At 68.8% G+C, this 57399-nt stretch carries 51 protein-coding genes and 1 pseudogene (1 of these 52 only partly in view); 18 read left to right on the top strand and 34 right to left on the bottom strand.

Features of this window, described 5'->3' with window-relative positions; translation table 11 throughout:
- Positions 1-862 carry the 5' portion of a 30S ribosomal protein S2 gene (gene rpsB, locus GXY35_09195; GenBank protein NLW94753.1) on the bottom strand. The gene continues 68 nt to the left of window position 1, outside the view, so only the first 862 of its 930 coding nucleotides appear in the window; the start codon lies at positions 860-862; its stop codon lies off the left edge, out of view.
- Positions 863-1214: 352 nt separating this feature from the next.
- On the opposite strand from rpsB, the pseudogene GXY35_09190 reads away from it, so the two are divergent.
- A pseudogene (locus tag GXY35_09190) lies at positions 1215-2004 on the top strand (glycosyltransferase family 2 protein).
- Positions 2005-2047: 43 nt separating this feature from the next.
- Here the strand turns inward: GXY35_09190 and GXY35_09185 are convergent.
- On the bottom strand, positions 2048-2188 hold the full coding sequence (locus GXY35_09185) for a hypothetical protein (protein NLW94752.1): 141 nt from the start codon (positions 2186-2188) through the stop codon (positions 2048-2050).
- A gap of 259 nt (positions 2189-2447) precedes the next feature.
- Here GXY35_09185 and GXY35_09180 point away from each other — a divergent pair, with 259 nt between their 5' ends.
- A complete protein-coding gene (locus GXY35_09180; protein ID NLW94751.1) occupies positions 2448-3947 on the top strand; it encodes a hypothetical protein in 1500 nt (499 codons plus the stop codon).
- An 834-nt stretch (positions 3948-4781) separates the two neighbouring features.
- Positions 4782-7712, top strand: a complete 2931-nt coding sequence (locus tag GXY35_09175) for a sulfatase-like hydrolase/transferase (protein ID NLW94750.1) — start codon at positions 4782-4784, stop codon at positions 7710-7712.
- On the opposite strand, the gene GXY35_09170 is transcribed toward GXY35_09175, so the two are convergent.
- From GXY35_09170 to GXY35_09060, 23 genes are all read right to left on the bottom strand, one after another.
- A complete protein-coding gene (locus GXY35_09170; GenBank protein NLW94749.1) occupies positions 7634-8128 on the bottom strand; it encodes a hypothetical protein in 495 nt (164 codons plus the stop codon). The two genes, GXY35_09175 and GXY35_09170, sit on opposite strands and share 79 nt — an antisense overlap.
- Positions 8129-8326: 198 nt before the next feature.
- Positions 8327-12400 (bottom strand): glycosyltransferase, encoded by a 4074-nt coding sequence (locus GXY35_09165; protein NLW94748.1) that lies wholly within the window; start codon positions 12398-12400, stop codon positions 8327-8329.
- 62 nt (positions 12401-12462) lie between these two features.
- Positions 12463-13569 (bottom strand): glycosyltransferase, encoded by a 1107-nt coding sequence (locus GXY35_09160; protein NLW94747.1) that lies wholly within the window; start codon positions 13567-13569, stop codon positions 12463-12465.
- A gap of 22 nt (positions 13570-13591) precedes the next feature.
- On the bottom strand, positions 13592-14971 hold the full coding sequence (locus GXY35_09155) for a glycosyltransferase (GenBank protein ID NLW94746.1): 1380 nt from the start codon (positions 14969-14971) through the stop codon (positions 13592-13594).
- The gene (locus tag GXY35_09150) at positions 14968-16308 is read right to left on the bottom strand and encodes a hypothetical protein (GenBank protein NLW94745.1); all 1341 of its coding nucleotides are present in this window, start codon (positions 16306-16308) and stop codon (positions 14968-14970) included. Before GXY35_09150 ends, GXY35_09155 begins: the two co-directional genes overlap by 4 nt.
- A 7-nt stretch (positions 16309-16315) precedes the next feature.
- Entirely contained in the window at positions 16316-17380 is a 1065-nt protein-coding gene (gene pseI, locus GXY35_09145; protein NLW94744.1) for a pseudaminic acid synthase, read from the bottom strand.
- Positions 17377-17943: a GNAT family N-acetyltransferase gene (locus tag GXY35_09140; GenBank protein ID NLW94743.1), complete on the bottom strand. Its 567-nt coding sequence runs from the start codon at positions 17941-17943 to the stop codon at positions 17377-17379. Before GXY35_09140 ends, pseI begins: the two co-directional genes overlap by 4 nt.
- On the bottom strand, positions 17933-18973 hold the full coding sequence (pseG, locus tag GXY35_09135) for a UDP-2,4-diacetamido-2,4,6-trideoxy-beta-L-altropyranose hydrolase (GenBank protein NLW94742.1): 1041 nt from the start codon (positions 18971-18973) through the stop codon (positions 17933-17935). The genes GXY35_09140 and pseG overlap by 11 nt, the downstream gene beginning before the upstream one ends.
- A gap of 4 nt (positions 18974-18977) precedes the next feature.
- Positions 18978-19409, bottom strand: coding sequence for a hypothetical protein (locus tag GXY35_09130; protein NLW94741.1), 432 nt, complete (start codon positions 19407-19409; stop codon positions 18978-18980).
- A 56-nt stretch (positions 19410-19465) separates the two neighbouring features.
- Positions 19466-20224 carry an NTP transferase domain-containing protein gene (locus tag GXY35_09125; protein ID NLW94740.1) on the bottom strand — a complete coding sequence of 253 codons (759 nt, stop codon included), beginning with the start codon at positions 20222-20224 and terminating at the stop codon, positions 19466-19468.
- Positions 20225-20272: 48 nt separating this feature from the next.
- On the bottom strand, positions 20273-20914 hold the full coding sequence (locus GXY35_09120) for a class I SAM-dependent methyltransferase (GenBank protein NLW94739.1): 642 nt from the start codon (positions 20912-20914) through the stop codon (positions 20273-20275).
- Positions 20886-22964 carry a hypothetical protein gene (locus tag GXY35_09115; protein ID NLW94738.1) on the bottom strand — a complete coding sequence of 693 codons (2079 nt, stop codon included), beginning with the start codon at positions 22962-22964 and terminating at the stop codon, positions 20886-20888. The genes GXY35_09120 and GXY35_09115 overlap by 29 nt, the downstream gene beginning before the upstream one ends.
- Positions 22965-22978: 14 nt before the next feature.
- Positions 22979-24148, bottom strand: coding sequence for a UDP-4-amino-4,6-dideoxy-N-acetyl-beta-L-altrosamine transaminase (gene pseC, locus GXY35_09110; protein ID NLW94737.1), 1170 nt, complete (start codon positions 24146-24148; stop codon positions 22979-22981).
- Complete coding sequence (gene pseB, locus GXY35_09105; GenBank protein NLW94736.1) at positions 24145-25128, bottom strand: UDP-N-acetylglucosamine 4,6-dehydratase (inverting); 984 nt, start codon at positions 25126-25128, stop codon at positions 24145-24147. The genes pseC and pseB overlap by 4 nt, the downstream gene beginning before the upstream one ends.
- A gap of 33 nt (positions 25129-25161) precedes the next feature.
- The gene (locus tag GXY35_09100) at positions 25162-26415 is read right to left on the bottom strand and encodes a glycosyltransferase family 4 protein (GenBank protein NLW94735.1); all 1254 of its coding nucleotides are present in this window, start codon (positions 26413-26415) and stop codon (positions 25162-25164) included.
- Positions 26412-27146, bottom strand: a complete 735-nt coding sequence (locus GXY35_09095) for a glycosyltransferase family 2 protein (protein NLW94734.1) — start codon at positions 27144-27146, stop codon at positions 26412-26414. Before GXY35_09095 ends, GXY35_09100 begins: the two co-directional genes overlap by 4 nt.
- A complete protein-coding gene (locus GXY35_09090; GenBank protein NLW94733.1) occupies positions 27143-28429 on the bottom strand; it encodes an NAD(P)-binding protein in 1287 nt (428 codons plus the stop codon). The genes GXY35_09095 and GXY35_09090 overlap by 4 nt, the downstream gene beginning before the upstream one ends.
- Positions 28426-29070, bottom strand: coding sequence for an SIS domain-containing protein (locus GXY35_09085; GenBank protein NLW94732.1), 645 nt, complete (start codon positions 29068-29070; stop codon positions 28426-28428). The genes GXY35_09090 and GXY35_09085 overlap by 4 nt, the downstream gene beginning before the upstream one ends.
- Before the next feature lie 3 nt (positions 29071-29073).
- A complete protein-coding gene (locus GXY35_09080) occupies positions 29074-30057 on the bottom strand; it encodes a GHMP kinase (GenBank protein NLW94731.1) in 984 nt (327 codons plus the stop codon).
- Entirely contained in the window at positions 30054-30752 is a 699-nt protein-coding gene (locus tag GXY35_09075; protein NLW94730.1) for an NTP transferase domain-containing protein, read from the bottom strand. Before GXY35_09075 ends, GXY35_09080 begins: the two co-directional genes overlap by 4 nt.
- 60 nt (positions 30753-30812) lie before the next feature.
- Complete coding sequence (locus tag GXY35_09070; protein NLW94729.1) at positions 30813-31772, bottom strand: NAD-dependent epimerase/dehydratase family protein; 960 nt, start codon at positions 31770-31772, stop codon at positions 30813-30815.
- An 82-nt stretch (positions 31773-31854) separates the two neighbouring features.
- On the bottom strand, positions 31855-33099 hold the full coding sequence (locus GXY35_09065; protein NLW94728.1) for an ABC transporter ATP-binding protein: 1245 nt from the start codon (positions 33097-33099) through the stop codon (positions 31855-31857).
- Positions 33100-33105: 6 nt separating this feature from the next.
- Positions 33106-33903, bottom strand: a complete 798-nt coding sequence (locus tag GXY35_09060; GenBank protein ID NLW94727.1) for an ABC transporter permease — start codon at positions 33901-33903, stop codon at positions 33106-33108.
- 212 nt (positions 33904-34115) lie between these two features.
- On the opposite strand from GXY35_09060, the gene GXY35_09055 reads away from it, so the two are divergent.
- On the top strand, positions 34116-34631 hold the full coding sequence (locus GXY35_09055) for a hypothetical protein (GenBank protein NLW94726.1): 516 nt from the start codon (positions 34116-34118) through the stop codon (positions 34629-34631).
- On the opposite strand, the gene GXY35_09050 is transcribed toward GXY35_09055, so the two are convergent.
- From GXY35_09050 to GXY35_09040, 3 genes are read right to left on the bottom strand one after another with little or no spacing between them, the layout of a single operon-like run.
- Entirely contained in the window at positions 34595-35743 is a 1149-nt protein-coding gene (locus tag GXY35_09050) for a glycosyltransferase family 4 protein (protein ID NLW94725.1), read from the bottom strand. The two genes, GXY35_09055 and GXY35_09050, sit on opposite strands and share 37 nt — an antisense overlap.
- 38 nt (positions 35744-35781) lie before the next feature.
- Positions 35782-37566 carry a hypothetical protein gene (locus GXY35_09045; GenBank protein ID NLW94724.1) on the bottom strand — a complete coding sequence of 595 codons (1785 nt, stop codon included), beginning with the start codon at positions 37564-37566 and terminating at the stop codon, positions 35782-35784.
- Between the two features lie 28 nt (positions 37567-37594).
- Positions 37595-38554, bottom strand: a complete 960-nt coding sequence (locus GXY35_09040) for a glycosyltransferase family 2 protein (GenBank protein ID NLW94723.1) — start codon at positions 38552-38554, stop codon at positions 37595-37597.
- Between the two features lie 159 nt (positions 38555-38713).
- On the opposite strand from GXY35_09040, the gene GXY35_09035 reads away from it, so the two are divergent.
- From GXY35_09035 to smpB, 7 genes are all read left to right on the top strand, one after another.
- Positions 38714-39280: a pyruvate synthase gene (locus GXY35_09035; protein ID NLW94722.1), complete on the top strand. Its 567-nt coding sequence runs from the start codon at positions 38714-38716 to the stop codon at positions 39278-39280.
- Positions 39273-39608, top strand: a complete 336-nt coding sequence (locus tag GXY35_09030) for a 4Fe-4S binding protein (protein NLW94721.1) — start codon at positions 39273-39275, stop codon at positions 39606-39608. Before GXY35_09035 ends, GXY35_09030 begins: the two co-directional genes overlap by 8 nt.
- A 5-nt stretch (positions 39609-39613) precedes the next feature.
- Positions 39614-40765, top strand: a complete 1152-nt coding sequence (porA, locus tag GXY35_09025) for a pyruvate ferredoxin oxidoreductase (GenBank protein NLW94720.1) — start codon at positions 39614-39616, stop codon at positions 40763-40765.
- A 32-nt stretch (positions 40766-40797) separates the two neighbouring features.
- The gene (locus GXY35_09020) at positions 40798-41730 is read left to right on the top strand and encodes a pyruvate ferredoxin oxidoreductase (protein NLW94719.1); all 933 of its coding nucleotides are present in this window, start codon (positions 40798-40800) and stop codon (positions 41728-41730) included.
- Positions 41731-41738: 8 nt separating this feature from the next.
- Complete coding sequence (locus GXY35_09015; protein ID NLW94718.1) at positions 41739-42005, top strand: hypothetical protein; 267 nt, start codon at positions 41739-41741, stop codon at positions 42003-42005.
- A gap of 209 nt (positions 42006-42214) precedes the next feature.
- The gene (locus GXY35_09010; GenBank protein NLW94717.1) at positions 42215-42997 is read left to right on the top strand and encodes a PEGA domain-containing protein; all 783 of its coding nucleotides are present in this window, start codon (positions 42215-42217) and stop codon (positions 42995-42997) included.
- 342 nt (positions 42998-43339) lie between these two features.
- Complete coding sequence (gene smpB / locus GXY35_09005; GenBank protein ID NLW94716.1) at positions 43340-43804, top strand: SsrA-binding protein SmpB; 465 nt, start codon at positions 43340-43342, stop codon at positions 43802-43804.
- Between the two features lie 5 nt (positions 43805-43809).
- On the opposite strand, the gene GXY35_09000 is transcribed toward smpB, so the two are convergent.
- Together GXY35_09000 and GXY35_08995 are read right to left on the bottom strand one after the other, a co-directional pair.
- Positions 43810-44184 carry a hypothetical protein gene (locus GXY35_09000; protein NLW94715.1) on the bottom strand — a complete coding sequence of 125 codons (375 nt, stop codon included), beginning with the start codon at positions 44182-44184 and terminating at the stop codon, positions 43810-43812.
- Between the two features lie 140 nt (positions 44185-44324).
- Positions 44325-45494, bottom strand: a complete 1170-nt coding sequence (locus GXY35_08995; protein ID NLW94714.1) for a class I SAM-dependent rRNA methyltransferase — start codon at positions 45492-45494, stop codon at positions 44325-44327.
- A gap of 508 nt (positions 45495-46002) precedes the next feature.
- Here GXY35_08995 and GXY35_08990 point away from each other — a divergent pair.
- Both GXY35_08990 and greA read left to right on the top strand, forming a co-directional pair.
- A complete protein-coding gene (locus GXY35_08990) occupies positions 46003-46446 on the top strand; it encodes an Hsp20/alpha crystallin family protein (GenBank protein ID NLW94713.1) in 444 nt (147 codons plus the stop codon).
- Positions 46447-46640: 194 nt separating this feature from the next.
- A complete protein-coding gene (gene greA, locus GXY35_08985) occupies positions 46641-47102 on the top strand; it encodes a transcription elongation factor GreA (protein NLW94712.1) in 462 nt (153 codons plus the stop codon).
- A gap of 17 nt (positions 47103-47119) precedes the next feature.
- Here the strand turns inward: greA and corA are convergent, their stop codons facing one another.
- Both corA and rlmN read right to left on the bottom strand, forming a co-directional pair.
- Positions 47120-48097, bottom strand: a complete 978-nt coding sequence (gene corA, locus GXY35_08980) for a magnesium/cobalt transporter CorA (protein ID NLW94711.1) — start codon at positions 48095-48097, stop codon at positions 47120-47122.
- 53 nt (positions 48098-48150) lie between these two features.
- Positions 48151-49260, bottom strand: coding sequence for a 23S rRNA (adenine(2503)-C(2))-methyltransferase RlmN (gene rlmN / locus GXY35_08975; GenBank protein NLW94710.1), 1110 nt, complete (start codon positions 49258-49260; stop codon positions 48151-48153).
- A gap of 191 nt (positions 49261-49451) precedes the next feature.
- On the opposite strand from rlmN, the gene GXY35_08970 reads away from it, so the two are divergent.
- From GXY35_08970 to GXY35_08955, 4 genes are all read left to right on the top strand, one after another.
- Complete coding sequence (locus GXY35_08970; protein ID NLW94709.1) at positions 49452-50738, top strand: tetratricopeptide repeat protein; 1287 nt, start codon at positions 49452-49454, stop codon at positions 50736-50738.
- 10 nt (positions 50739-50748) lie between these two features.
- A complete protein-coding gene (locus tag GXY35_08965; GenBank protein ID NLW94708.1) occupies positions 50749-51198 on the top strand; it encodes an NUDIX hydrolase in 450 nt (149 codons plus the stop codon).
- Positions 51199-51295: 97 nt separating this feature from the next.
- Positions 51296-52267, top strand: coding sequence for a hypothetical protein (locus tag GXY35_08960; protein NLW94707.1), 972 nt, complete (start codon positions 51296-51298; stop codon positions 52265-52267).
- A 467-nt stretch (positions 52268-52734) separates the two neighbouring features.
- Positions 52735-53493 (top strand): hypothetical protein, encoded by a 759-nt coding sequence (locus tag GXY35_08955; GenBank protein ID NLW94706.1) that lies wholly within the window; start codon positions 52735-52737, stop codon positions 53491-53493.
- A gap of 209 nt (positions 53494-53702) precedes the next feature.
- On the opposite strand, the gene GXY35_08950 is transcribed toward GXY35_08955, so the two are convergent.
- Positions 53703-54650 (bottom strand): hypothetical protein, encoded by a 948-nt coding sequence (locus GXY35_08950; GenBank protein ID NLW94705.1) that lies wholly within the window; start codon positions 54648-54650, stop codon positions 53703-53705.
- 78 nt (positions 54651-54728) lie between these two features.
- Positions 54729-55301, bottom strand: a complete 573-nt coding sequence (locus GXY35_08945; GenBank protein NLW94704.1) for an RNA polymerase sigma factor — start codon at positions 55299-55301, stop codon at positions 54729-54731.
- A gap of 473 nt (positions 55302-55774) precedes the next feature.
- Here GXY35_08945 and GXY35_08940 point away from each other — a divergent pair, with 473 nt between their 5' ends.
- The gene (locus GXY35_08940; GenBank protein ID NLW94703.1) at positions 55775-57247 is read left to right on the top strand and encodes a YncE family protein; all 1473 of its coding nucleotides are present in this window, start codon (positions 55775-55777) and stop codon (positions 57245-57247) included.
- The last annotated feature ends 152 nt before the right edge of the window (positions 57248-57399 follow it).

Below are 57399 nucleotides of genomic sequence, written 5' to 3'. Positions count from 1 at the left end.
CGTCCTTTTTGGCCTCGGGCGCGGCGGCTTCCGCCTTCGCGTCTCCCTTGGCGGCGTGGGGCCTGGCGGGCTTCGCCGGGGCCTTCTTCGCCTTCGGCTTCGCGGGCCCGGCCTGCGCCTTCTCCTCCTCGGCGGCCTTGTGGGCCTTGGCCTTCTTCGACGCCGCCTCCGCCGCCTGACGGAGCTGGACGCCTTCGAGGTACGCCTGCGCCATCCTCTCCGCGATCAGCGTGATGGCGCGAATCGCGTCGTCGTTGCTGACGATCGGGTAATCGATCTTCGTCGGGTCGCAGTTGGTGTCCACGAGGGCCACGATCGGGATCCCGAGGCGGTTCGCCTCGGCCACGGCGATGTGCTCCTTCCTCGTATCGACCACGAAGAGGACGCCGGGCAGCTCCGTCATCTCCTTGATGCCCATCAGATTGCGCTCGAGCTTCGCCCGTTCCCGCCTGATGGCGGCGAGCTCCTTCTTGGGGAGCGTATCGGCGACGCCGCTCGTCACCAGGTCGTCGAGCTCGCGGAAGCGCCCGATGCTCTTGCGGATGGTCTTGATGTTGGTGAGGAGGCCGCCGAGCCAGCGCTCGGTGACGAAGAAGGACGCGCACTTCTTGGCCGCCTCCTGGATCGGCTCCTTCGCCTGGCGCTTGGTCCCCACGAAGAGAAGCGTCTTTCCAGCCGCGGCGGTGTCGCGGACGAACAGGTAGGCGGCCTCGACCTGATCGAGGGTCTGGGTGAGGTCGATGATGTGGATGCCGTTGCGCTCCTCGAAGATGTACTGTTTCATCCTGGGGTTCCAGCGCCGGGACTCGTGCCCGAAGTGGACCCCCGCCTCGAGGAGTTCTCTGATGGTCGTGACCGCCACGGTGCGTCTCCTTTCAGGGTTCGCCCGATTCGCCGGGCAGCGGTTTCGCGCAACGCGCGCGCGCGCTGCCGGCGTGCATCAGGCGCCTCCACGCGAGGGGATGCGCGCCCGACATCGGGTTCCGCCCTTCTGCGGGGGCGCCGCCTCGCGGCCACGAGACCGCCGCCGGCGCCCGCGCGTGGATTTCCGACAGCCCCCTTATAGCAAAGGCGGCGGCGCGAGGGAAGTTATTTGAGGGCGCGGCGGCGAACAGATTGGAAGCTTTGTAAGGAGGCTCGGGGCGTTTAACGTCCCATCTTATTCCGCAGGATAGTATTGCATGCAACGTCTGCGAGGGTGTATCATAACTGCCATGCTGAACGGGAAGAAAATCATCGTCGTCATGCCGGCGTACAACGCCGCCCAGACCCTCGAGATAACCTACCGCGGACTCGACCGGAGCGTGGTGGACGACGTCCTGCTCGTGGACGATCACTCCTCCGACGAGACGCTCGCCGTGGCGAACAAGCTCGGGATCAGAAGCTGCGTGCACGGGCGGAACCTCGGCTACGGCGCGAACCAGAAGAGCTGCTACACCCTGGCGCTTTTGAACGGCGCGGACATCGTCATCATGGTGCACCCATCAGTACGACCCGAGGCTCGCGACGGCGATGGCCGGGATGATCGTGAGCGGTGTCTACGACTGTGTCATCGCGTCGCGGATCATCGGGAACGGGGCGCTGAAGGGCGGGATGCCGCTATACAAATACGTCTCCAACCGCGTGCTCACGCTCTGCCAGAACCTGCTGATGCGCGAGAAGCTCTCCGAGTACCACACCGGCTACCGGGCGTTCACGCGCGAGCTACTGCTGCGCCTTCCCCTCCTCGAGAACTCCAACGACTTCGTCTTCGACAACCAGATGCTCGCCCAGGCGATCTACTTCGGCTTCCGGATCGGCGAGATAAGCTGCCCCACGAAGTATTTCAAGGAGGCGAGCAGCATCAATTTCACGCGAAGCTGCCGCTACGGGATCGGGGTCCTGGGGGTGAGCGCACAGGTGATGCTGCGCAGGCTCGGGGTCGGCCGCTACAGGTTCCTCGACCCCGAAGGGGCCCGCATACGGCTTGACGCCCCGCGCCTCTCCGCGCAGGAGGCGTTCTGATCGCCCGGGGACAGTTCCCGGGCCGACGCGGGGTCGGCCGGTATCAGACCGGCATGAACTCCTTCTTCCTCCTCTTGAAGATCTCCGCCGCTTTCTGATAGTTGTCCACGCGCCCGATGTCGAGCCAAAAGCAGTCCTGGAGGGCGCATACCACCTTTTCGCCGCCCTTGAGCATCGTCCCCATCAGGTCGGGGATATCCATGGGGCAAAGGCGGCGGCGCGAGGGAAGCTTTTTGCGGGCGGGGCGGCGAACAGATTGGAGGTTCCGGATGGAGGCTCGGGGCGTTTAACGTTCCATCTTATGCCGCAGGAATGTATTGCATACAACGTCTGCGCTTTGGTATCCTGCGGCCATGCACACCACAGCCGCGCAGGATGGACGAGCCCCCCGACCGGGTGCCGGCGTAAGATTTGGCCGGCTCGCGGCGGTTCTCGCGCTGCTCATGCTGCCGATCTTCGTCGCGAACCTCGACTGCCTCACCCTGAAGCTCGATGACTGGAGCTTCTTCAACGAGTACGCCTCGATGCTGCGCACGGACGGCGTATTCGGCGCGGTGCGCAAGATCGTCGACAACGAGTACATCCAGTACCGGGTGCGCATCCAGTTCGTCAGTTTTGTCATCAAGCTGTTCGCCTACCTCGCCTTCGGCTACCGGTACGTCCCGCATTTCCTCCTGCATTTCGCCTTCCATCTGGCGGTCGCCGCGGCGTTGTTCAGGATCCTCGCGCGGTTCGACGAGAGACTGGCGATCTACAGCGCCTTCTTCTTCCTCGTGATGCCCACCGGGCAGAACGTTCTCTTCTGGGTCAACACCCTCTTCCAGATCGCCCCCGTCCTGTTCTACCTCCTCTATCTCCACCGGTTGCTGAACCCGCTCCGCCGCAGGTTTCTCGATGTATGGACACTGACCGCGTGGTTCACGCTGGCCCAGTTCGCGGGGGAGCAGACACTGGCGCTGCTCTACGCCACCCCGTGCATCCTGCTCCTCGCGTCCCTCGCCTCCCGGGCCTCGACGACGCGCCTGCTGCGGGACCGTATGCGCCTGGGCGTCCCGCTTGCGGTCGGCGCCATCCTTTTGGCCGTCTACCTCGCCGCGGTCGCGACGAATACGGCTGCATTCCCCGGCCAGACGCGCCCCCCCGGGGCGCTCGATCCAGCCTTGTTCACGGCGGCCGTCTCGAACTGCGCGAAAACAATCCTCTACTCCCTGAACCCCCGGACGTGGTACTACGCCCGCTTCAGCATCCCGCCATCCGGGCGGACGTTGGCGGCCGCGGCTGCGGGCGCCGCTATATTCCTCGCGGGCCTCCTCCCCCTGCGCCGCGCCGCCGCGCCCTCCACGGTCGGGCGCGCCCGCCTCGCCGCGCTGGTCGCCGTCTGCGCCGCGGCCTGGATCGTGCTCATCTGGCTCCCGGTCGCCTACGGTGTGATGACCCGGATGCGCCCGATGCAGAGCAGGTACCTGTACGGGTTCGGCGTCCCCCTCGCCGTCCTCGCGGCGCTGCCGCTCGCCTCGCTGCCGCGGAGACGCGTCCTCTTGGAATGCGCTGCCGCGTTCCTGATCTTCTCGTACCTGGCATTCCTGGACTGCTACGCCTTGAACGAGCTCTGGCGATCCCAGAAGGAGCACGACCGGAAGGTCTGGGCGGCGGTGGACTCGCAGGTCAGGCGCGGCCGCACGCATCTGCTTCTCGTGAACGTCAAACAGTGGTGGTGCACCGCGATACCCGACTTCGCGCAGCCATGGGCGATCCAGGCATACCTCGCCGCGCACTACCCGCAACCGATCACCTTCGACCTGGATACGCTCCGCGAGGGGAGAGGGGAAGAGGAGACGGCGGTGATCGAGGTGAAGCGTCCGCCACGCCGCCCCGTCTCCGACCCGCTGATCACCGTCTATCCTTCGTACGGGGACTACCTCCGGTCGGCGCCGGGCGGATGACGCGGTCCGGCGCAGGCAGCGGGGGCGGCCGGCGCGGGATGAGGGGCGAATTACGTTCCACCCCCCTTCATTTCAGCGGGGGGCGCGTACGATGCCTGCCGGAGTTCCCCTGCGGAGCGCGCGCATATCCTTGTGCCGCGCGAGGTGCGTATCGCGCCGCATGGACTCCTTGACGGCCTTCCGCTTTCCGGGGCTGCGATGCTCCCTCCCACTGATCTGCGGGCAAGTGCGTATCGCCATCTTCCCGGAGAAGCTCACGGCCGACGGCGAGCAGCCCTCCGGGGACGGAGTCGCGCGCATGCTCGGGCCGCGCACGGGGAGCGACGCGTCTAGATCGGGGCGTTGGCAGAGGCGGGTAGTGCCCTTGACCGGGATGCGCTGCGCGTCCGGCTCGGCAGGCGCACGCAAAAGCGGATCGCGGGCTGTCTGGAAGAGGCCGGGTGTGGAGGTTCTCGGATAGACGGATCCGATTCGCAGCGGTACCCCATCCCATCGAACTGTTGTAGAATGATCTCCTCCCCAGGGTACGCGCGGCCCATCGCGGGGCGTCGGGGGAGCTTGCAGGCGGAGAAGACGCAGGCACGGGAGGAGGGATCAGCCGACCGTACAGGCACGAAATCCTAACAGTAAATCTTATCGAAGAACTTGCCGGCAAGAGAGGCGCACTACGGTCGTGGCATGGGAAGTCCATATTCTCAAATGCGCTGATATGCGCGCGCGCGCCGTTCACCGGGCGAACTGAACGGTGCGCGAGACCGGGGATAGCTGAACGGCCATGATGGGCTGACGGGCGCAGGGCGGGGGCCCCTTTCTCTCGCATCCAGGAGCAGTCAGATGAAGCGGCGGTCCGCCGAAGAACCGTCTCTCGGGGCAGACACCGCGGCGTGGGCCTGTATCCGGGAAAGGGCCATACGCCACCCTCTCCAGGTCTCAATCGCCCTTTCGATGATCTCGGCGATCTCCGTGGCGGTTTTCGAGACGGCCCGGGCCCTGCTGTTCCCCGTCGCGCAGGTACGCTGCGTTACGGACGCGTTGCTCCTGCTGCTCGCCATTTCGGCAGCCGCCACCCTCTTCGGCGCGCTCTGGGGGGTCACGCAGCGGGTTTTCCTGTCGCTGGTGCGCCTGCTCGGGGACGCCGCCGCACGCGTCCCGGTCTTCGGCCGCAGGCGGGGTTTCGCGCGGCCCCTGTGTGCCTCCCTGCTCCTCTCGCCCCTTTGCCTGCGGTTCGTCCAGCTCCTCTTCGGCGGCCGCCGGATCTCCAGGATCCCCCATCGCGCCCTCCTCGTCGCGTCGGCGTCGTTCCTCGCCGTCCTGGCGCTCGTGCTCGCGTCGTGGGCCGTCGCGTCCGTCGCGGGGCGCATCGCCCGCGAAGAAGTCGGGGCGCGGGGCCGCCGTGCGCTCGTCGCCGTCCTTCTCGCCGCGGCGTTCTGCCTCCAGTACGTCGACGCGACCTGCTACGTCGGGCTCTACCGCTACGTACACGGCGCCCTCTCGGCCGCTTGCTTCCTCGCCGTACAGGGCGCGTGGGCCGTCACGGTGTCGGGAAGGCGGCGAGGCGTCCGTCCGCTTTTGTCAACGAAACAGGCCGTCGCGGCCCTGTGCTGCGCCGCGGCGGTCCTTGTCTTTCTCCCGCGCGTCGCCTGGACGCGCGGGGCGTGGAACCGCACGCTGCATGCAATCCAGTCTTCCACGACCTCCGCCGCGCAACTGTTTCGCCTCCGCGGCCTGTTCGCCGGGGCGCCCGCGTACCAGCCGACCGGACTCCCGGCCGAGACGCCGTTCTGGATGCTGGACCCGGAGATGTCCGTCCTGAAGGACAAACCGGGCCTGCCGGGGGTCGCGAGGGGGATGAATCTCGTCGTCGTCACCGTGGACGCGCTCCGCGCGGATCACCTCGGCTGCTACGGCTATCCGCGCCCCGTCTCGCCGAGCATCGACCGGATGGCCCGCGAGGGGATCGTCTTTCACAACGCCTACGCGCCGGCCCCCAGCAGCTTTTTCTCCATCCTGGGGCTGATGACCTCCCGGTACGGCTCCTCGTTCATCCTTGGGATGCGCGCCGACGACCCGCCCACCCTCGCGGAGATCCTCGGCGCCCAGGGGTACGCGACCGGGGGGTTCTTCTCCCCGCTCCTCCTCTTCATGCAGAACAAGGACAACCCGCTCGAGCGCACCGGCCTCGGCTTCGCCGTTAGGCAGGATGCCGGCGCGAAGAGCGAGGATGCGTCGTTCGTCTATTCGACGCTGTCGCGGTTCATACGCGCGCACCGATCGCAGCCGTTCTTCGCGTGGGCTCATTTCCTCGAGCCGCACTACCCGTTCGTGCCGCACGAGGGGCACGATTTCGGCCCCTCGCCCGTCGACCGATACGACGGCGAGATCGCCTACGTGGACCGTTTCATCGGGAGACTTGTCTCCGATCTCGCGCGCGAGGGGCTGTGGGACCGGACCGTTTTTTGCGTCACGGCCGACCACGGCGAGGGGATGGGGGAGCACGGCTCCCTGTACCACGGGGGGACGCTCTACGAGGAGGAGACGCACGTGGCGTGCGTTCTCAGGATTCCGGGGGTCCGCGCGCGCGTGGTGGATGTGCCGGTTCAAACGATAGACCTCGCTCCCACCCTGCTGTCACTGCTTGGCCTCCCCCGCGGCCCCTTTATGCAGGGCACCGATCTGGGCCCGCTCATTGCCGGCGATGCGCCCGGCTTCCGGGGGACCGCCTTCTCGGAGGCCATCGGGGAGAGGATCGCGAAGAGGATGGTGCGCAGGGACCGGTGGAAACTGATCCACGACATGGCCAGCACGGCGTATGAGCTGTACGATCTCGCCAACGACCCGAAGGAGACGCGCAACCTCTACGGGGAGGAGGCGGAGACCGCCGCTGTTCTGCGGGAGCTGATGGGGAAATGGGCGGCTCACCAGTTCGAGAATACCCGCATCCTCTCCTTGAGGGGGGGCGGCGGCGGAGACGAGGTCGACCGGCTGATCGCCCATGGCGCTGCGGGCGACATCGAATCCCTCCGGCGGCTTCTCCCGCACATCGGCAGCGAATCCTCCCCCGAGCGGCTCCAGAAGATGCTCGAGGCCGTCGGCTCCCTAGAACGGCTCCTCGCTTCGGCGAGCGGCGGACCCCCGCCACTCCCCCCCGGCCTCGTCGAGGAGGCCGGGGATGCGATCCGGCCCCTCCTCGGATCACGGGACGCGGCTGTCCGCAACCAGGCGGGCTGGACGCTCGCGAGGATCGGGGACGCGCAGGCCTCGCCGTTCCTGCTCCAAGAGCTGGAACACGGCCGGGCGGAGTCGAAGCGCAGGGCCGCGCGCTATCTCGGCCTGCTCGGGGACAGGGCCGCCGCCGGCCCGCTGCGCGCGTACCTTTCCGCCGCGAGAACGGACGCGGACCGCAGGGAGGCGGCGATGGCCCTCGGGCGTCTCGGCGATACGGCCGGCCTCGACGTTCTTTGTGCGATCATCGCGGAGGGAATCCGCGGCAATGACAGGGAGAACGTGCAAAGCGCGATCAGGACCGTCAAGATCATCGGCGCGCTGAAGGACAGGCGCGCGACCGAACCGCTGTGCGCGGCACTCCTAAAGAAGCACTGGTTCAGGGATTCCTGGTACGGCGCCGCCATCGTCTCGGCGCTCGGAGAGATCGGCGACCTGTCGGCCCGCCCTGTCCTCGAGGAGATTCAGCGCACGACGAACTTCGACCCCTGCCGGAATGCGGCGGAGAAGGCGCTCGCATCCATCGGCGCGGGAAAACCCTGAGCGTCTCTCCGCGGCGCGTCCCTCTCCGCGCCGTGCGCGTCGGATATGGCGGAGGGGTGCAGAAGAGGGCGGGACGGCGTACGGCATGCCGAATCCAGAGGGAATGTGCTGCGCACAGCGTCTGCGCTACAGATCGCGGCGAGGAAGGCCGCCGCGGCGAGGCGGCCAGGGGAGGGGCCCCGTCTCCTCTCCACCCGCCGCCCGACGAACCGCACCAGGGAGAGACAGACGGCCTGTATCAAACCGGCCGCGACGCCCCATCCGCTGAACAGGAGCAGGAGGAGCATCGCAAACGGGAGGTGCGTCCGCAGGCCGCCCGCAGACGGCCCCCCGGCGAGGATCGAATGGGCGGTCTCAAGCCCCCAGAGGAGGAGGCCGGCCAGCAGAGAAACAAACAGCACCGAAGCGGTCGTCATGGGTATGCCGGTTCCTCCCGGCGGGACGCATGCGCCGCCGGCCGGTGTCGCGGTCCCCGCCCCGATCCCTCGGAGGGGAGGGGAGTGGAATCCACACCGCAATGGCGAAATAGAGAGCGCAGCAAGGTAGTGCCGCTGAACGTCCCGTACTGCTCAGCGCCCCACGCCTGGAGCCGCGGCACCCCCCGGGGGTGGGTGTCAGCGCGGGAAGGTCCGTCGCCGCGCGGATCGCCGCCGCGTCCCCCGGGGGAAAACTTTCCCCGCGAAGAGGGCGGGATGATTCTCCCGAATCTGGGCGCACAGGAACTTGTGTCTCTCCTGCGCCCCGTCGATCATCGACCGGCCGTGTTTGCGATAGAGAAAAAGCGGCTCGGGGATGACCGTTCCCTGCGCGCCGTTTTCCAGCATCGAGAGCCAGAAATCCCAATCCTCGTAGCCGAGACTCATGTCGGGATTGTAGCCGCCCGCCTGCTCCCATGCCGATTTCCTGTACACCGCGCCCACGCAGACGCAGTTCTGCCTCTTCAGTGTCTCGGGGTCGAAATCCCCGGTCTCCCATACCCGTTCCTCGTCGCCGAAGAGCCGGACGTGGCTGTAGCAGATATCCAGGCCGCCGTTTTCGAGAGCCGTCACGCATTTCTGCAGATACGTCGGCTCGATCAGATCGTCCGCGTCAAGGCAGCAGATATAGGTGCCCCTCGACGCGCGTATTCCGTTGTTGCGGGTGCGGGGGAGTCGCTGGTTCTCTTGGCGGATGATCGTGACGCGCGGGAGATTTCTCGCCTCGATCTCGCGGAGTTTCTCCAGCGTGGCGGGGTCGGTCGACCCGTCGTCGACGATGAGCACCTCGTAGTCGGAGAATGTCTGGGCGAGCACGCTCCCGAGCGCCTCGTCGATGAACCGCCCATAGTTATGGCAGGGGATGACCACGGAGACAAGGGGGCCATCCACTTTCTCCTGCCGGGCGTTCCGCCTGTCCGCGGGCCGGAAGAGGAGGCGGGCCGCGCGGCGGAAAGAAAGGGGGCTGCGCCGCGCCGCGGATAGCGGCAGCGCCCTGACAGGGGGGGTGGCCGTGTCCTGGAGAATCTCGCAATAGCGGGCGTAGACGTCGCGCAGTTCGTAGCGCCCCACCGCTTCCGTCCGCAGGTCCCCGAAACGGTGCCCCAGGGCCCTGCGGACCTTATCGACGCACCCCGCCAAGTCGCCGTCACGGAAGAGGAAGCCGTGCACCCCTTCCCGAACGACGTCGGAGATGCCGCCCACGTCCGAGGCCACCACCGGCACGTTCATCGCGAGCGCCTCGAAGATCGTCAACGGAACCCCCTCGGTCAGGGAGGTGACGACGAGGAGGTCCGACGCGCGGGTGAGCGCCGGCATCTCTTTCGGGGGGACGATGCCGAAGAGCAGGAGGTTGTCGAGATGGAGTTTCCGCACCCGCGCAACCGTTTCGTCGCGGAGCGGCCCGTCCCCTGCCATGACAAAGCGCAGGTTTCGATCCTCTCGAAGGGCGGCGGCAAGCTCGACGAAGAGGAGCGGGTTCTTTTCCACCGAGAGGCGCCCGACGTACAGAATGATCTTCTTGTCCGACGGCAGATCGAATTGCGCCCGGGCCTCCGCCTTGTCGATGCGTGCGGGATCGAACAGGGCCGTGTTTGCCCCGTGATAGAGCGTCCGCAACCGCGCCGGGTCGCCGCCGAAGCGCGAGAGGATGGAGCGCCGAAGCTTCTCCGCGACGATGAACGTGAGGTCGATCCACCGTACGTACTTCCGGTTGTTCTCCACGTGTCCCATCGGGGAGTCGTTGAAGATCTGGTCCACCACGCGCAGCTTCGGGAACCGCGCCTTGAGCCGCGCGAGGTGCGGGTAGATGAACCTGCACCCGCATACGAACAGGGTGTCGATCGCGCGATGGCGGATGTACGACTCGAGGTAGTCGTACCAGAGCCGCTCCGGGAGCAGGTCGGGGAGCCGGTAGAGATGCGGGGTGATCCGCCTGAATTCGTCCGAGGAGTCGCCCATCGAGAGGAGGGGCCGGTCTGTGGCGACGATATGCACCCGCGCGCCCCCCGCCTTCCGGAGCGCTCCGGCGATGCCGCAGAGGATGGACTCCGCCCCGCCGAGCACCATCCAGGGGATCAGGAAGAGGACGCCCCGAGACCGATCTTCCTCCGAGGGTGAGGAGAGGCCGCCCCACAGATTGACGAACGGGTCCTGCACGACCAAGTTCCTCTTCCGCGGGGATTTCACCCGGCTTTCGTAGAGCGCCTTGTGATTGGCTCTGATCTGCGTCCAGAGCGCGTCCGCGTGCCGGGCGGCGGCCACGACGTCGCGAGTCTCCCCGTGCCGCCGGTACAGGAACAGCTGCTCGGGGAGGACGCCGCCGCGCCCCCCCGCCGCGGCGACGGCGATCCAGAAGTCCCAGTCCTCCCACCCGCGGCTCATGACGGCCTTGAATCCGCCCGCCTTCCGCCAGATCTTTCGGGTGAAGACCGCGGCCGTGCAGACGCAGTTCTCCCGCAGAAGCCGCGCGAGGTCGAATGCGCCGGTCTCCCAGGAGCCGGTTTCGTCCCCGAATATCCGCACGTGGGAATAGCACAGGTCCAGGTTCCGGCTCTCCAAGACAAGCAGGCACTTCTCGAGGTAGGACGGATCGAGGAGATCGTCGGCGTCCAGGCAGCAGATATACTTTCCGCGCGCCTTCTCGATCGCCCGGTTCCTCGCGGCGGACACCCCCGCGTTTGTCTGGCGGATCAGCCGCACGCCGGGGAGGGCGCGCCGCTCCACCTCCGCGAGCTTCTGGACGGTGAACGGATCCGTGGAGCCGTCGTCCACGATGATGATTTCGTGGTTCGAGAAGGTCTGCGCGCGCACGCTCTTTATCGCCTCGTCGATGAACCGGCCGTAGTTGTAGCAGGGGATCACCACGGTGACCAGCGGGCCGTCCCACCTCTTCTGGCGGAAGAGGCGCTCGTCCGTGGTCCGGAAGACGGCACGGGCCGCGTTGCGCGGCCACGTCGGGAACCGCGCCTTCACCGAAGGCGGCAGGGCCCGGTCGAAAAACCGGTGCGGGAACAGGTACCAGCCTTTCCGCACCGGTTCCCCGGGGGGAATCAGGAGCATTTTTCCGACGAAGCGCTTGATGCAGTCCGGGCACGCGAAGTCGGCGAGACGCAGCGGCAGGAGAAGGGCCGCCCGCGGGGAGCGCTTGGCCTCCCGGAAGGCGCAGCCGAGCTTCCACGCCTTGGATCCGACGATCGCGCGGAACTCGTGCTCCCTCCGATCGAGGGTTTCGCGCAGGCGCGACAGCCGTTCCTCCTGCGCGGAGAGTTCTTCCTTCCGGCGCGCGATTCTCTCCCGGAGGTCTCGCGCCTCGCCGGCCAGCCGTTGTCCATCCTCCTCGAGCTGCGCAATTCGCCTCTGGTGCTCCAGATCGCGGGACAGGAACCACCGCTTCGCCTCGTCCTGCTGCCGCGCGAAGTCCTTTAACTCCCCGACGATCCTCTCCCTGCCGATGAGGGCCGGAAGCACGTTTTGCCGGAACAGATCGGCGTGCTTCTCGATGAGCGCCCGCATGATCGGCGCGCGGTTTTCGGGCCGGTCGCTGCCCTTGCGCATCGACCCCTCGCGGATCCTGTACCGGAACAGGATCTCGGGGATGATCCGGACGCGGTGCCCGCGGCCGAGGGCCCGTATCCAGAACTCCCAGTCCTCGTATCCCCGTGTGAATGCCTCGTCGTATCCGGCGATCTCCTCCCACATCGACCGCCTGAACATCGCGCAGCAGCAGATCTTGTTCTCCACCAGGATATCCCGGAGCGTGCACTCGACGGGGGTGTAGTCCCACGCGTCGTCGCCGAAGGCGCGGAGCCAGAAGCTCGCGATGGAAACGGTCGGTTCCTCGTCGAGGGTCCGCGCGGCGCGTTCGATGCAGGTGGGTTCGAGGATGTCGTCGGCGTCGAGGCACATCACGAGGGGGGGGCGCGCGCGCGCGATCCCGAGGTTCCTCGCCGCGGGCAGGCCCCGGTTCGGGCCGCGGAGCACCGTGGTCCGGGGCTTCCGGTACCCGGAGAGGAGCCGGACGGTCTGCGCGTCGGTCGAGCCGTCGTCGACGACGACGATCTCGGTTTCTTGAACGGTCTGACGCAGGACGCTCTCGACCGCCTCGTCGAGCCAGCGGCCGAGATTGAAGCAGGGGATCACCACGGAAACCCGCGGGTACCCCGCGGAAGAAAGGGGGTGGGGCGCGCGGCCGCGGTCGACCCGGCGGTCCATGGCGGGCGCGTCCTCACCGGGACAGGGAAGAGGCGGTATCGACGGGGTTCCGGGCGGCGTGCTCATCGGCCCTCCGCGCGTTCATCGCCGCGCCGGCCGAGGCCGAAACGCAGCGCGCGAAACGGCAGGAGGAGGGCCGCGCAGGGGGAGCGCTTCGCCTCCTGGAAGGCGCGGCCGAGTCTCCATTCCCGGGAGGAGCGCATACTGCGGAGCTCTTCTTCCCGCGCCTCAATCGCCCGCCGGACGGCCTCGAGCGACGCATCGTGTGCGGCGTATCTCCGTTCCAGTCCCGCCGACTCCTGCTGAAGGGCCTGCATCTCGCCGGCCTGCAGCTCCAGCTCGGCGTCGAGGCGGGCGATGCGCCGTTCGTGCTCGGCGCTCCGGGCCAGGTACCAGCGTTTCGCCTCGTCCTGCTGCCTGGTCCAGTCCCTGAGCTCCCCGATGAGGGACTCCCTCTGCATGAGCGCGGGGATCGCGTGTTCCCGGTAGACCGCTTCGTGCTTCCGGATCATCTCCTCCATGAACCGGGCGCGGACCTCAGGCCTGTCGCTCTCCGTGTTGCGCGACCCCTCTTGTACGCGCTGGCGGAAGAGGAATTCCGGGATGATGCGGGCGCGCCAGCCCCGTTCCATCACGCCTATCCAGAAGTCCCAATCCTCGTAGCCGCTCTTAAACCGCTCGTCGAAGCCCCCGCTCTTGTTCCATGCCTCGCGGCGGAAGAGCGCGGTTGGGCGCAGGATGCACGCACCCAGGATATCCTCGAGCGTGCAGCCCGCGGGCGTCCGTTCCGCCTCCTCCTCCCCGAATGTCCGGTACCAGAAGCCGGCGATCCCCACGTCCGGCTCCTCGTCCAGCAGGCGGGAGGTCTTCTCGAGACACGTCGGCTCCAGCAGATCGTCGGCGTCGAGGCAGCAGAGGTACTCTCCGGCTGACCTCCGGATCCCCGTGTTCCGCGCGGCAGACGGTCCCCGGTTCTCCGTCCTGTACACGACAGTCTTGGGCCATCGGCTGTCGCGGAGTACCCGCGCGGTCTCCTCGTCCGTGGAGCCGTCGTCGACGACGACGATCTCGAAATCCTGCATCGTCTGCGCCAGGACGGAGTTCACCGCCTCATCGAGGAAGGCGCCATGGTTGTAGCAGGGGATTACCACGGTGATCTTGGGGTTCATCCCTTTTCCTTCCGTGGGCGCTTCACCCGAGGGCGAACGGGCCGGTCTCCAGATGATCGGCGCCCGTTCCCCGCACCGGGATGCGCGCGAGGGTCCTCGCGTCGCAGAGGCCGAACGCGAGCCGGTATTCCCCGGCGGGGATATCGCGCAGGTCCACCTCGTCGATGAATACCCTTCCGCTCCGCCACCTGCGCGCCGGAAGCGCGGGCCGGTGGTCGAGGTTGAGGAACCCGTGCGGGCGGTGCTCCGCGGGTAGCATACCACACGACTTCGGGTGCAGATGACAGAAAACAAGGAGCGGCGCGCGCGGAGGCGCCGCGATTCCGAAAAAGAGCTTCGCTGTTCTCCCATCCCGCGTCCAGCCGAGGACCCTGACGCCGCCCAGCTCGGCGTCAATCCGATGCGCGATCATCCCCTCCACCTCGCTCGGACGGTACAGGCGCGCCTGCCGCGCCGTCTCCCGCCGCGCCGCGGCCCACTCCTCGAAAAGCGCCCGAAGCGGAAACAGGGCGCGCCCCGTCGCGCAGAGGTACCCGGTGAGCTGCGCTGTTTCGAGGAGGACCGCGAAGGGGCGCGGCGGCCTCCGGGCCAGCGCGCGCCCGACACGCGCGGCGAAGAACGCGGACCGCCGCATCGCCTTCAGCCGCCCCTCGTGCCGGACGCTGATCATGAGGTTCGACCGACCGCCCTGGTACATCCGCCTGACGAACCAACCCCGCGTCAGCCGCTCGGCCGGAATCCGGTGCGTCACGACCGCCTCCGGTTCGTACACGGCCCGCGCCCCCATCCGCAGCATCCGCCAAAGGAGGTCCGTGTCGCCGCCGCTTGCCAGCGAGGAGCCCTTGCGGTCGAGGGCGGGGTCGAAGCCGCCGGTTTTGTCCAGCCACGCCCGCCGGAACGAGATGTTGGCTCCGAACAGTTGTTCGGGATAGCGCACCGGGCGCGCCTCCCCGCCCAGGTCGAGGGCGCTCAGCCACGCCTCCAGTTCCCCCCCGAGCCAGGCCGGGCGTTCTTCGGAATAGTCAAGTACGATCCGGCCGCCGACGATGTCCGCATTCCACCGCGCATGGACGTCGAGAAGAGACGCCAGCCACCGCGGGGATGCCGAGGCGTCGTCGTCGATGAACGCCACGATCTCGCCGCGGGAGGCCCGGATCCCGGCGTTCCTGGCCGGCCCAAGGCCGAGTTCCGGCTCGCCGACGCACACGATCGACCGGCCCTGATGCGCCCGGATGCACCGTCCAATCGCCTCACGTGTCCCGTCGGTTGAGCCGTTGTCCACGACGACGATCTCGTACTCGTCCGGGGGGAGGTTCTGCGCGGCGAGCGACCCGAGGCACACCTCGAGATCGCCGCACCGGTTGCGCGTCGGGACCACGGCGCTGATCCTGATCCCGCTCATGGTGCGTTCCCCCTCGCCGCGGGGGGCGCCGGGATCTCGACCGTTCCCGCGTCCGCCGTCCCGAGCACCGTCAGGCTCTTTTCGTCGAACAGGCCGACCTCGAGCCGGTGGCGCCCGGACGGGAGGACGGACAGCGCGATGGTGTCGGCGTACGCCCTCCCTTTCGGCCAGCGATGCGCCGGCACGAGGGGATCGTGGTCGAGGTTGAAGAAGCCGTGCTCCCGCCGCGCCGGAGGCAGCGATCCCCGGTCCTCGGGGAAGGCGTGCACGAAGATCCTGAGGCTAGGCCGCAGGCGCTCCCGTGCGAGGAAGAAGAGGGTGACCCCGTCCTCCTCCCCGCGGCGCCCGAGGAAGACCGCCCCGCCCATACCCGTGCGCGCCCCCGCGAGACCGGTGCACGCGCCCTCGCGGACGAAGAGGCGGCGTCTCGGCAGCAGGCGGGCGCACGCGGCGCCGAGGAGGCGGCCGGGCGTCCAGCCCATCAGGCGCCGCAGTTCGCGCGGCGACCGCGCGAACTCCGTGCCCAGCTCCTCACGGGCGATCTCCGGGTGCGGCTCGCCGTCGAAATTCTCCCAGAGGAGGCCGGGGTAGATTTTCGAGAACTGCGCGCGGATGGGCGGCCTCCCGGCCGCGGACGGATCGTCGTTCCGATAACGAAAGCACGGGCCGTAGAGGAAAGCCCTCCTGCCCATCTGCAGGGCGTAGAAGAGGGCGGAGCCAAAGGCGTTCGAGGACATGAAGGCGTATTCTTCGACGACGGAGCGGAATCTCGAGAGGAACGCCGGGTCGTTCCTGTGCCCGAAGCCCACCACGCGGATCCCCCGCTCCTCGAAGAGCCGGGCGAGACCCGGCGTGCGGCGGTCGTGCCAGTAGAGCGACGCCGCGATCGGGTCGAACCGGTCCCGTATCCCCTCCACCGCGTCGAGGTAGGCGCGGTAGGAGGACTCGGCGTCGGCGTACTCCGTCCATTCGCAGGAGTGCGCCGGGACGAGGATGAGGCCGCGCGGGTGGCGCGCGCCTTCCGGGGGTGGACCCGAATACAGGAATGGCGCGCCGATGGCGGTGGCGTTCGGGAAGCCGAGCGCCCTGCACCGGGCGAGGTTCCTGCGCCCCCAGACGAAGTAACGGCGGATCCTGTCCTCGTACCCGTACAGGGCGAGGTCGCCGTAGATGCCGGGATGGTCGCCGACCCAACCGTGCTGGATGACGCCCGGGACGCGGTACGGCAGGCGCACGCCGGCATGGCGCCGGAGGATTCCGGCGTGCCCGTAGTAGAGGTTCTCCGGGTGCTCCGCGCCGAACACGGCCTCGATGAACGGGTGCGGCGTCATGGCCACCTATGCGTCACCGCGCGACGAGGTCCCATGAGAGCGGCGTGCCTCGCGCGGCCGCCCTCGCGGCCCTTTTTCCCAGCACCTCGGAAAGGTGCTTGGGCGAAAGGCCCCCGGCCGGGCGGATCGAGCGCACGTTCCGCTCCGTGAACGTCTCCCCGGCGGCCGTGTCCTCCACGACGTAGAGCGAGCGTCGGAACCTGAGGCTCTCCCGCTCGTGCGGTCCCGGGCCGTAGCACGGAGTCCCGCGCGCCTTCTCGACGGTGCGCACCGCGCGCGCCATCCGTCGGAACTCCTCCGGCTCCGCTGAGAAGAGGGCGTCGGGGCCTCCCGCGGCGCGTGAGAGGGTGAAATGCTTCTCCACGATGCACGCCCCGAGCGCCACGGCCGCGATCGGCACCTCGATCCCGAGCGTGTGGTCGGAGATCCCCACTGGGAGGGAGGTCCGGGCGGCGAGGTCGGGGATGGAGGCGAGGCGCATATCCTCGGGCCGCGCGGGGTAGGCGCTCGCGCAACGCAGCAGGGCGATCTCGCGCGCCCCCGCCCCCCGGGCGGCGTCGACCGCCTCGGCGATCTCATCGAGGGTGGCCATGCCGGTCGAGATGATGAGCGGTTTCCGGGTCGCGCCCATCAGGCGGATGAGCGGCAGGTCCGTGATCTCGAGGGAGGCGACCTTGTGCGCCGGGACGCCCATCCGCTCGAGGAATTCCACGGCGGTCGGGTCGAAGGCGGTGGAGAAGAGCGCGATGCCGAGGCCATCGGCGATCGCCTTCAGGCGGGGCTGCCACTCCCACGGGGTGTGCGCCTCGCGGTACAGCTCGTGGAGCGTCCTCCCGGTCCAGAGGGAGCCGGCGCGGTGCCGGAACGCCTCCCCGTCGCAGTCGATGGTGATGGTGTCCGGCGTGTAGGTTTGCAGCTTCACCGCGTCGGCGCCCGCCTCGCGCGCGGCGAGGACGAGCGCCGCCGCCTCCTCGAAACTGCCGCGGTGGTTGGCGGAGAGCTCGGCGACGAGGTAGGCGGGATGGCCCGCGCCGATCCTCCTCCCCGCGATCCTGATGCAGGCGGCCTCAGTCCTCATTGCGTTTCCCCTCCGGAGGGCGCGACGATCCCGCGCCGCTCCGCCTCGTCGCGCGTGAGCGTCATCGCGAAAAACTCCTCCCCCCTCTCCGTGTGCATCCTTCCCGTCGTCGAGAAACCGAGCCGCTCGAGCAGCCGGGCGCTCCTCTCGTTCGATATCTTGACCTGTGCGTCGATGCTCCTGAGGCCGAGCCGTTCGAAACCGAAGGAGAGCCAAAGGAGGAGCGCCTCGCGCCCGTACCCCTTTCCCCACAGGGCGGGCTCCCCGATCATCGTTCCGTCCTGCGCGGTGCGCGCCCGGCGGTCGAACTTTATGAAGCTCACCGTGCCGATCGGACGCCCCGTCTTTTCGAGGACGATGACGTAATCGATCCGGTCCGGTTTCTCCCTCCTGAACCAGGCGAGGTGGGACTCGATCGTGATCGGATCCGTCGAGAAGAACCAGCGGCGCACTGCGGGATCGCTCCTCCAGCGCACCACCGCCTCCGCGTCCTCCTCCCGCATCGGGCGGAGAAGGATGCGTTCGCCGCGCAGCACCATCTCCGGATACCGTTCACGCGGCATGCCGCCCTCCCTCCGTCAATGCGTCGGCGACCCGCGCCGCCCCGCGGCAGTCGACATGTGCCATGCCCGCCGAGGAGAGGGACGCCCTGCGGGCGCCGTCCTCCAGGAGGCTGGCGAGAAGGCCGGCGAGCCGCTCCGGGGCGAGCCGCTCCACGGGGCCCGCATCGAGGCCCGCGCCCGCGCGATCCCATGCCTCCGCGTTGCGGGACTGGTTTTTCGCAATTTGGATGGCGACGAACGGCAGACCCATCGCGGCCGCCTCGAAGGTCGTCGTCCCGCCGCCGATGACGGCGATATCCGCCTCCGCCATCTTTGCGGCGACGTCCCGTTCCCCAAAAATCACGGTCACGTCCCCGCCGCACCCCGCCGCCTTCTCCTCGATGCGGCGTCGGCGCGGGTTGAACGGCCCCACGAGCACCGTGCACGCCGGTCGCGGGTCGAGGAGCCGCAGCGCGTCGAGGCAGAGTTCCGTCCCCCCGCGGTCATCCCCGCCGCCGAGCGTCACGAGGAGCCGCTCCGCACCGCGGTCCCACCGCCTTCGAGCCAGTTCCCGGAATCGCGGCGGGAGCAGGGCATACAAGGGCCCGAGGAGGAGGCTCGCCCCGGCCTTCCTCGCGAGGCTTCGGTAGACGTCTCCCTCGGCCGCGGGATTGGCGTTGAGGATCCAGTCCGCCCAGATCGGCTCCCGAGCCGCCCAGTCGAACTGGAGCCAGCGTGTCCGCTCCCCCGCGAGCGCGGCCCCGAAACCACCGTCGGCGCCGAAGCGGTCCACGACGGCCGTCGCGTCGCCTTGTTCGCGCGCGATCCGGGCGACGAGCCGGGCGTCCTCCTCCGGCCGGATCGCCCATTCCACTGGGACGATCTCGTCCGCCGCCCCCTCGAGCTCGACCTCGGGATCAATCCCCTCCGCGCGGCAGGCGAAGACGACGCGCGCCCCGCGCGCCTTCAGTTCCGCCGCGAGCACCGCGCACCGGCGCAGGTGCCCCAACCCGATGGCGGGCGAAACGTCGCAACGGAACACGGTGTTCACTGCTTCACGCAGGCCCTTTCTGCATGAGGAACCAGGCGGCGTAGGCGTCGGAGAGCCGCGTGGGCGCGATATGGATGAGAAGCCCCTTGGACAGCGCGAGGTCGCACGTGGAATCCGGCTGATGATCGAAAATGGAGGAGCGGAACACCGTGACGCCCGTGATCGCGCGCAACGCCGCGGCGACCTTGCGGTTGATCTCGACCGCGGAGCACCTCACGCCGGGGAGGAGCGTCCTGATGGCGAGGAGGTTCAGGCCGATGTTGGCGCCGAACTCGATCACCGTCTCCACGGAGCGCGTGCGGGACAGGATCCTGGCGAAGAGGGCGATGGTTGCGGCCCGCAGCCTCTCCGCCCGGTTCCTCTCCGTGTACTCGTCGCCGAAGGCGCCGGCCCAAAAGGCCTCCTGTTCGGTCGAGAACCCCCCGTCGTCCGGCATTCCGTCTCCTTTCGGGCCCCAGGGGGCGGCGCGGAGCCCGCTCCCCCCCGCCGGGGTCAGCACTCCCTCAGCGTCTTCTGCCGCACGTGGCGGTTGAGCTCGGCGAGCCGGGGCTCCCGCTCGACGAGGGCGAGGACGTCGCGCCAGCCGAAGCGACCGTCGCTCCCCAGGCGCTCGTACACCGCCCGCACGAACGCCAAGTCCTCCGCCGTGTCCACCGTCCAGCGGTGGCCGCTCAGGTCCTCCTCCCCCTCCACGGAGAGGAGGGTGAAGCGCTCCGGGTGCCCGTAGAGGTACGGCATCACGTGTACGCGCTCGTGCCGCTCCCGCGCCTCGCGCCACGCCATCTCGAGCGCCGCCATGGACGCCACGCCCACGCCGAGTCCGACCGGGTAGGCGGGGCGGAGCGAGTTGCCCGCGTAGTCCGGCCGCTTCTCCAGGAACGCCCCGACGACGCGGTCGATCAGGCCCGGGTCGATCAGCGGGCAGTCGGAGGTGACGCGGGCGACCGCGTCAGCGCAGTGCGCGCGCGCCGCCCGGCAGTGCCGGTCGAGGACGTCCTCCTCGGAGCCCCGGAACGCGGGGACGCCCAGCCGGCCGCATTCGGCGACGATCGCGTCGTCGGCGGGGGCGGTCGTCGTCGCCACGACAACCTCGTCGAGGCGCTCCGCCCGGCGGGTCCTCTCCACGGTGCGCGCCAGCATCGTCCGCCCGACGATATCCATCAGGACCTTGCCGGGCAGGCGGGTGCTCGCCATGTGCGCCTGGATGATCGCCACGACGCGGATCTCCGCGCCGGAACCGTCGCGCTGCATGGCCGCATCATACCAGATCGCGCGCCCCCCGGCCACCGCGGGACCGCCTCACGGCCTCCGGAGGAGGAGCCGTACGGCCGGGACCGCGAGGTCGTGGACCGTCGCGGACGGGTACCACGCCGACACCTGACGCGCAATCTCGGGCGACACGGCGGCGAGGGGCCCCTCGTCCGGCGTCGCGGCGAGGACGAGCGTCTCGAGCCCCGCCGCCCGCGCGTGCCCCGCGCACTCGGCGAGTGTCATCCGGTTGAGGTTGAACCGGTAGAAGCGCCCCGCGACCTCCGTCTCGCCGGGGCGCACCTCCGCGAGGTACCGCAGGAAGTCCGCCTCGGAGAGCCGCGCGTGCCCCCAGGGGAAGTCGAGCGTGCAGTGGCTGTGCCCGCCGTCGGGGGCGAAGAACGGGTTGTACTCGTGGAAGGCGAGGCCGCCGGGCCGGAGGAGGCGGGCCGTCTCCGCGAATGCGCGCCGGGGGTCGCGCACGTGCTCGAGGACGTCCCACGAGCAGACGAGGTCGAAGGAAACCCCGGGGAGGGGAGGTAGGATTCGCCCCAGGGCCTGAGCGCCGCCCGCCACGACGGCTTGCGCGAATCCCTGTACCCCTCGAGGAGTTCGAAGCTGTTCCCGCGGCTGTCGGTGAAGCGCCCGAACGCCCGCCCCGCCGTCATCGCGGCGTCCCCCGGAGTCGTGCAACGCAGCGGCGGGACAGGTGCGCGTACGACGGAGAGTAGTCGAGCGTCACCTCGCGAGTCCCTGCCCCGACGACCACGCCCTGGAACGCGTGGTCGACGGGGACTACCGGCGCAGGGACCCCGTCCACGCGCGCCGTCCAGAACGGACTGAAGCTGTTCAGGATCACGAGGAGGGATGGGGCGGCGGCGGTCGTGTGCAGGTCTATCCGGTCGGCGGAGTACCTGCGCACCTCGACCCCGCCGCCTCCCGCCTCCGGGAGGCCCGGGCACGCCCCCCGCTCCACGAACGCCGTGGTGGCGAGTTTCTCCCTCCCCGCTTCGCGCACCGCCCGGAGCAGATCCTCAGTCCCGCCGCAGACCTTCACGTTTCGGGCGAGGAAGAAGCGCGGGAGGGCGAGCCGGTTTTCATAGACGCGCAGCGGGGCCCCGTCTTCGACATTGCGGGGCAGCGGAACGAGGTCGTCGTCCTGGAGGGCGATGGGCGAGATGACGTAGCGCACATTGGCGAGTGAGAGGAGGTCAAGATCGTAGTAGTGGCGGAAAGGCACCGTGCCGCCCGCGGGGAAACCGCCGGTCGGGTTGAACAGGTACGCCCGGCTGCCCCACGTGTGGAAGTAGATGCGCCGCGATTCATCGGCGCCCGCCAGGGGGGCGATGACCTGCCCCCAGAAATCGTGGTACCGTTTCGGGTACAGGGTCAGGTAGCCGTCCGCCGACTCGAGTCCGTACGCCCAGGCGCAGGAGGGGTGGAAGAGGGAGTTGCCGACCGTGGCGATGCGGAACGGGTCGCCCGCGTCCCGCCTCTCTGCGAGCCGCCGGATTTCCGGGCGCAGATAGAGGGCGGCGAAGGTGCTCCCCCGTCGGCGTTCGCGCAGCACCCCGCGGCAGATGCTTGCCGACTGCGCGACAACGAGTGCCGCGAACAGGAACACCGGCAGACGCCGAAGCAGGGGGTGGAATCCGCGCCGCGCGCCGGGGAGGGCGTCCCCGCAGCCGATGAGGTGAAGGCCGGCGCTGCCGCCCACCATCGCGAAGAAGGGGATCAGCAGGTAGAGGCGGTCGAACTGGAAACCGGAGAGGAAGGCGAGGTAGGGGAGCAGGGCCGCCCTGACCATCCGGTAGACGAGGACGAGCAGGAGCACCGCGAGAACGTACACGACGGGGACCGTGAGCCGCCTGTCCCGCGCGCGGACGGCGGCGATCGCCGCGACGGCGAGCGGGGCGGCGTTGTCCCGGAGCAGCCCGTACGCGAACGCCGGACGGATCCGGCCGCCGCCGGGGAGCGGCCGGAAGGCGGGCCACGCCGCCCGGTGGGACAGGGGGGCGTTGAGTAGTCCGGCCCAGAGGAAGGGGGAGGCACCGGCGATCCAGCCGAGCGAGAACGCCGTCGGCAGACGCAGGCGGTTCGGGCGGCGGAGTGGCGCGACGAAAACGCACCAGAGGAAGACGCAGGGGAGGGAGAAGACGGTGAGCGCGTACGACGAGGCGAGGGCGCAGAGGGCGCCGAGCCCCGCGGCGCAGGCGGCCCCGGCGAGGGGTCGGAGGCGGTCCGCCCGGTGCAGAATCCAGAGGCAGAACGGCACGGCGGCGAGAAGCGGGCCCTCGCCGATGTTGAATCCGTTCCAACTGTAGTTGAGGGCGCTCTGGGGGAAGAGCGCGTAGAGGATCCCGCCGCAGAACGAGGGGAACGGGTCGAGCCGGAGGTCGTCCGCGAGAAGCCTGAAGGCCGACCAGCCCGCCAGGAAGCGCATCGTCCAGATCAGGAGCCCATACGCGAGCCAGCCGGGGAGGAGGAGAAAGAGCGGGAGATCCAGGTGCCCCGCCAGGGCGGAGGCCAGCCGGTCCGCGCCGCACACCCCGGACGCGAACCACCAGCTCTCACCTCCCCGCGCGACGGAGAGAAGCGCGGGAAGCAATGAGTCGCCGCAGTCGTGCACCTTCACGTAGGAAGCGGGGCCGAAGGCGAGGTAGGGGAACGAGAGCCACAGCGCCCACGCCGCGAAGATGAAGGCGGGCCCGGCGAGACGCCGGGGGCGTCGTGCATGGAGCATCGAAACACCTTCCGTCAGCCGCCGCGGTGCGCCGTGAATTCCTCCCGCGTCCCGCGCACCGCCGCGATCACCCGTTCCACGTCGGCGTCGCGCATCCCAGGGTGTATCGGGAGGGAGAGGATCCGCTCGTAGGCCGCCTCCGCGACCGGGCAGAGGCCCGGGCCCGTGCCGAACCGCTCGCGGTAGTACGGATGGAGGTGGACGGGGATGTAGTGCACGTTCACGCCGATCCCGCGCGCCCGGAGCGCGGCGAAGAACCCCTCGCGGTCGGCGCCCGCCCCGGCAGGGTCGACCCGCACTACGTAGAGGTGGTACGCGTGGCAAAGGCCGGGCGCGACCTCCAGCGGTTTCACCGCCGGCTCGTCCCTGAACGCCGCATCGTAGCGCCGCGCGATCTCCCGGCGCCGGGCGAGCCACGCCGAAAGCTTCCCGAGCTGGCTCGCCCCGAGGGCGCACTGGATGTCTGTGATCCGGTAGTTGTAGCCGAGCGCGGTCATCGCGTAACGCCAGGTACCCTCCGCCTGCCGTTGCCGCTGGTCCGCGTCGATCCCGTGGTTCCTGAAGGAGCGCATCCGGGACGCCAGAGCCGCGTCGTCGGTGGTGATCGCCCCCCCCTCGCCAGTGGTGATCTGCTTGACGGGGTGGAAGGAGAAGGCGCTCAGGTCCCCGAGCGTCCCGGCTTTCCTTCCCCCGTACTCCGCGCCGAGGGAGTGGCAGGCATCCGCGACGAGCGCGAGGTTTCGTTCCCGCGCGAGCGGGCGCAGACGTCCGTAGTCGCACGGCTGCCCGGCGAAGTCGACGGCGACAAGCGCCTTCGTGCGCGGGGTGATCCTCCGGGCGGCGTCGTCCGGGTCGATGCAAAGCGTGCCGGACAGGACATCGCAGAAGACCGGCGTCCCCCCCTGGTAGACGACGCAGTTCGCGGAGGCCGCGAACGTCATCGCGGGGACGATCACCTCGTCCCCGGGGCCGATCCCCAGGGCGAAGGCCGCGGCGTGAAGCGCCGCCGTGCCGCTCGAGACGGCGACCGCGTGCGCCGCGCCGACCGCCCCGGCGAGCAGGCGTTCGAACCGGTCGACCGCCGGCCCGGTGGTGAGCCAGTCGCTCTTCAGCGCCTCGACGACCGCGCGGACGTCGTCGTCGTCGATCTGCTGGCGGCCGTACGGGATGAACGAGGCGGTCATCGGCCGGGTCCCCGCTTTAGAAGCCGGACGAGATCCGCGGGCTTCAGCCACTCCCGGTTCGTGTCGCTGCGGTACTCGAACCCGTCCGGCAGCGCCTTCCCCCGCGCGCGCCCCTTCGTCCCCCACCAGTGGAACTCCGGCTCGATGACGAAGCTGCGCCCCAGGTCGCGGGCGTGGCGGGACTCGTCGCGGGTGACGAGGATCTCGTGGATCTTCTCCCCCGGGCGTATCCCGATCTCCCTGATCCGGCAGCCGGGGGCGACGAGGCGGGCAAGGTCGGCGATCCGCATGCTCGGGATCTTCGGGACGAACACCTCCCCCCCGCGCATCGACTCCACGCAGGAGGCCACGAAGGCGACCGCCTGCTCCAGGCCGATCCAGAACCGCGTCATCCGCATGTCCGTGACGGCGACCTCCCCGCGTTCCCTCTGGCGTTCGAACGCCTGTACGACGCTGCCGCGGCTCGCGAGGACGTTCCCGTAGCGCACGCAGGAGAAGCGGATGTCGCGCCCGCCCGCGTAGGAGTTGGCCTCGACCGTGATCCTCTCGGCGCAGAGCTTCGTCGCCCCGTACAGGTTCACCGGGTTCACCGCCTTGTCGGTGCTGAGCGTGAGCACCCGTTCCACGCCATGTTCGAGCGCCGCCGACAGGACGTTCTCGGTGCCCAGGATGTTGGTCTTGACCGCCTCGAACGGATTGTACTCGCAGGCGGGGACCTGCTTCAGGGCGGCGGCGTGCACGATCAGATCCACGCCGCGGACCGCCATCGAAAGCCGGTCTCGGTCGCGGATATCGCCGATGAAGTAGCGCAGCGTTGGCCCAGAAATGCCCTCTTCCTGCATCTGGTGCTGCTTCAGCTCGTCCCGGCTGAAGATGCGCACCACGCGCGGCCGGTGCCGCCGGAGCAGTTCCCGCGCGAACGCCTTCCCGAACGATCCGGTCCCGCCGGTGATCAGCACGCCTGTCTTTTTCCAGTTCACGCGCGCATCCTCCTTCTTCCGCCGGAGTCCCGGTCAGGCCGGGCGCCGCGGCGGCTTCTTCCACGCGATCGACGCGACACGGGCCGGGAGCCGGAGCAGCGCCGCGGGTGACCGGCGCGCCTCGAGGAGGGCGGAGGCGATCCGCCACCCCTTCGAGAGGCGCAGGGCGTTCAGCTCGTGCCGGAGCGTGTCAATCTCCGCCCGGTGCGCCTTCAGGCGAACGCAGATCTCGGCCATCGCCGCCTCCCGCTCGGCCAGGAGCCCCGCCGCGGCGCCGCCTCCGCGCGGGGGCGGGGCGGGCGCCGCGAGGAAGAACTCCTCCAGCAGGTCGATCGAGCGCTCCCAGTCCATCCGCCGAACCGTCTCTTGGCCCGCGGCGGCGAGGGCGCGACGCAAAGCCGGGTCCGCGATCAAGCGCCGCAGCGCCCGCGAGGCGCCGGCGACGTCGCCCGGCTCCACGACGAGGGCGTTCCTTCCGTCCCTGACCGCCTCGTCCGTGCCCGTCGCCCGGGCGACCACGCACGTCCCGCCGCACGCCATCATCTCCAGCGGGGGCCCCGAAACCCCCTCGACGCGGCTCATCTTGAGGAGGATGTCGCAGGAGGAGTAGATCCGCCGCATCCCCTCCATCGGAACCCGGCTGAAGCACCGGTCCGGTCTCCACGACGGGTCCGGCTCGCCACGGTAGTTCACGTACCAGATCTCGGCGCCGAGCCCCCGCGCGGCCGCGAACGCGTCGGCGATCCCCTTCGAGGGCATATCGGCGGGCCCCTCGATCAGGATGCGCGGGCGCCCGCCCCGCGGGACGATCGGATCCGCTTCTCGGAAGATCTCGAGGTCGATGCCGTTGGGAACGTGGCGCGCCTCCTGCCCGAACTCCGCCTTCAGCCACTCCTGTATCCAGCGCGCCTCGGTGAGGAACTCGTAGCCGAGGCGGTACGACTCCCGGGCGAGGATCCGTTCGCAGCGCCCGGAATCGTAGAAGCGCGTCTCGTCGCTCTGGACGAAGTAGCATTTCCGGGGGATCTCCAGGCGCCGGAGTTCCCACGCGGTTTCCCACCAGGTGGCCACGCCCGCGTCGATGCCGCGCGGGAGGCGGGAGAGCGGCACGACGGGGACGCGGAGATCCGGGAACCAGTCGATCCGGTCCGCCCCCGCCGTGGAGACGATGCAGACGTCGAAGCCGCGGCGCGCGAGACGGTTTGCGTGCTGGCAGACGACCGCCACGCCGCCGCAGAGTTGCGGGTCGGCGATCAGGTAGGCGATCCGCGGCGGTGTCGTCCTCACGGCCTCTTCGCTCCGCCTATCTCCCGTTTCAGCGCCGGAAAGGCGCGGAGCGCCATGGAGATCGCCTCGGGGATCTTCTTCAGGGGGAGCCCCCGCGACGGCCCGTGTTTCCTGCGGCTGTGGCGCACCGGAACCTCCGCGATGCGGGCGCCATGCCCGAGGGCGCGGAGCGTGAACTCGAAGTTGATCAGGTGCTTCATCCGCCACTCCTCCTCGAGGACCGGGGCGATCGCCTCCCGCCGCATCAGGCGGAAGCCGGAGTTGATGTCCCGGAATCGGTGGCCGAAGTAGCGCGAGACGAGGAGATTGAAAACGCGGCTCATCGCCACGCGGTAGAACGGGTCGCGCCGGTCGGCCTTGCAGCCGATCACCATGTCGACCTCGCCGATGAGCGCGGCGAGCCTCCAGAAATCCGCCGCGTCGTGTTTGCCGCTGGAGTCGCTGAAGAAGATCAGGTCGTTCCGGCAGGCACGCAGGGCGTCCTTGTAGGCGCGCGTGTAGCCTTTCCTCTCCGTCCCCTGCACGAGCCGCGCCCCGGGGAGCCCGGGAACGATGCGGGCGAGGATCTCCTTGGTCCCGTCGGTGCTCCCGTCCTCGGCGATCACGAGCTCGGAGCCGGGGAGTTTCGCCAGCACCTCGCGGTGGATGTCGCGGACGACCTCCTCGATCACCTCCGCCTCGTTGTGGACGAGGAGGAGCGCCGAGACCGGCGGCATCGCGGAGGCGGTCATTCCCGTCCCTCCCGCAGCGCCGCGGCCGTCTCCATCGCGTGCCGGGCGCAGGCGTCCATATTCAGGTACTGCCACTCCGCGAACCTGCCGCAGAGAACGATGCCGCTCTTCTCGATGAACCCTCGTGCGATGGCGAGATTCTTCGCGTAGCCGAGGTCGTTGACGACGTACGCGTGTTTCCGCCGGGCCACGTCGGTCAGACAGACGTCCCCGCGCTGGAAGAATCCCTCCCGCGCGAGACCTGCGGCGACGTGCTCCACGAGCTCCCCGTCCGTCATCTCGAACGTCCCGTCGCCACGGTTCGCGGTGATCTCGGCTACCGCGCACGACATCCCCTGGGGGACAGAAGAGTCCCCGAAGTAGTCGTAGAAGCAGACCCGGTGGAACCGGTGCTCCGACTGGGGGAGGTAGACGGCGAACTTGTCTGACGGCGACGCGCTGCGGAACCCGACCATCACGCAGATGAGCGAGTTGTAGCGGAGAAGGCGCGCGGCGCGGAGGACCTCCTCCGGGACGCCGTCGAGCGCATCGATCAGGTCGGGGAGGGGGATCGTGGAGACGAGGCGGTCGTAGCGTTTTTCGCGCCTGCCGTCGGAGACGACCCATGCCCCGCGTTTCCCGCCGACCGCCTTCACCTGGAAGCCCTTCTCCAACGCCCCGACGCGGGCCTCGAGCGCCCGGACGAGCGCTTCGATGCCGCCCCGGCGCGGGTAGTGGAAGTTGAGCTGGTGCGTGTACCCCTCCGTTTCGATCCCCAGCGCCGACTTCAGCACGTCCTCGAGCGGCGGTTCCGGGACGCGGCCCGCGACCCACTCGAGGCCGAGGAGTGCGGGGTCGATGTTCCAGATCTTCTCGTTGTACGGGATCAGGTACCGTTCCGCGATCCCCTTCCCGAACCGGTAGTAGCACCATTCCTTGAAATTGCTCGGCTCGGGAAAGGCGCGGGTGAGGAAATGGTAGAGACAGTCGTAGACGTCATCTTTCGGAAGGGCGGCGAGGTCGTTCTCGAACGGGTACTTGACGAAACGCCCCTTGAACAGGATCCGGTTGTTTCTCCGGTAGCGGACGGCGTTGCCGCCGAGGGCGCCGAGGAGGTAGTCGAGGGCCTCCCGGTCGCGCGAGAAGAGGATGTGACCGCCGTAGTCGTACGAGAACCCGTTTCGGACGACGGTGCGGCAGAGCCCGCCGCACGCCGCGTCGGCCTCGAGGATTTCGCAGCCTTCTCCGAACAGGTCGGCGAGCGCGAGTCCGGTGAGTCCGCCCCCGAGGATGCCGAGCGTCATCGCTCCCCCTCTCCGGCCCGCCTCGTCGAGCGCGCCTTCATCGCCCGCATCTTCAGGTACGAGGTCACAAGGTGGTCGAGGATCATGTGAAAATCCTCCACTGGGCCGTACTCGCCGGCGGGCGTCTCGAGGTGGACGGAGAGACCGGCGATCGTCCGCATCCTCCCGCCGTTGAACCCGGTGATCGCGACGGTGCGCGCGCCGCGGAGGCGGGCGTACTCCAGGGCCTGCACGACGTTCGGCGAGTTGCCGCTGGCCGAGATTCCGATCACCACGTCACCCTCCCGAAGCAGCGGCTCGAGCTGGGCGACGAAGACCCGGTCGTAGCCCTCGTCGTTGGCGAGGGCGGTGATCAGGGAGACGTTGTCGGCGAGGCTGAGCGCCCTGAACGGCGTCTCCCCTTCGACCCGCGCCCCCTTCCCGAGATCGTTGGCGAAGTGCGACGAGGTGGCGGCGCTCCCTCCGTTCCCGATGAAGAACACCTGCTTCCCCTCCGCCCGCGCCTCCTCGAGCAGGTCGGCGAAGCGGGCCACCGCCTCGAGGTCCAGTTGCGCGAGCAGGGACGCGAGGTAGTCGAGGTACCCCCTGGCGTAGGCGGCGCAGGAGGCGGATTCCATGAATAGTTTCTCGAGGGTGTTCATCCGCTATTCTCCTATGTAGATGATCCTGGACCCTTGCGGCTCGTAGCCGATCTTGATCTCCAGGAGATCGTGCAGCGCCCGGCGCACGCGGCCTTGGTTCTGCGGTTCGACGTAGAAGAGCAGAAACCCGCCGCCCCCCGCGCCGAGGAGCTTTCCCCCGAGCGCCCCGGCCGCCATCGCCTTCTCATAGCAGGCGTCGATCCCGGGGTTCGTGATGCCGCCCGCGAGCTCGCGCTTGAGGACCCAGTTCGCGTGGAGAAGCCTGCCGAGCTCATGCAGGTTTTTCCCCGCCGTGAGCACGGCGGAGGCCTTGGGCACCATGTCGCGCATCCGTTTCAGGACCTCGATCTTCCTCGTCGTGTCGCGGCGCTGCCCCCGGAGGATCTTCGACGCGGAGCGCGTCCATCCGGTGAAGAAGATCAACAGGTGGGAAAAGAGCGCCTCGCGGATCTCCGGCGCGCAGATGACCGGCTCCACGTACACCGACTCGTCGCTGTTGAAGGTGATCTGGCGCAGCCCGCCGTAGGCGGCGATATACTGGTCCTGTTTGCCGATCGGCTCCTTCAATAGTTCGATCTCGATCCTGCACGCCTCCCTGGCGAGCTGCTCCGCGGAGGCGTACTCGTTCTTGAAGGCGTGGAGCGCGTTCAGCAGGCCGACCGTGAAGCTGCTCGAGGAGCCGAGGCCGGTTTGAGAGGGGACGTCCGCCATCGAGTGTATCTCGATACCGCCGTCGAGCTCGAGGAGCTTGAGCGCCTCCCGGACGATCGGGTGCCGGATCTCCTCGATGCGCCGCACCAGCTCGGTTTTTCTATAGCTCACCCGGATCTTGTAGTCGAAATAGCTGCTCAGCCGGTTGACGGTGATGAACATGTACTTGTCGATGGCGGTGCTCATCACCGCCCCAGGCGTGGCGCGGTAGAACGCCCCGAGGTCGGTCCCTCCCCCCACGAAACTGATGCGGAACGGCGTCTTGGAAATGATCATCTCTTCAGCCACGCCTCCATGTCCCTGATCCGCTCCTCTGTCCCGATGTCGAAGAACCGATGCGCGGACGGGTAGCCCGCCAGCGTCCCCTCGCTGATGAGCGCGGGGTAGAGGTCCCGCTCAAGCGACACGACCCGCCCGGGCGGGATCCTCCGGAGGACGCCCCTGGAGAATGCCAGCACCCCCGCCTCCACCCAGTCGAGCCCCGGGCCCGTGCCGTTCTTGTCGTAGCGGGCGACGAGGTTCTCCGGGGAGAGGGCGACGTTCCCCGCGACGCGCGTCGCGCCCGCGGGGTCCCGGTACACCGCGATCATCCCCTCCGTCTTCGCGCGGCGGAACGCCGCCTCGAAGCCCGCGTAGCGAATCGGGAGGAACGAGTCGCCGTAGATGACGAAGAAGTCGTCGAGGATCTTGTCCTCCGCCAGCTTCAACGCCCCCCCTGTCCCGAGGAGCTCGCGCTCCTGGGAGTAGTCCAGCTCCATCCCGATCGATTCGCCGCCGCCGAAATAGTCCCGGATGCGGTCCCCGAGGTGGCCGATGAGCAGCAGCGCCCGTCGGACCCCCTGTCGTTTCAGCTCCTCGAGCTGGTGGAGCAGGAACGGCTTCCCGAGGACCGGCACCATCGGCTTCGGCACCGTGAGCGTCACGGGCCTCAGGCGCGTGCCGAGGCCGCCCGCAAGAATGACGAACTGCATCAGTGCCCCCCGGATCCCCCCCCGGGGCCGGTTCGCCCCTCGGCGGGCTACGCCCCGGTCTCAGCCCCGGCTTCCGAGATACTGCCCCACCAGTTCCCTGACGCCTTGCCTGACCGCCTCGCCGGAGCTCCTGCGTGCGCGCCAGCCGAGCGCGGCGAGCTTTTCTCCGTCGAGCCGGACCTGCGGCACATCGCCGCGCCAGCCGCGCTCCCCGCCCGTGTACTCGATCGGGGTCCCCTCGAGCCCCGCCTCGCGCAGCACCGTTTCAGCGATCTCCCGCACGGTCGTCGCGCCGTCGACGGCCAGGTTGAAGCAGTTGATCTCCTCGCGTGCGTGCGTATAGCCGAACCACATCCCCGCGACGCAATCGGAGACGTGCAGGTACGGTTTCGCCTGCCTCCCGTCGCCGAGGACCGTGAGACGCGACGGATCCTTCTTCAGGCGCATGGTGAAATCGAACGCGGCCCCGTGCGTCCCGTTGATCCCGATGATATTGGCGAACCGGAAGATCCACGCCCGCATCCCGAAGAGGTGGCAGAAGGCGCTGAGCAACCCCTCGCAGGCGAGCTTGCTCGCCCCGTAGAGCGAAATCGGGAAGAGCGGCCCGTACCCCTCCGGGGTCGGGACGACCCGGGGGCGGTCGCCGTAGACGGCGGAGGAGGAGGCGAAGACGATCTCGCCGGCTCCGTTCAGGCGCATCGCCTCGAGCACCCGGTGCGTTGCGAGCGTTCCGATGCGCAGGTCGAGGCCGGTTTCGCGCGCCCCGCGGCCGATATCGGAGTTCGCGGCGAGGTGGAAGACGAGCCGGTGCCCCGCCATCTCCCGGCGGAGGCGGTCATCATCGAGGAGATCCGCCTCGACGAAGCTGAAGCGCGGGTTCGTTTTGTACGGCGCGAGGAAGTCGCGGCGGCCGAGCAGGAGGTTGTCGTACGCGGTCACCTCGTGCCCCGCCTCGAGCAGGAATCCGCAGAGCGCGCTCCCGATGAACCCCGCCCCCCCGGTCACGAAGATCTTCGCCATCACGCACCCCTTGCGCATACGCCGCCGGGGAGATCACGGGACGGATGCCGCATCCCCCGCATCCGCAACGGCGACGGGTATCTCAGCCCGCGCGCCATTCGTGGGCGAGGGCGCAGATGCCCGCCGTCTCGCCGTGGAGGCTCCCTGAATCCTGGTAGACGCGGATGCTGCCGCAGTCCTTGATCAGGTCGTGCGGCTCAATCCGCGCGTCCTCCGGGGCGACCCCCACGTCGAAGTAGTAGGTCCCCGCGAGGAGCTCGATCGCCGGGAAGACGAGGGAGACGGAACGTGTGCCCGTCCCGGCGGGAGGGAGCGGGGCGGATCTCGTCTCCATCACGACGATGCCGTCGCTGCGGTGGATCGCCGCGGTCACGCGCGGCGAAGCGATGCCCTCCCGCGTTACGGCGATGTCGATACGCGCCCGCACCTCGTCCCCGGTGGCGAAGACGTGCTTCTCCGCCCCGGCGGCGTCCGTGAAGACGATCCGTTCGACCGCCGCCCCCCCGCTCCCCCAGCGCTTCCCGTCCGCGGGGGGGCGGAACGTTTCCCCCGCCGCCGCGCGCGCCCGCTCGGCCATCGCGATGCGCCGCTCGTCCTCGTGCGCGGTCAGGAGCTGGTAGTCGTGGATCACCTTCTCCGGGTCGCCGAGGCTCACGATCCGCCCCTCGTGGAGGAGCATCACCCGGTCGGAGAACTGCTTGACGTCCCCCATGCTGTGGCTGACGAAGACGATCGTCTTCCCGACGCCCTTGAGCCGCCGGAAGACGTCGTAGCATTTCTGCTGGAAGCTCGCATCCCCCACCGCGAGCACCTCGTCGATCAGGAGGATATCGGCGTCCACCATGAACGCGACGGAAAAGGCGAGGCGCACCTGCATCCCGGAGGAGAAGTTCTTCAGCGCCTGCTCCTGGAACCGCTCGAGCTCGGCGAAACCGATGATCCGGTCGTAGAGGCGTTCGATCTCGCTCCTGTGCAGCCCCATCACCGCGGCGCTCAAAAAGACGTTCTCCCTCGCCGTGAGATCCGGATTGAAGCCGATCCCCAGCTCGAGGAACGGGGAGAGGGTGCCGCCCAGCTTCACCCCGCCCGTGTCGGGGGCGTAGATGCCGGACAGGATCTTGAGCAGTGTCGACTTCCCGCTCCCGTTCTTCCCGATGACGCTGAAGAACTCCCCCTTGTGGACCCGGAACGAGACGCCCCGGAGCGCGCGGAGGGACTCGATCCCCGCCCCGCGGCCCAGCACAAGGCCGAGAAGGTGTTCGCGGAGGGTGACCTTCCGCTCCTTCGGGAGCGCGAATGTCTTGGAGACGTCGGTGACTTCGATCATGCGGCCTCAGATATACTCGGCGGCGCGCGGCGACACGCGGCGGAAGACGATGAAGCCCGCGACGAACAGCAGCAGACTCACGGCGAAGATGACCGCGTTGCCCGCCAGGAACGTCCGCACGCTCCCGGTGTCGTCGGCGATCCGCCCCTCGATCAAGACGCGCCTCGAGTACTCCACGATGAACGTCATCGGGTTGAGGTAGAGGAGCTTCCGGTAGCGGGGGTCGGCGATCTGCTCGATCGGCCAGAGGATCGGCGTCGCGTAGAAACCGGCCGTGATGAGGATCGTCCAGATCTCCGCCAGATCCCTGAACCTGAGGTACGCCACGCTCAGGAGGAACGAGATCCCGAGCACGATGAGGTAAAGCTCCGCGACGTACAACGGGAAGAGCAGGGCGTAGCGGCTGAACCCCACGCCGTCGATGAAAAAGAACGCCGCCACGATGCACAGATTGATCCCGAAGGTGAGGAGGTAGTTGATCGAGGCGCCGACGACGGCGATCGACCGCGGGAAGTATATCTTGCTGATGATATGGGACTTGCCCAGGAGCGACTGGATCCCGGCCGTGCTCGCCTCGGCAAAGTACCCCCAGATGAAGATGCCGAGGAGGAGCCGGTCGCGGTAGTGCGGGACGTCGCTGAATCGCAGCATCCTGCCGAAGACGAGGTACAGGACGGAGAAGATGCCCAGCGGCTTCAAGACCGACCAGAGGTAACCCAGGATCGAGGTGCTGAACCTGAGTTTGAAGTCGGTGAAGCCGAGCACCTTGACGAGCTCGAAGTACCTGGCGCGGCTGCTGCGCATATCGGGTCTATCCCGCCTCGCGGGCGGTTCAGAACAGGGACACGAGTATGTCAGAGCGCGACGGTGATGTCAAGGCAGCGGCCGTCGATGCGGGCCGCGTCGCGGCGGGGCGGTGATTTCCCCGAAATACCGCTGGGGATTTCCGCCGGGCGGCGGTAAAATAGTCATCTCGCCGCGAACGCACGAACAGGCACGCCGAAGGAGGAATGAAGATGAAGCAGCGCCTGCGGGGTTTCGCCGTCTCATCCGGCATGCGGACCGTCGTCCTCGGCCTCTGTCTCCTCCTGCCCTCCTGCGCCCTTCTCCACGCGCCGCTCCCGCCCGGGGGGGAGGTGACCATCAGCTACCGCGACGTCCGCGCAGGGGAGGACGAACTGCCGCCGCTCGAGACGAAACTCGCGGTCTCCGTCGACGGCGTTTCCGCGGGGGAGAGCGACGCGGCAGACCGGTATCGCACGAAGACGCTGCGCATCCGCGTGGCCCCGGGCCCGCGGCGCATCCTCATCGAGGGGATGGCGTTCAGGAACGGGGCGTGGGAGAGGCGCACGGCGTCCGGCGGGCACCTGTTCGACCACCGGCTGGAGAAGACGGTGGATCTGGCGGACGGCGGGAAGACGGCGATCACCTTCCTCGTCCCCGACCGGAAGGAGAAGATCGTCATCCGGCTCGGCGACGTGCCGCCGACCCCGGTTCAGCCGGGGGGCGACGAGGAGAGCGCGTCCCGGTAGGCCGCGAGCGTCGCGCGGACGGTGGCGGTCCAGGTGAACCGTTTCGCCCGCAGGAGTCCCCGCGCGACGAGTTCCCGACGTTCCCCCTCGTCGTCGAGCAGCCTCCGGATCGCCGCGGCCGTCGCGGCGGCGTCGCGCGGGGGGACGAGGACGGCGGCGTCGCCGGCGACCTCGGGCAGCGACGCGGCATTAGAGCAGACGACCGGGACCCCGCACGCCATCGATTCGAGCGGCGGGAGGCCGAACCCCTCGTAGAGCGCGGGGAAGACGAAGAGGCGGGCCGCGGAGTAGACGGCGGGGAGTTCGTCGTGCCCGAGGTAGCGGATCCGCCGCACCGCGCCCGCCAGATCCGGCGCGGCGATCGTGCGCTCGATCCTCTCGGTTTCGTTTCGCCAGCCGTCCCCGCCCACCAGCACGAGCGGCGGGACCTCCCCGCCCCCCTCCCGGAGGAGCCGGTACGCCTCCAGCAGCGTCCCGAGGTTCTTCCTCGGCTCGATCGTCGCCACGCAGAGGATGAACTCCTGCGGGAGACCGTGCCGCCGCCGCGCCGCCTCGATCTCGTCGGGCGGCCGGCGGCTGAAACGCCCGTCCACGCCGAGGTGCGTCACGCGCACGCGCTCGGCCGGGTAGCCGTAGACCTCCGCCAGCTCCCGCTTGGTGAACTCCGAGTCCACCAGCGCCATCTGGATGCGCGCGAGCGTGCGGGGAACCTCCGCGTTCAGGAAGGCGGCGTTTTTCGGCTCCGCGCAGTCGGGTATTCGCGCGTAGGCGAGGTCGTGGATCGTGGCCACCGCCGCGGCGTTGCGCAGGGGGCGGGCGACGAAGCTCGGGAAGTGGAACAGGTCCACGGGGCCCGTGAACAGGTCGGCGGGCGGCCAGCCGGCGGTTCTCCAGAGGAGGCTGATCCCCCGCGCCGGGACGAGCCCGCGGCGCACAAGACGGAAATTCGGCGATTCCGGCAGGCCGAGCCCGCCGCCGCACCGGCCGAAGGCGAGGCCGACGAACGAGTCGGACGGGCTGAGAAACGGGAGGTGCCGCGCGAGGTACCAGGCGTACTGTCCGACGCCGGTGCGTTCGCGGCAGGCCGGCTGGAGATCGAGTGCCACGCGCACGAAGGTTCCCCCCCCGGCAGACGCGGGCGGCCGGCCGGCTAGCGGACCACCTTGAAGGCGGTCTCCGCGAGGTTGCCGGACCATTGCCCCGGGTCATCGACGTTTCGCAGGGCCCGCACGGCGAGCAGATAGAAGGTGTAGGAGCCGGGCGGGGCGGTGCGCGGGATGGCGAGGTTCGCGAGCACGCCCGAGGGGGGGACGTCCGACAGGACCGCCTTCCGGAAGAACGGCGTCGCGGACGGCGTCAGGCCCCACGAGGAGTCGAAGTAGAGCAGCGCCCCCCGCGGCGTCCGCACCGCCGCGTAGCAGTCCACCCCGTTCAGGACCTGGTCGTTGCTCGGGGCGCACGTGTAGCTGATCGTCACGGAGGAGCCTCGCGCCACCGCCTCCGGGGCCGCGGCGAGGTCCAGGCGCGGCGGATACGGGGTGAACGGGAGGATCCCGTTTAAGACGGGCCTGAGCGTTTCGTACCACTCCGGCGCCATCGCGTACCGGTACCCGTTGTCGTTGGGGTGGTTTCCCGACGCCTGGTCCATCGCGACCTTGGCCCAGTTCGGGACGTCCGCGAAGGCGGCCCACTGGTCCGCGTAGGCGAGGTCGAGCTTGGCGGCGAGATTCTGGACGTACCGTCCGTAGTAGAACTGCTTCGTGCTCTGGTACTGTTCGCGGCGGTCGCCGTAGGGGATCGTCGGGATGACCGTGGAGAGGACCGGGAGCACGCCACGTTTCCGGGCCTTGGATGCCATCTTCTCCAGGTTCTGCTGGATGGTCCTGGAGGCGACAGAATGGAAGATGTCGTTCGTCCCCTCCATGATCAGTATGCAATCCGCCCGGTATTCGTCCAGCACGTCGTCGATGCGGTTGAGGCCGTCGGACGTCTGCTCGCCGGGGTCGCCCTTGTTGAGCACATTGAACTGCTGCCCCGGGTAGTTGTACATCAGGATGCCGTTCAGGAACGCCGGGTAGCCGGTGCGGGGGCCGTCCGTGCTGCTCCCCCTGCCCCAGGTTATGCTGTCGCCGAAGGCGATGACGGTGCGCGTCCCGGCGTCGGCGCGGAACGCCCCCGCCGATCTCGTCCCCTCGCACGCCGCCTCTCTCGTTGGTCTCGCGGCGTCGACGAGGTCCTTCAGGCGCCCGGAGGCGCCGATGCCGCCCGCCTCCCGCCAGGCGAGCGCGGTCTCCGGCGGGAAGCCCGCGTCGAGAAGCCGCCCGGGGAGGCCCGGGGCGAGCGACGAGGCGCCCGGCGGGAGCGCCGCCGCGCCGATGCGCCTTTCGACATAGCGATCGCCGTCGAGCGACTGCCAGGAGAGGCCGAGCGTCCCGTCCGTTCCCGCCCGCGCCTCGGGGAGGATGTCGGGCACGCCGTTCCGCGCGTGCGCCCGGCGCGGCGGGCCCCAGCGCCCGTCGGTCCGCACCGCGTAGAAGACGTCCTCGAATCCCCCGTCGGCCTCCTCCGCCCACGCGACCGTCGCGACGCCGCCGGCGACCGCGATCGAGGGAAGGCCCCGGTGCAGCCCCGACGAGGGGCTCACCGTCTCCGGCGCGGACCAGCCGCTCCCGTCGAAGCGGGCGAAGAGCACCGCGCCGTCGGCCGCGAGCCAGGCCGCCGCGGGCAGGTTGTCGGGACCCAGGGCGAGCGCGGGGGCGCACCCGGAGGCCCCCGCGCGCGCCGCGATCGAGACCGCCCCGGGTTCCCCGTTCGAGACCGGGCAGGCGACGATCGTTCCGGCGTCGGGGTAGGCGAGCCACGCCTCCGCGGCGGGCGAGGTCGAGGGGGGCGCCGCGAAAAGGAGGGCCGCGGCCAGGCCGTATCGTGTCCTCATCCGTTCCTTCAAAACCGGTCTGTCCCGGTCAATTGAGCGTCTCCTTGACCTTGTAGATCGTCTTGTTGGCCACCTCGTGGTGCGTCCGCGTCAGCATCTCGCCGAGGAGCCCCATCGTGATGAACTGGAGCCCGCCGAGGAGGAGCAGCATCGCCACGATCAGGAGCGGGCGGCCCCCGATGCCGTGCCGCAGCACGAGTTTGACATAGGAGAGGTGGAGAAGGAGCACGGAGCCGACGAACGACGCCAGGAAGCCGAGGGAGCCGAAGATGCGCATCGGCCGTGTGGCGAAGCTCAAGAAGAACTTCACGGTCAGGAGGTCGAGGATGACGCGGAAGGTGCGGTTCAGCCCGTATTTGGACTGCCCCCGCGTGCGGGGGTAGTGGCGGACCTTCACCTCCGCCACGGCGGCGCCCATACCGGTGGCGAGGGCGGGGATGAAACGGTGCGAGTCCCCGTAGAGCCCGATCGCCGTGATCAGCTCGCGCCGGTACGCCTTCAGGGTGCAGCCGTAGTCGTGGAGGCGGCAGCCGCAGACGGCGGAGATGAGCCGGTTGGCGACCATGGAGGGGAGGCGGCGCAAGAGGAACGATTCCTTCCGGTCCGCCCGCCAGCCGCTCACCACGTCGTACCCCTGGTCGATCCCCTCGAGCAGCATCGGTATGTCGCGAGGGTCGTTCTGGAGGTCGCCGTCCATCGTCACGATGACGTCCCCGCGCGCGTGGTCGATCCCGGCGGCCATCGCGGCGGTCTGGCCGAAGTTGCGGCGGAACCGGATCGCCCGCAAATGCGGGTCGCGGCCGCAGAGCTCCTTGAGCCGCGCGAAGGTGTCGTCCTTCGAGCCGTCGTCGATCATCAGGATCTCGTGGGAGCGCCCGATCTTGTCGAGGACCGGCTTGAGGCGGTCGTAGAACCGCACGACGTTCGCGCCCTCGTCGTAGAGCGGGACCACCACCGAGAGGGAGATTGTTTCTTGCCGTTCGTCCATGGCCGCCTTTCGCACCGTGCAATGTGACATTATACCCGTTCGGAGGGGAGAATCAACGCGAATCGTTCGCGGACAGGGGCGCGCGACGCGGGTGAAAAGAGGACCCAGACGCTATTTCGATTTGCCTTCGCCCATGCCCTGTGCTACCATGCACCCGTGATGGGCACGCTGACTGAAATCAGGTGGCACGGACGCGGGGGGCAGGGGGTGAAGACCGCCTGCGAGTTCGTCGCGGTCGTCGCCATCCACAGCGGCAAGTACGGGCAGGGGTTCCCCGAGTACGGCCCGGAGCGTTCCGGCGCCCCGATGAAGGGGTTCACCCGGATCAGCTCCGACAAGATCCGCGAGCACTGCTCCATCTACCACCCCACCGTGATCCTCGTCCTGGACGAGAGTCTGATCGGCCCCGAGGACGTCTGCGAGGGGCTCGCCGAGGGCGGGTCGGTGATCATCAATACCAAAAACAACGCCTCCGCGTTCGCCGGCCTCTGCCGGGGCAGGATCTGGACGGTCGACGCCACCACGATCGCCCTCGACGAGATCGGGCGTCCGATACCGAACATGCCGATGGTCGGGGCGCTCCTCAAGGTGACCGGGGTCCTCGGCGTCGAGGAGCTCATCGCGGGGGTCACGCGCGAGTTCTCGCGCAAGTTCGATCAAAAGACGATCGACGGCAACCTGCGGGCGATACGGCGCGCCTATGCCGAGGTGAAGTGCGATGGCTGACGAGAAGGGGTCCCGGGAGCTTCCGCCGGGCGGGCTCATCCTGGAGGCCGGGAACGCGGTCAAGTACGTGACCGGCGGCTGGAGGACGTACCGTCCCCGCGTCGACAAGGGCAAATGCATCGACTGCCTCCAGTGCTGGCTCCTCTGCCCCGACTGCTGCATCGACGTCGAAGAGGGGACGATGGCCGGCTACGACTACGACCATTGCAAGGGCTGCGGCATCTGCGCGCACATCTGCCCGGTGAAGGCGATCGAGATGGTGCTCGAGACCGAGGGCGCCGGCCCGGCGGACGCCAAGGGGCGTTTCGGCTCGAAGAAGAAGGCGTGAGGCGGATGAACAAGATCGTTGCGCTGACAGGGAACGAGGCCGCCGCGGAGGCGATGCGCCAGGTCGACCCGGACGTGGTCCCCGCCTATCCGATCACGCCGCAGACCGAGCTGATGCACCGGTTCACGGAGTTCGTCGCCGACGGGCTCGTGAAGACGGAGATGATCCTGGTCGAGTCCGAGCACAGCGCGATGAGCGCCGCCGTCGGCGCCTGCGCGGCCGGGGCGCGGGTGATGACCGCCACGAGCGCCAACGGCCTCGCCCTGATGTGGGAGATCGTCTACGTCGCCGCCTCGCTCCGCCTCCCCGTCGTGATGACCGTGGTCAACCGCGCCTTGAGCGGCCCGATCAACATCCACTGCGACCACAGCGACACGATGGGGTGCCGCGACAGCGGCTGGATACAGCTCTACGGCGAGAACCCGCAGGAGGCGTACGACAATATCCTCCAGGCGGTGCGCATCGCGGAGCACCCGGATGTCCTGCTGCCGGTGATGCCGACCTACGACGGCTTCATCATCAGCCACACCATCGAGCGTCTGGAGATCGTCGAGGACGCTGAGGCGCGGCGCTTCATCGGAAAGCGGAAGCCGCTCCACCCGCTGCTCGACGTCGCCCACCCCGTCACCTACGGTCCGCTCGATCTCCAGGATTACTACTTCGAGCACAAGAAGCAGCAGGCCGACGCGATGGTGCGGGCCAAGGAGGTGGTGCGGGCGGTCGGCAGGGAGTACGGCGCCCTCACCGGGCGGGAGTACGGATTCTTCGACGCGCACCGGACGGGGGACGCCGAGACGGTCGCCGTCTGCCTCGGTTCCGCCGCGGGCACGATGAAGGCGGTCGCGGACACGCTCAGGGCGGAGGGCCGGAAGGTCGGGGTCCTCAAGCTCCGGATGTTCCGGCCGTTCCCGGCGGACGAGATCGCCGCGGCGATCGGCCGGGCGAAGAGGATCGTGGTGCTCGACCGCGCGGAGGGGTTCAACGCGGTCGGCGGCCCGCTCGGGGCGGAGGTGAAGGCCGCCCTCTACGGGAAAAGCTCCGCGGAGGTCGTCAACTGCATCTACGGCCTCGGCGGGAGGGATTTGAGCCCCGATCTCGCGCGGGCGGCGTTCGATCTCACCGGCGCCGGCCCGGTGCATCTCGGGGTGAGGGAGTAGGCGGGCCTTCAGGCCCGCGCACGGGAACCGACATGGCGATCAATCTGAAGGAGCTCTCGAAGAAGACGATTCCGCTCAGCCCCGGGCACCGGGCCTGCGCGGGGTGCGGCAGCATCATCACGATCAAGCTCGTCTTGATGGCCGCCGAGGACCCGATCGTCTGCGTCTCGGCCACCGGCTGCATGGAGGTGGTGACGAGCATCTACCCGTACACGGCGTGGCGCGTGCCGTTCATGCACAACGCGTTCGAGAACGCGGCGGCGACGTTGAGCGGGATCGAGACGGCCTACCGCGCCCTCCTGAAACGGGGCGCGATCAGCGGGAAGATCAAGTTCATCGCCTTCGGCGGCGACGGCGGGACGTACGATATCGGCCTCCAGTCCCTTTCCGGGGCGATGGAGCGGGGGCACGACCTGCTGTACGTCTGTTACGACAACGAGGCGTACATGAACACCGGGATACAGCGCTCCGGCTCGACCCCGTTCTGCGCGGCGACCTCGACCGCGCCGGTGGGGGCGGTGTCGACCGGAAAGAAGCAGTTCCCGAAGGACCTCACGAAGATCATGGTCGCGCACCGGATCCCCTACGTCGCGCAGGCATCCCCGCACCGCTGGCAGGATCTGATGGGGAAGGTGCGGAAGGCCCTCTCCATCGAGGGGCCCAAGTTCATGAACGTCATCTCCTCCTGCCACCGCGGGTGGCGGGTGCCGATGGAGAACTCGCTCGATGTCTGCAAACTGGCGGTCGAGACCTGCTACTGGCCGCTCTTCGAGGTCGAGAACGGCGTCTGGAAGCTGAACTACCGGCCCAGGCAGAAGCTGCCGATCACCGAGTGGATCAAGCGCCAGAAACGGTTCAGCCACCTGATGAAGCCGGAAAACCAGCCGCTGGTCGCCCTGATGCAGGAGGAGGTCGACCGCCGGTGGAACGAGCTGCTGTCGCTCTGCGGCGAGAAGACGGGGTGAGGGGAGGGATGGTCCAGCGCCTGCACCTGACGATGGAGATCGCCGAGCAGCCCGACGGCAGCTTCGAGGCGCATTGCCCCGAGCTCTCCCTCTCCGCCCGGGGCAGGTTCTCCGACGAGGCGATCGACCGATTGAAGGAGATGGTCTTCTCCTCGATGGCCGGAGGGTTCGACAGCAGCTTCACGGAGACCCGCCCGTTCGACTTCGTCCAGACCGTCCTCTCCCGCAACAAGGGCTGCTTCCTCTTCTCCCCCCCGGAACGCCAGGTGCATTGAGCCGCCCGGGTCGTCGCGTCGCGCATCTCTTCCACAGGTTTCGCGGCTCCTCCGAAACGCCGCCACCCGCCGCCGAAATTGTGCCTCCCCGGTGCCCGTTGTGCTAGAATCGTGCCGATCAGGCGCGGTATCCCCGGACGCGGCGCAGAACATCGCCCCCCGCGGGAGCGTAGATACCTGTGGACAGACAGATCGAAAGGAGATCGTCGATGAAACGGGCATTCCTGATCGGGCTCGCCGTCCTGGCGGCGCTCGCGGAGGGCTGCGCCTCGAGGCGGATGGGCGGGGTCGCGACCACCAGCTGCACGGTCTGGATACACTCGATGCCGGAGGGGGCGCTCCTCTACCTCAACGGCAACTACGTCGGGCGCACCCCGTACAAGTACACCGCGTTCAACCGCGGCGACTCCTCCGCCCACTTCATCGTCCCGGATCTGGCGGAGATACTGGTCAGGAAACGCGGCTACGACGACGAGGCGCAGGCGGTGACCGTCGCCAACTGCTATCGTCTTTTCAGCATCGAGAACGCGGGGGTGCGGGAGCAGGTCAAGTCGTACACGGGGAATCTGACGCTCTATATGGACGAGCGGGAGAGCGTCGTGGAGAGGGAGCACGGCAACGTCGTGATCGCCGCGCTCCCGGAGGACCCGAACGCGGAGATCTACCTCAACGACAGCCTCATCGGGAACGGGAAGACGTCGCTCCTTAAGCTCCCCGCGGGGAGCTACGTGCTCAAGATACGAAAACCCGGCTACAAGGTCTACGCCCGCGTGATCAGCGTGCTCGCCGACAACGATCTGACCATAACCGCAAGACTCGAGAAGGCGGCGGAGGCGGGGGACGAGGTCTCCTCCGCGCTGGAGGCGGAGCGGCTCCAGCTCAGTCCCGCCGGCGCGGAGTCGGAGCTCGAGGAGGACGCGGTCCCCGGCACCGTCGGCGGCGGGGGAGAGGAGGAGGCGCCGGTCCCCGGCGCGGACGAGGGGAAGCCGTGACGCTCGTTTTCGGCTTCCCCGCCGCATCGCGCGGGGAGGCGATCCGGCGATCCCCCGCTCCCGCCTGAGAGAGGGGCGCGTTTCAGGGGCGGGGGTTGAACGCGGCGATGCGCCGTTCGGTTTGAGCCTCCGAGTGTGCGCGCCGGCCTTCCGGCCCCGGCCGTCTCCGCCGGCGGGCCGAATTATTCTCCCCGAAAGGCGGAGGGATCGAAGCGGGAACCCCGCACGAACCGGATGCGCAGGCGCATCGGTGCCGCGGGATCGGGGATCCGGTTCTGATTCCCGACGCCCCGCACAACATCCGGGTTCGCACGGAGCCCCTCTTCCGGCCTCCGCACCCATATGACGATACAGGAAACGAAGCCGGTCGCGACCAACCGCAAGGCCCGCCACGACTACGAGGTGCTCGAGAAGATCGAGGCGGGGATCGTGCTGCGGGGGACCGAGGTGAAGTCGCTTCGGCAGGGGCGGGCGAACCTCAACGACAGCTTCGGCGTGATCGAACGGGGCGAGGCGTTCCTCTGCAACGCCCACGTGAGCCCCTACGAGTTCGGGAACAGGGAGAACCCCGACCCGGTCAGGAAGCGGAAGCTCCTGCTCCACCGCCGGGAGATCGCCTACCTCGAGGGGCAGATCGCCCGCAAGGGGCTCACGATCGTCCCCCTGCGCCTCTACTTCAAGGAGGGGCGCCTGAAGGTCGAGCTCGCCGTCGCGCGCGGCAAGAAGGCCCCCGACAAGCGCGAAACCCTGAAGCGCCGCGTCGCCGAGCGCGAAATCCGCCGCGCCATCAAGGGCCGAACCCACTGACCCTTTTAGCGCCAGCCGTAGCCGATTCCGGGCTCGAACGGGGAGCCGGACTCCGCGACGAAGCCGCGGGGAGACAACTGGTCCGAACGCTGGAAGTTCATGCGGATGACGACCGGCGGAGGAGCGGGCGCGGGAGTGGCCGTCGGACCGGGCGTCTCCGTCTCCGTCGGGCTTGGGGTGGGCGAGGGGGCCTTGCCCGATCTGAGGCCGATGCCGAGGCCGGCGCCCGCCGCCGCCGTGAACCCGCCGTTGAGCTCCGGCACGCCGCACTGCCCGGAAACAGTGCCTCCTTGCGCCGCGATCGAGCCGTCGCAGCGCAGTCCGATACCGTGGTCCTCCCCCGCGCCCACCGCGATGAACCCCGCGTGGGGCTCCGGCACGCCGCACCGGCCGCGGCCGTTCTGAATCGATGCCGCTGCGCGACAGAGCGCCAAGGCACGATCGTTGCGCGAGGGGAAGGGGAGCGGGGAACAGTGCGACCAAAGCGCGGGATGTCGTTGTAGAAAAGAACGGAGGAGCCTCAGGAGATCTTTTCCAGGACCAGCCCCTTGAGGTACGCCGTCTCGGGGACGTTGAGGAGGACCGGATGATCCGGGGGCTGGCCGAGCGCGTGCAGCACGCGGAAGGAGCAGCAGGCGTCGGCGGCGGCCGCGCGCAGGATCTCCCCGAAAAGGTCCGGCGGGATGTTGTGCGAGCAGCAGAAGGAGGCGAGGATCCCGCCGGGGGCGAGCAGATGCATCGCCCGGAGGTTGATCTCCTTGTAGCCGCGCATCGCGTCGGCCGCGTGGGCCTTCTTCCGCGCCAGCGGCGGCGGATCGACGACGATCGTGTCGAACCGCTTCCTCTCCCTCTGCCACGCCCGCAGGAGGTCGAAGGCGTTGCCCTCGACGGGGGTGACGTTCGAGAAGCCGTTCAGGGCGATATTCTTCTCCATCGCGGCGATCGCTTCGCGGGAGGACTCGAGCGCGGTCACCGCCTCCGCCCGCTGCGCGCAGTGCAGGGCGAAGTGCCCCTGGTAGCAGAAGCAGTCGAGCGCCTTCCCGCGGGCGAGGCGGCCGACGAGTTCCCTGTGTTCCCGCTGGTCGAGATAGGCGCCCGTCTTGTGGCCGTTGAGAATGTCGGCGAGGTACCTGATGTCGCCTTCGACGACCTCGACGGGTCCGCGGAGGTCGCCCGTGAGGACCTTCCTCTCGAGCGGGAGCCCCTCGAGCGCGCGGGCGCTCGCGTCGTTGCGGAGGACGATCCCCTTCGGGTCCAGGAGCGCGCGGAGGATGGAGGCGAAGAGGCCGACGCGGGAGTCCGAGCCGGGGATGAGCGACTGGAGCACGATCCAGTCCGCGTACCGGTCGGCGATCAGGCCGGGAAGACCGTCGGCCTCGGAGTAGATCAGGCGCAGCGCCCCTTTCTCCTCCATCAAGGGGCGCCGCCGCGCGACCGCCTCGCGGACGCGGCGCTCGAAGAACGCGTCGTCGACCGGTTCGTCGTTTCGCGTGAGAAGGCGAAGGGCGATCTTCGACCGGTCGCCGTAGAACGCCCTCCCGAGGAGCCGGCCGCGCGGATCGAGCAGGTCCACTATGTCCCCGGGCGAGGCGTTCTCGACCCGCGCGAGGTCGTCCCGATAGACCCAGGCGTGCCCGGTCGCGTACCAGGCGAACCCTTTCCGTTTGAGCGTCGCGGCGGCCCTCTTCATCGCCCGTAGTGTAGCGCAGCGCGCCGCCCCTGGCAAGGAGACGTCGTATCCAACGCGCTGGGGGTGAATATGTTGTGTCGCAGTTCACCTTTTCGGGCGCCCGCTCCCCCGCCGCGCCGGACGTCCGTGCACCAGCTGAAGACGCCGCGTGGACCTCCTCTCACGCACTATCCGCACGAAGGCGGCTGACTGTTTCAAGAAAAGCGCATCGGAACCAATCGTTGCTTCAGCCAATGGGACGCACCGGGTTGAATACAGCGTCCGCGCGGGTGGGTCAAACTGGCGCGGCGGGGAAGGCTGGGGCGGCTTGTCATGTGCCATGCTGGCACACGCGCGCGCCGGGGAGGAGGCGCGTGCGGAGAGACGGACCGGCCCCGGCGGCTGTTGTCGCTTGAAGCACAGGCGGTTATGAACACGCGGCGGCGTGGCGGAGCCCCTGGAGCCGGATGGCATGCGTTGTGCTATCCAGTAAGGCGGGTAGAGGGCGACACGAAAGGAGGGATGAGACATGGCACTGATCCGATGGAGGCCGAGGGAGGGTTTCAACCCCTTCGCCGAGCTCCAGGAAGAGGTGAACCGGTTGTTCGATGTCAGCTCCTCACGTTCGGGGGGCGAGCTGGTGTGGGCCCCTTCGCTGGACGTCTACGAGGAGAAGGACAACCTGGTCGTGAAGGCCGATCTGCCGGGCCTCAAGGAGGACGAGGTCGACATCTCGATCCAGGGCGACACCCTCGTCCTGCGCGGCGAGAGGAAGCAGGAGTCCGAGGCGAAGGAGCGCGGGTTCTACCGCTGCGAGCGCGTCTACGGATCGTTCCAGCGGGCGGTGACGATCCCGTACCCGGTGGATTCCGGCAAGGCGAAGGCGACGTTCAAGAACGGGGTCCTCGAGGTGAGGCTCCCGAAGGCGGAGGAGGCCAAGCAGAGGAAGATCAGGATCGAGGCGGAGAAGTAGCCGGCACCGTTCCGCCTGAAGATCGGGGCCCCCGCGCGGCGGCGCGGGGGCCCTTTTCATCGCGGGTGGCGCACGCGAGCACCGGCCCGCGGAACCGGGCGCGCATTCGGTCGATTCGAAACGATCGGGGTGGTGTCGCGTTCCGGTCTGGAACGGGTTGCGCGCATCGTCTATACTATACGCCGATGAACTACATGACGAAGGCATCGCATGCGCGCCTGACCGCGGAGGCCAAACGGCTGCGCGAGGTCGAGATCCCGAAGGTCAGCAGGGAGAAGCTGGAGGCGGCGCAGCAGGGCGACCTGCGCGAAAACGCGGGGTACGAGGCCGCCCGCGACCGGCTGATGCTGCTCGGCGCGCGCCTCGAGCAGATCACCGTCCAGCTCGCGGAGACGCGCCTCATCGAGGACCTCCAGATCCGCGGCGACGCCGTCTCCCTCGGCACGCGGATCCGCCTCCTCGACCTGGACGCCGGGGAGGAGATCGAGTACCGCATCCTCGGCCCCGCCGATGCGGACCTCTCCCGCGGGATCATCTCGTTCGAGAGCCCGCTGGCGCGCGGGATGATCGCGCGGAAGGTCTCGGAGGAGTTCCCGGTGGAGACGCCGGGCGGGACGCGCCGGTTCAGGATCCTCTCGATCGAGCCGTACCGCTGAGAGGCGGCCCGGCGTCCCTAGATGAGCTTCTTCTTCCTGAAGTAGAGCAGCATCAGCAGCGAGCAGACCGCCATCAGTATCCAGACCAACGCGTAGCCCCACAGCCCCCACTTGAACTCCGGTATCTCGAGATTCATCCCGTAGAAGCTGGTGATGAACGTGAGGGGCATGGCGAACGTGGCGATGATGGTGAGGGTCTTCATGATCTCGTTCAGCCTGAACGAGATGGAGGAGAGGTAGGCCTCCATGTCCGCGGAGATGAGCTCGCGCGCGCTCTCGGTGATCTCGTAGATGCGCAGGATATGGTCGTAGATGTCCTTGAAGTACGGGCGGTACTCCTCGCGCACGAACGGGAACCCGGGCCTGATGAAGCGCGCCATCAGCTCGCGCTGCGGCCCCACGATCTTCCGCAGCGTCACCAGACTGCGCTTGACGGCGAAGAGCTGCGCCTGGAGCGCCGGCGTCGGGTCGGTGAGGATTTGTTCCTCGATCTTCTCGATCCGCTCGCTCAGCGTGTCCATTATGGGGAAGTAGTTGTCGACGAGCGCATCGAGAAGGCTGTAGAGCAGGAAATCCGAACCGTGCTTCATGATGGTGGAGCCCTGTTCGCAACGCTTCCGGTTCGTGCTGACGCCGCGTATGTGCCCGTTGTGGTGGGTGATGACGAAGTTTCTGCCGACGAACAGGTCGAGCTCCCGGATGTTCAACGCCTCGTCGAGGTGCCTCTCCGTATAGAAGAAGCAGGAGTGGATCACGAGGAAGAAGTAGTCGTCGAACTCGTCGATCTTCGGGTGGCTGTGGGAGGCGATGCAGTCGTCGATGAGGAGCGGGTGGAAGCCGAAGTCGTTCCTGAGGATGGCGATCTCCTCCTCGGACGGGTCCTCGAAATCCACCCAGAGGAGGTTCTTCGGGTTCGCGAGCGTTGCGCAGAATCGCTCGCGCGGCACCTGTTGCACGAAGGTGCCGTCCTCGAGGTACGCCCAGGACGAGAGCATCGCCCCTCCTTTCAGACGCGCCGCAGTGTAGCGTAATGCGGCGCCTCGTTCAATCAAAAACGGCCCTCCGCGCGGCGCGACGCGCCGAGCTGGCCGCAGGCGGCCCCGATGCCCGCCCCCTTGCTCCGGCGCACCGTGACCGCGATGCACGAGGAGGCGAGCCACCGCTGGAATTCCGCGAGGCGGGACTCGGCCGAGGCCTCGAGGCGCGCCGCCCCCGCCGCCGCGCCGCCGGAGGGGGATCCAACCCCCTGCCCCCGCGCGGATTCGACCGCGGGCGCCGCCCCCTGCGCCGGGGCCGGGTTGTAGCGGATCAGGTTGACCTTGCAGGGGATGCCGCGGATGAGCTTCTTCAGGCGCTGCGCGTCGGGGAGGGAGTCGTTGATTCCTTTCAGGAGCACGTACTCGAAGGTCACGGGCCTCCCGATCGCGGCCGCGTAGTCGCGTGCGGCGCGGAGCAACTCGTCCAGGGGGTACTTTTCCGCCGGGGGGAAGAGGCGGCGCCGCGTCTGCTCGTCGGCGGCGATCAGCGACACGGCGAGTTCCGTGCGAAGCCCCGCGGCGGCGAGCCGCCGGATGCCCGGAACGATCCCGCAGGTGGAGACGGTGATGCGGCGGGGGCCCAACGCGGGGCCCCCCGGCGAGAGGAGGATCCTGATCGCCCGTTCGACCGCGTCGAGATTGAGGAGCGGTTCGCCCATCCCCATGAAGACGGCGTGCGTCGGGCGCTCATCCTCCGCGACGAGGCGGCGCGCCTCGAGGAACTGCCCCACGATCTCCCCCGCGGTGAGGTTGCGGCGGAAGCCGAGCGCGCCGGTCGCGCAGAAGCGGCACCCGACCGGGCAGCCGACCTGCGTGGAGAGGCAGACGGAACGGCTGTTCTTGAGGCGCATCAGCACCGTCTCCACCGCCTCGCCGTCCTCGAGCCGGAAGAGCCACTTCCGGGCGTCGCCCTCCGCGGAGGTCGTCTCGGCGGCGGCATCGAGCTTCCCGATGCGCGCCTCCCTCTCCAGCCGCTCGCGCAGGCACTTCGAGAGCGTGGTCATCTCCGCGAACGCCGAGGCGCCGTGGCGGTAGAGCCACTCGGCGATCTGCCTTCCGCGGTACGGCTGCTCCCCCATGGAGGCGAGGAGCCGCTCGAGCTCCGCGAAACTCATTCCCATCAGGTCGGGTTTCATGCGTAGCCGGCACGGTTCAGGCGGAAAGATGAAGGACGGTCATGCGGATAGTGTACCATCCGCCGGGCCGATCGGCGTGTCCGAGTGCCCCCCCCTGTGTACACGGCGGGTCTGGTGCATTCCGGGCGCCGGATATGCTACCATCTACATCATCCTGGGCGTGACGAGGAACCGCCGTGATTCGCGTGCTCTGTGCGATTGTATCCCTGATCGTTTCCGCCCCCCCGGCGCCGGACGCCGCCTCGCGCGTGGCGAGGGGGCAGAGTCTCGTCGCCCTGAAGAGATACGACGAGGCGATACGGGAGTTCAAGGAGATCCTCAAGGGCGACCCGATGAACGGCGCGGCGCTGTTCAACCTCGGCTACATCTACGGAACCCTTCTCGGCGACACAGCGACCGGGGAGCGGTACTGGAACTGCTACAAGGCCGCCTCCTGCATCTCCCTCGGCGACGTCGCGCTCGCGGCGGGGGACCTCAACGCCGCCGCGGTGCACTACGCCGACGCAATGAAGCACCTCCCCGAGAACGCGGCGCTGCACGAGCGTCTCGGGATGCTATGCCTGCAGCTCGGCCGGGAGCCGGAGGCGCTCCGGGAGCTCAAGGCCGCGGCGGAGCTCGAACCCGCCGACACCGCCCTCCAGCAGAGGCTCGCGCCGTACTTCTGGGCGAGCGGGGAGAAGCGGGAGGCCGCCGCCTGCGTCGAGCGCATCGCCGCCGCGAATCCGAACGACCCCGCCGCGAGGCGGAAGGCGGCGGAGATGTTCGGCGCGGCGGGGGAGGACGGGAAGGCGCTCGAGCAACTCGCGGCGCTCGCGGCGCTCGGGGCCGCGTCGCCCGAGGAGCGCTGTCTGCTCGCCGAGCGGCTCCTGCGGGAGGGCAAACTCGCCGAGGCGTTGCGGGAGCTCAAGGCGGGGTTCAGCCCGAAGACCCGCCCCCGGTGCGCCGGGATCGCACAGGCGCTCGCGGAGGCGCACGAGAAGAAGGGCGACGCCGCGGGGGCGATCGCGGTCCACCGACTGGTGATCGAGGCGGCCGGGGGGAGCCCCGAGGCGTTCAACGCCCTCGCGCTCGCCTGCCATCGGCAGGGGAAGCTCGACGCGGCCGTCGACGCCGCCTCGAGCGGGGTGAAGGCGTTTCCGGACAGCGCGGCGTTGCGCAACAACCTCGCCACGCTCCTCGCCCTCCGGACAGATTACCGCGGCGCGATCGGGGAGTACCGGAAGGCGGTCGAGCTCGACCCGTCGCTCGCCGACGCGTGGCTGGACATCGGGATCATCTGCCGCGACTACCTCGACGACCGGCCGGCGGCGGAGGACGCGTTCAGGCGCTACCTCGCCCTGAGGCCGGAGGGGAGGTCGCATCCCGAGGTCGCGCGGACGCTCGGCCTGCCCCTTCCCGCGCCCGAGCAGACGCCGGCGCCCGCGACGAAGAAACCGCGCGCGCGCCGTGCGCTCATATTCTAGGAGGCTGACGATGAAAGGCGGCGTCACCTGTCCCGGCTGCGGCGTCGAGTTTCCGGCGCGCATCGCGCCGTTCCCGACGGCGGATATCCTCATCAGGCGCCTGAAACAGGGGAGGGAGGCGGTCGTGCTCGTGCGCCGCAAGAACCCTCCCCGCGGCTGGGCCATCCCCGGCGGCTTCATCGAGTACGGCGAGTCGGCGGAGGCGTGCGCCGTCCGTGAGGCGGCGGAGGAGACGGGCCTGCGGGTGACGCTCACCGGCCTCCTCGGCGTCTACTCCGCCCCGGACAGGGATCCGCGGTTCCACACCATCTCCGCGGTCTTCACCGCCGAGGGGGAGGGCGAGGCGCGGGCCGACTCCGACGCGGCGGAGGTCGGCGTATTCGCCGCGGACGAGCTGCCCCGCGAGATCGCATTCGACCACCGCCGCGTCCTCGAGGACTATTTCGCGAAAAGGCGCTGAACGCCGTTTCGGCCGCTCCTCGGGGGGCCGCCATTCTTTCGCGGGGAACGCTCGTCTGCGACGGTGCGGTCGTGGAGGCGCGGCAAGGGAGGCGACCATGCGCGATCGTCTTCGATGGACCCTCCTCGGCGCGCTTCTTCTCGGCTGGACCGCGGCGTCGGGGCAGGTCGACACGTCGCCCCCGGCAGACCCGGTGCGGCTGGTCTTCGTGCACCACTCCTGCGGCGACCAGTGGCTCAATACGGGCAACGGGAACCTCGGGGATACGCTCGGCCTGAACAACTACGTCGTCCGGGACACCTACTACGGGTGGGATGCGCCGTACAATCCGGATATCGGGGATCAAACCGATACGACGGACTGGCCGACATGGTTCGCCGACACGACGATCCAGGGAAACGGCGTCGCGCGGCGGGACAACATCATGGGGGCGCTCTACGCGACGAACAGTCAGCACGCCTCCTACACGGCGATCGACGACCCGGGCGGGGAGAACGAGATCGTGATGTTCAAATCCTGCTACCCGTGCAGCGAGGTGGGCGAAAGCATCGCGGATGAACAGGCGGTCTACGACAGCCTCCTGCCGTATCTCGCCTCCCGGACCGACAAGCTCTTCATACTCGTCACGCCCCCCGGCGAGACGGTCGTGTCGAGCTGGTCGCGTACGCAGCAGCTCTGCGACTGGCTCTGCGACGAATCCTCCGGGTGGCTCGCGGGATACCCCCACCGCAACGTCGCCGTGTTCGACTTCTACACCGTCCTCTCGGAGTTCGACGCGCACCACCGCGTGCACGAGGGGGGGATCCAGCATTGCGCCAGTCCCTCCGCCGACGGTGTTTCACCGTACCACAACGGGGACGACCACCCGAACGCCGCGGGGAACCAGAAGGCGACCGATGAGTTCGCGCCGCTCCTGAACCATTTCTACCACCGGTGGCGGGATGAGCCGGGCGGCCTGCCGGTGCGCCTGAGCTTCCAGCCCGCCCCCGCCGCGGTCCCTCCGGGGTACCGGCGGGACTCCGGGGGGCCGTATGGGGTTTACGGGGGGTACGAGTACGGGTGGCGCTAACGCAGCGCCGCGACGCTTCTTCGCGGCGCCTGATCTGTTCCGGCGAACGCGGGGATACGGGGTCTGCGCCCGTGCGGGGGCCGGGGAGGATCGGCCGTGAAAAGAAACGTCTGCATCCTGTGCGGCGCGTCGATTGTTCTCGCCGCCGGTCCGGCGCGGGCGCAGGGGCTGATCGTCGACCACACGTGCGCGGACCTGTCGCAGGTGCCCGCGGAGTACATCGCCGCGGCGCAGTCGAACCTCCGGGTGCACTACGCCCACCGGTCGCACGGCAGCCAGATCACCGTCGGCCTCGAACGGATAGAGGCAACCACCGGCCCCTGCCGCGTCGCCATCGAAACGCAGAACCTTCCCGCGGAAACGGGCGCGCTCTGCGTATACACCGGGATGCCGGGCACCGCTACCCATATGAGAACGACTATTTCGACGGCATCCAGGCGCTGCTCGGCAACTGCCCTGCGCTCAACGTGTCCATCTTCTCCTGGTGCGACGAGCTGGAGACGTGGAGCGAGGGGCAGGTCGGCGAGTATCTCGCCCGGATGGTCGACCTGGAAACCGCCAACCCCGACGTCCGGTTTGTCTACATGACGGCGAACGCGCAGGGCGAGAACCGCACCCGGCACGCGCGCAACGAGCAGATACGCTCCCACTGCCGAACCTATGGAAGGATCCTCTACGATTTCGGGGACCTCGACTGCTGGTACGGGAACGAGCGGCACGCGGAAGGCGGTGTCCCCGTGGAGCATCCCGCGTACAACGGCGATTACGAGGGCACGCACGCGAACGAGGAGAGCTGCAGAAACAAGGCCCGCGCCTTCTGGTGGATGATGGCGCGCCTCGCCGGGTGGCAGGGCGGCGTGGAGCCCTCCGCCCCGCCGCTCGCGCTCAACGCCGGCACGCGGCTCTTCGACGGCGCGCACGACCGCATCACGATCTACGCCGACGTCACACCGTGCGCAGGATTCACCCCCTACGTGCGGTTCGTCTCTCCGGCCGGCGGGTACCATTATCTGACGAACGGCGGCGGGATCGTCCCCGGAGGCGCCGGGGAAGGGGCGCCGTACCTGAAAGGGCCGCGCACCGTCACTTCGCCCCTGTCGAATTACCGCGTGGCGTCGTTCGAGTTCGACAACGTGGAGACCGGTACCTACCGATTGCAGGGCGCGTTCGTCGGAGAGGCGGGGATCATCGGCGGACTACACTCGACGGACCTTGAGGTCGAGTGACGCGGAGGCGCTTCGGGCCGCCCGTGTGACGGATCAGTGGTTCTCCGCCATATACGCGCGGGTGGTTTTTCCTCCTCTCCTCCCTCGGACGATGGGGGAGTGGAGGCGTTCGCCGCGTGCGGGATCGCCTCCTCTTCCCCCCCATGGATGAGGGGGACATGTCGAGGGCCGGTCCGCGGCCGGTGTGCGGCCCGCCGGGACCGTGCCCGTCAGGCCAGCGTGACGCCGATCCGCGCGCCCGCGCCGCGACGGATGAGGAACTGGTACTGTCCGCAGACCAGTCCGTCGAATACAACCTCGCCTGTTTTTCCGGTGGGGGCCGTGCACAGCGTCGCGGCGCCCTTCCGCATCTCGACGAGGACGGAGCGAAGCGGCGTCCCCCTCCGGTCCGCCAGCCGCACCGTGCAGGCGACCGCCCCGTTGACGGCGGCGGCGAGAGAAAGGTCCACCGCGAGCCGGCCGTGCGAGAAGGAGCGGATGACCGGGCCCCCGGGCGGAAACCGGTTCGGCGTTGCGGGACCGGGCGCCCTCTTCACCCCGATGCATCGCGCGCCTGCGGCCCCCCTCCTCCCAACCGGTTTCCCGGCCGTCGGTGTGCGCGCGCCGGTTCTGTGCGGATACGGCGCGTTGGGTTCCGCGACCGCCCATGCGGAGGCGGGGGCGGAAACGGCCTCTCCGGACGGCGGCGCGAGACGGGCGAAGAGGTTCTTGATCGACGCGGCGAGCTCGCCGATGAAGGCCGGTTCATCTTCGAGGAGCGCCTGTCGGACCGCTTTGCAGACGCGGCGCGGCGGGCGCTTCAGGCCGGAGGCCTCGAGGCGCCGGACGAGGCGCGCGGCCTCCGCCGCCTCCGCCGCGCGAGCGGCACAGGCCCCGCATTCCGCGATATGCGCGGCGACGCGTCCCCGCTCCTCCGCGGACGAAACGGCCCCCTCCATCAGGGCGGCGATCGTTTCGCCGCGAGGGCAGGCGGCCGTCGTTTCCCGGCCGAGGCGCGCGCCCGCGGCCCGGAGCACGGCGTTGAACGTGTGGACGCTCCGCAGCAGCTCCCGGCACGCCGGGCAGGCGGCCGTGTGCGCCTCGACACGGCGCCTCCGGGCCGGAGAAAGCTCGCCGTCGGCGTAGCGTTCGATCGTCGCCTGTGTACAGCATCTCATCGGTTCACTCCTCTCCGCTCCCGTGCCGCGGGACCGTTCCCCCCATCCACCATACTAGTCGCCGGAATCAGGGAAAAGTTACAGCAAATCGTGCATCTTTCGTATGCCGGCCTCCCTCAGGATGCGGCGCAAGGCGGCCCGTGCGCGGATGAGCAGCACGCCGACATGGGACGCCACGACGGGGCCGAGGCCCGCCCTGTTCGCCACGGCGGCGATGGCATCGTAGCCGAAGCCGCGCATCCAGAGCGTCACGATCGTGCGTTCGAGCGGCGGAAGCGCGGCGAGCGCGCGCCCGACGTGCGCGCGCGCATCGCGCGCGACGGCCCGAAGCGATGGGGAGAGGAGGTGCTCCCCGCGCGGGAAGAGGGGCGCGTCGGGGGACGTTGTCATGCGATCGATGGCCGCGGGGTCTGCGGGCAGTTCCGGTTCTCTTTTTCTGTAGTAGTCCCGGCACTTGTTCCTGGCGATGGCGGCGACCCAGGTGGCCAGCGACGCCCTTCCAGAGAAGGACGGGAGCGAATCCCAGACCGCCTCCCAGGTCTTGAGGAAGAGATCCTCGGAGTCGTCGCGCGGCACCCCCGCGTCGCGCAACACCGACCAGACGAGGGGGGCGTGCGATCTGAAGACGCCGTCGAATCCGCCCGGGTCCATGCGTCCCCCTCCCGGCGGGCCGGCATCCGGCGCCACGCCCGTCTGATTCTACTCCCGCTCCGCATCCCACGGCAAGCGCCGCCTCCGCCGGCGGCGCATACGCGGGGCCCGCCGGGTTGGGAGGGGGGGATCCTGACCGGAGCGACGGGGCTGTCGCGATCCGCGGCGGAGGCGCGGCCTTTCTCAGCCGCATTGTCCCGACCTTCACCATCCCCATCACCCGCAGCTTCTCCCTCTCCCCTCGACTCATCGTCAGTATCCCCTCTCTTACGGCCACCCCCTCTCGGGGGGCCATTAGAGGGGATATTTCTAGTTTGGCCGGATGAGGACATTATCATTTTGGTGCGACAGCGCGGCATATAAGACTGTACTAAATACGCGTCGTATGTTAAAAAGCCCTTGGGGCGGCGCACGCACGGGGCATGCGCGTCGCCGCACGCGCCTTGGGCGGATGGCGAGGAAAGGGGGCGGGGATGAGAACGCCGATCGGCATCGCGGTTGCATGCGCCGTCGTTGCCGCCGTTGCGGTGTCCGCCGAGGAGGTGGTGTACATCGCCAACGGCTACGGGCACAGCATGACGCAGCCGGAATGGAGTTCGGTGATGATGCTGCGCGGGAGCGATCTCAAGATTCTCCAGACGCTCGTCCTTCCCGCATTCGACGCGCACTCGATCGCAATCACCCCGGACCGTTCGCAGCTCTGGGTGACCTGCCCGAACGGGTATCATCTGTTCGTCATAGACGCGGAGAGCTTCCAGTACATCGAGAGCCTCGATTTCAGCGACACCCTTTCCGAACCGATGGGCATTGCGGTGACGCCCGACGGGGAGCAGGTATTCGTGGCGATGCACCAGGACGACCTTCTGGTTCGGTTCGACGCGGACAGCTGCGCGCCGTTGGCGCCCGATCTGCATGCCGACGTGGAGGGGTCGTTCATCGTCTTCACCCCCGAAGGCACCAGATTCTGCCTTGTCGATCAGGGTTCCCGGAAGGTGAGGATCTTCCGCACCGCGGACCGCCGGCCGCTGTATACGTACACCCTCGGTGAGCACGGCGGACTGGGGGACGCGGCGGCGAGTCCCGACGGACAGTATCTCTACGTCAGCACGATGGACCACCACAGGATCGACCGGTTGACGCTGCAGGACCCGTGGATGATCACGCCGCTGCCCACCGACGGATTCACGAGGCCCCGCGGGATCGATATCTCGCCGGACGGGAACTACCTCTTCATCGGGCACTATATCCCGGATGCGGCCAAGGTTACGATGTGGCAGCTCGCCCCGTTCTGGGCTAACGTGGCCCAGGCGGATATCCCCTCCAACGGAAGGCGCGTCGTGAGGAACCGCGACTGCACGAGGATCTATGTCACCGAGCACGCCGAGCATGAGTGCCGCGCATACAGGGTGAACACGGGCGAGGAGAGCATGTTCCTCGACGCGGTCGCTGACCTGAACACGATCGAGGGCTACAGGGCGACCCCTGTCGGCGTGGCCGTGGGCGACTGGGAGCCGCACCGGAGGAACTACCTCAACCTGCGCGTGACACCGGGTTATCTGGAGGCGGGGGAGGAGGGCGTTCTCGGCTACGAATGCGGCTTCGACGTGCTCGACTTCAGGGACACCCCGGTCGACATCTACCTCGCCGCCGTCAGGGATCCGGTCGCCGTCAACCGTCCCTCGACCGTGGAGGAGGCGCTCGCGGGCGGGGAGGTCTGGTTCTACGGCAGCGGGATGGCGTACGCCTACACCGGCGCCCTGCGCGAGCCGACCTGGAGCGGCGTGCGGTTCCCCCCGACGGCCGTCTCGGGGACGCTCCCGTTCACCGCCGGCGGCGGGTGGAACGACCGTTGGGTCTTCGCCGCCGCCTTTGTGCGCGCGGGCGTGGGCCCCGTCCGGACCGACGGCATCCCCGTGGAGAACTCGAACATCTTCCGCCTGCCGTGATGGGGAGGGGTTTGCCCCGATAGCCACCGTCCCGCGGGCAAAAAAAAGCAGCCGCATACCGCGGCTGCTTTGATGTGCAGGAACTGTCCCGTCAGTTGACCGTCGCCTCCTCGGCCGCGGGCGCGCCGCCCGTGGTCGCAGGCGACTCCGCC

The organism is Chlamydiota bacterium (genome assembly GCA_012729785.1).
In the GTDB taxonomy this organism is placed as follows: domain Bacteria; phylum Auribacterota; class Tritonobacteria; order UBA1439; family UBA1439; genus UBA1439.
This window is presented reverse-complemented; position numbering and strand designations above follow the sequence as displayed.

Coding starts and splice junctions, on each gene's coding strand:
- GXY35_09185 (NLW94752.1), bottom strand. CDS start 2,188: ATGGGGACGATGCTCAAGGGCGGCGAAAAGGTGGTATGCGCCCTCCAG.
- GXY35_09180 (NLW94751.1), top strand. CDS start 2,448: ATGCTGCCGATCTTCGTCGCGAACCTCGACTGCCTCACCCTGAAGCTC.
- GXY35_09175 (NLW94750.1), top strand. CDS start 4,782: ATGAAGCGGCGGTCCGCCGAAGAACCGTCTCTCGGGGCAGACACCGCG.
- GXY35_09170 (NLW94749.1), bottom strand. CDS start 8,128: ATGACGACCGCTTCGGTGCTGTTTGTTTCTCTGCTGGCCGGCCTCCTC.
- GXY35_09165 (NLW94748.1), bottom strand. CDS start 12,400: ATGGACCGCCGGGTCGACCGCGGCCGCGCGCCCCACCCCCTTTCTTCC.
- GXY35_09160 (NLW94747.1), bottom strand. CDS start 13,569: ATGAACCCCAAGATCACCGTGGTAATCCCCTGCTACAACCATGGCGCC.
- GXY35_09155 (NLW94746.1), bottom strand. CDS start 14,971: ATGAGCGGGATCAGGATCAGCGCCGTGGTCCCGACGCGCAACCGGTGC.
- pseI (NLW94744.1), bottom strand. CDS start 17,380: ATGAGGACTGAGGCCGCCTGCATCAGGATCGCGGGGAGGAGGATCGGC.
- GXY35_09140 (NLW94743.1), bottom strand. CDS start 17,943: ATGCCGCGTGAACGGTATCCGGAGATGGTGCTGCGCGGCGAACGCATC.
- GXY35_09130 (NLW94741.1), bottom strand. CDS start 19,409: ATGCCGGACGACGGGGGGTTCTCGACCGAACAGGAGGCCTTTTGGGCC.
- GXY35_09125 (NLW94740.1), bottom strand. CDS start 20,224: ATGCAGCGCGACGGTTCCGGCGCGGAGATCCGCGTCGTGGCGATCATC.
- GXY35_09115 (NLW94738.1), bottom strand. CDS start 22,964: ATGCTCCATGCACGACGCCCCCGGCGTCTCGCCGGGCCCGCCTTCATC.
- pseC (NLW94737.1), bottom strand. CDS start 24,148: ATGACCGCCTCGTTCATCCCGTACGGCCGCCAGCAGATCGACGACGAC.
- GXY35_09095 (NLW94734.1), bottom strand. CDS start 27,146: ATGACCGCCTCCGCGATGCCGCCGGTCTCGGCGCTCCTCCTCGTCCAC.
- GXY35_09090 (NLW94733.1), bottom strand. CDS start 28,429: ATGACGCTCGGCATCCTCGGGGGCGGACTCACCGGACTCGCGCTCGCC.
- GXY35_09085 (NLW94732.1), bottom strand. CDS start 29,070: ATGAACACCCTCGAGAAACTATTCATGGAATCCGCCTCCTGCGCCGCC.
- GXY35_09080 (NLW94731.1), bottom strand. CDS start 30,057: ATGATCATTTCCAAGACGCCGTTCCGCATCAGTTTCGTGGGGGGAGGG.
- GXY35_09075 (NLW94730.1), bottom strand. CDS start 30,752: ATGCAGTTCGTCATTCTTGCGGGCGGCCTCGGCACGCGCCTGAGGCCC.
- GXY35_09070 (NLW94729.1), bottom strand. CDS start 31,772: ATGGCGAAGATCTTCGTGACCGGGGGGGCGGGGTTCATCGGGAGCGCG.
- GXY35_09065 (NLW94728.1), bottom strand. CDS start 33,099: ATGATCGAAGTCACCGACGTCTCCAAGACATTCGCGCTCCCGAAGGAG.
- GXY35_09060 (NLW94727.1), bottom strand. CDS start 33,903: ATGCGCAGCAGCCGCGCCAGGTACTTCGAGCTCGTCAAGGTGCTCGGC.
- GXY35_09055 (NLW94726.1), top strand. CDS start 34,116: ATGAAGCAGCGCCTGCGGGGTTTCGCCGTCTCATCCGGCATGCGGACC.
- GXY35_09045 (NLW94724.1), bottom strand. CDS start 37,566: ATGAGGACACGATACGGCCTGGCCGCGGCCCTCCTTTTCGCGGCGCCC.
- GXY35_09040 (NLW94723.1), bottom strand. CDS start 38,554: ATGGACGAACGGCAAGAAACAATCTCCCTCTCGGTGGTGGTCCCGCTC.
- GXY35_09035 (NLW94722.1), top strand. CDS start 38,714: ATGGGCACGCTGACTGAAATCAGGTGGCACGGACGCGGGGGGCAGGGG.
- GXY35_09030 (NLW94721.1), top strand. CDS start 39,273: ATGGCTGACGAGAAGGGGTCCCGGGAGCTTCCGCCGGGCGGGCTCATC.
- porA (NLW94720.1), top strand. CDS start 39,614: ATGAACAAGATCGTTGCGCTGACAGGGAACGAGGCCGCCGCGGAGGCG.
- GXY35_09020 (NLW94719.1), top strand. CDS start 40,798: ATGGCGATCAATCTGAAGGAGCTCTCGAAGAAGACGATTCCGCTCAGC.
- GXY35_09015 (NLW94718.1), top strand. CDS start 41,739: ATGGTCCAGCGCCTGCACCTGACGATGGAGATCGCCGAGCAGCCCGAC.
- GXY35_09010 (NLW94717.1), top strand. CDS start 42,215: ATGAAACGGGCATTCCTGATCGGGCTCGCCGTCCTGGCGGCGCTCGCG.
- smpB (NLW94716.1), top strand. CDS start 43,340: ATGACGATACAGGAAACGAAGCCGGTCGCGACCAACCGCAAGGCCCGC.
- GXY35_08995 (NLW94714.1), bottom strand. CDS start 45,494: ATGAAGAGGGCCGCCGCGACGCTCAAACGGAAAGGGTTCGCCTGGTAC.
- GXY35_08990 (NLW94713.1), top strand. CDS start 46,003: ATGGCACTGATCCGATGGAGGCCGAGGGAGGGTTTCAACCCCTTCGCC.
- greA (NLW94712.1), top strand. CDS start 46,641: ATGACGAAGGCATCGCATGCGCGCCTGACCGCGGAGGCCAAACGGCTG.
- corA (NLW94711.1), bottom strand. CDS start 48,097: ATGCTCTCGTCCTGGGCGTACCTCGAGGACGGCACCTTCGTGCAACAG.
- rlmN (NLW94710.1), bottom strand. CDS start 49,260: ATGGGAATGAGTTTCGCGGAGCTCGAGCGGCTCCTCGCCTCCATGGGG.
- GXY35_08965 (NLW94708.1), top strand. CDS start 50,749: ATGAAAGGCGGCGTCACCTGTCCCGGCTGCGGCGTCGAGTTTCCGGCG.
- GXY35_08960 (NLW94707.1), top strand. CDS start 51,296: ATGCGCGATCGTCTTCGATGGACCCTCCTCGGCGCGCTTCTTCTCGGC.
- GXY35_08950 (NLW94705.1), bottom strand. CDS start 54,650: ATGAGATGCTGTACACAGGCGACGATCGAACGCTACGCCGACGGCGAG.
- GXY35_08945 (NLW94704.1), bottom strand. CDS start 55,301: ATGGACCCGGGCGGATTCGACGGCGTCTTCAGATCGCACGCCCCCCTC.
- GXY35_08940 (NLW94703.1), top strand. CDS start 55,775: ATGAGAACGCCGATCGGCATCGCGGTTGCATGCGCCGTCGTTGCCGCC.